The sequence below is a fragment of the Trichocoleus sp. DQ-A1 genome (genome assembly GCF_039961955.1).
Lineage (GTDB): Bacteria > Cyanobacteriota > Cyanobacteriia > Cyanobacteriales > FACHB-T130 > FACHB-T130.
Genome location: NZ_JAMPKE010000009.1, coordinates 1 through 57,671 on the forward strand (window position 1 = coordinate 1; position 57,671 = coordinate 57,671).

The following is a 57,671-nucleotide window of genomic DNA, read 5'->3' on the forward strand; positions in this document are numbered from 1 at the left end:
GCAAGGGGGCATGGCGGCGGGAGTTGTCTCTTTCATTTATCAAACCATAACGTGAAATGGTTGCCATGCCTGTATTATACCTTTTTAGAGTCTTGTTTTTCGTTTAAGCACCGCTAATCGGTATGCGCCTCAGCCAGCTTTCTTCCTGGGGTAGCCTCCCTTCGGCATCTGTGAGCTTGGGGATTAAAATGCTGCTCGTTCCGCTGGTACTGGGCGTTGGGGTTGGGCTGCTGGGTGTGAGTGGGGCACCCCATCTGGTCATTGTTTTACAGATGGCAATGCCTCCAGCGTTTGCCACCCTCATCTTGGCAGAAACCTACAATCTCGACCGAGATTTAACCGTGACGGCACTGGTTGTCGGGACGATAGGACTCCTATTGACTCTGCCGGTTTGGTTGGTGTTATTTGGTCGCTGAAACAGCAGCATAGCGTTGGGCTAACTCTGAGGGATCGACCTGTTCGTATTTTTCAAAGGGTTGGTGAATCCAGGGGTTTTCCGGGAGATAGTCCACATAGTAGTCAGGCGCGATGACAGAGCAAGCTTTGTACCAGATGACGGCGGATCGAATCTGCTCGACATCAGCCGCATAATGATGTTTCAGCCAAGGAATGGCTTCCCGGAGGGTGATGCCAGAATCCACTAAGTCATCCACCAGGAGAATGCGGCTACCCAGATGAGGGGAAGTCATCGTGAGGTCGCGGGCAAAGGCGAGAGAACCTCGAAAGCGATCGCCTGTGCCGCCGTAAGAAGTGGCAGCTAAAATTGCCAACGGTTTGTGGTAAATTCGCGATAAAATATCACCCACCCGTAGACCGCCCCTGGCAAGGCAGACAATCTGGTTAAACTCCCAGCCGGATTGATATATGATTGCCGCCAACTGTTCGATTTTTTGGTGGTACTCTGACCATGACACGTAAAGCTCTGGCATAACAGGCACAATTGAACAGGTTTAGAGAACAGTACAAATGCTATAGAACAAATGCTATAAAATTCCCGCTCTTGGGAGACAGATGCGATACTTTTTTGAAATTTTCAATCCCCCTGCCATCAGCCAACTGCCATGAGTGATTCCTCTTCTGAGCATTCCCCCGCGACACCCGACAGCGAAAAGCTAAAGTTAAGTACGAAACTGGCTTATGGTGCCGGTGATGTAGGTGCTGCGATCACCGCAAATATTGGGGTGTTTTATACCGCCTATTTTCTGACCGATGTCGCTGGAATCGCCGCTGGACTAGCGACTTGGATTCTCCTGATTGGCAAGGTTTGGGATGCGGTGAACGATCCGGTTGTCGGGGTGCTTAGCGACAGAACAAACTCGCCACGCTGGGGGCGTCGGCTTCCCTGGATGTTATATGGGGCGATTCCGTTTGGAATCACGTTCTTTTTGCAGTGGCTAGTTCCTCGATTTAGCGCCAATGACTCTGCAAATCAATGGGGATTGTTCTGGTATTACATAGTCATTTCGATTTTGTTTAATTCGTTTTACACCGCTGTTAATTTACCCTACACTGCCCTAACTCCAGAACTGACTCAGGACTACAACGAACGCACCAATCTCAACAGCTATCGGTTTGCTTTCTCGATTGGGGGAAGTATCGTATCTGTGATTGTGTTCGGAATCATCGCCGCTTTGATTCCTAATGACCGCATCCAGCAATATTTGGTGATGGGCGTCGTTTGTGCAATCTTGTCGGTCTTACCGATTTATTGGTGTATTTGGGGGACACGCGATCGCATTTTGGCAAGGGCGGCACAAAATCCCACCTTTGAGCAACCTGTCTCCCTCCCAATTTTGGAACAAGTACGGATTGTTTTGAGCAATCGCCCCTTTTTATATGTTGTTGGAATTTATCTGTGTTCCTGGTTAGCTGTCCAGGTCACAGCGGCTATCATTCCTTATTTTGTTCTCAGTTGGATGCGCTTAAGCGATGCAGTCGTTGCCCAAGTCATTCTAGCGGTGCAGGGAACAGCATTGTTGATGCTGTTTATCTGGAGTAAGCTTAGCCAGCGATACGGTAAAAAAGCCGTATATTTTATGGGAATGAGCGTGTGGATTATTGCCCAGGCGGGATTGTTTTTCTTACAGCCCGGTCAAATTGCTTTCATGTACGTGTTAGGAGTGATGGCAGGTTTTGGCGTTTCTACAGCTTATTTGATCCCGTGGTCGATGCTGCCAGATGTGATTGAATTAGATGAACTAACAACTGGACAGCGGCGGGAAGGGATTTTTTACAGCTTTATGGTGTTCTTGCAAAAAGTCAGTTTAGCTGTTGCCGTGGCTTTAGTCTTGAAAAGCCTGGAGTGGAATCAATATATTCGGTCTACCCCAGAGAACTTAGCCCCAATTCAACCGGATTCTGCACTTTTAGCGATTCGCATCGCCATCGGACCTCTACCAACAATTGCCCTAATTTGTGGATTAATCCTGGCATACTTTTATCCTCTGACTCGTGAGGTTCATGCCGATATCTTACTGAAACTGAAAGAACGGAAATTAAAGGCTCAATAGCTCTTATCAATGAACTTTTCGGTTTGAATGGGTGGGTTAGAAATTCACCCATTCAAAAAAGTTTTTTTCTGAATACTATGGACTTTATTGATTTTTTTTGGTAAACTGAAATTAATAATAAAGAACTGACTAGTAATATTTTTTTGAGATATATTTTCATTACTTTAAGAATACCTTTTCAACGCATAGCTAGTAGTTGTTTGCAATACATTTTTCAAAAAAATTGTTTTTTAAAGTTTTGAATCATTGCATAGAATACCAGCATCATTCATTTAGCTAATCGCTCATTTAAGCATAAGAATCGCTACAACACGTCCAAAATCAAGCCAATCAATCTTTTAAGAAAAAAACAAATGGGGAAAAGGTAAAATTTTATTTACCCTTTCCCTAAAGGATTTCTTACCGGCACGAACTTATTTAAGCAGTTGTAAAGTAGAAATTAACCCATCCGGGTATTTCTCAAGCGCCTTTTGTTTGGCAACCTTGTGATCTACATCCAGAAAATACTCACCGCTATCTGCCTCAATCGCGATAAACCAGTCAGGATAATCCTTCATCAATTGGGGACTAACTTGTTCAAAAATTGCGCGACAACGCTTAATAAAAGTGGGAATACCGGCGGGTGCTTTTCCAGTCATTGGTTGCCCGGTTCCGAAGAAAACGCGGGATTCCTTCTTAACCAAAGACTCAATTACATCGGCATCGGTTGGCAATGCTGCTGTAAGAACTTCGCTGCCTGATTGGGTGACTAGAACATCATCTTCTATGCGAATCCCGCGCACATCTTCAAAGTGAGAGAGGCGATCCCAATTCACCACATCCTGATATTTTGCTCGGAAATTGGGGTCATTTAAAATTGCCGGAACTTGATAGAATCCTGGTTCAATGGTGACTAACATTCCAGCGCGTAAGGGGCGATCGAGCCGCAGGTAAGCTAAACCAAAGCGATCGCTTCGAGTTCTCCCCTCTTCATACCCCGCCAAATCGCCCAAATCTTCCATATCGTGGACATCCAAACCCACTAAATGACCGATTCCGTGAGGGAAAAACAAGGCATGAGCATCCATTTCTACCAAATCTTCCGCATTGCCCCGCAGAATACCTAAATCCACCAACCCTTGGGCGATCGCAGTCGCTGCCAGTAGATGAATCTCCCGATACTCCACATCCGGGCGGATTTTGGCAATACAAGCATCGTGAGCTGCCAAAACCAAATTATAAATGTCTCTTTGGGTAGAAGAAAACCTCCCCGATACAGGCCAAGTGCGCGTGACATCTGCTGCCCAGCCCATTGATGTTTCAGCGCCCACATCCGCCAACAGCAAGTCTCCCGATTGCAGGGGGTGCCAATACTGCTGATTGTGGAGAACCTCCCCGTGAACGGTGACAATGCTGGGGTAAGCGCAGCTCATATTATTGGAGATGATGCTGCTCTCCATTGCCGCACGCACACCTGCCTCCAACTTAGCGCTGGCTGTGGCAGCCATTCCCGCTAAGTGAGCTTCCACGGTGACAGATGCAGCTTGTCGTAATTCTGCCAAAGCACCTGCATCGTGGCTGAGTCGCAAAAATACGATAGCTCGTGCTAACTTCCCGTCAATTCCCTGAGAGGCATTTGCGGATGCGATCGCGCGATGCATTATCTGCGCTTGTTGCTGCCTAGTCGCGGCATCCTGCACGGAGATCGTCGCGGCATCCGCTGAGCGTGACTCCAATTCTGCCATCGAAAATGCCGCATCCGCCCCAATCGCCTGGGCACTTTCCTCACGTTTCGGCATTTCTCCATGCCAGAGGGCACTGGCAGGAGACTCATCATCCATAAACAATTCTAGTTTCCCAGCTTCGAGTCGGATCGCCGTATTTTCCAGAGGTAGCCCCGCAAAATAGAGGAAATGACTGCTGGCGCGAAATGGGAAAGTATTAGCTGGATAATTTCGGGAACTACTACGCCCAGACCAGAGAATAACTGGAAAATCAATTAACTCGGCAAGTCGTTGCCGCCGGTGAAGCAGAGTAGCGGCAAACGTGCGATTTCTCTGAAGTTGCATCATAGCGAGTAGCGGCAGGTTATGGCTTATCCCTTTTGTATTTAAGTTTAACCTGAGCTAAAAAACCATTACCCATTGGCTATAAACTGCCTCAAGACAATCGAGGACGTATCCCGTAATGCCGATAACGCCAATAATCGTGCAAAATCTTGTCGTGATCGAAGCATAAATCCGTGGGAATTCGCCAAGGTTCAAAAATTCCAACCGCCTTGGCATCATCAGCCGCTTGAGGTTCGCCCGTCGCCGTTGCGATAAACACAACGCTCATCGTGTGACTTCGCGGATCGCGGTTGGGATCGGAATACACCTGGAATTGTTCAATTAACTCTACCTGTAAGCTAATTTCTTCCGCCGCTTCGCGCTGCGCCGCCGCTTCCGCTTTCTCTCCGTAATCAATAAACCCACCCGGAATTGCCCAACCATAAGGTGGATTTTGGCGTTCAATTAATACAATCGGTCGATGCGGTCGATCGATTAGTTCAATAATGATATCGACAGTCGGAGCAGGGTTTCGGTAAGTCATTCTGATATATTGCCCCTAAACGAGCGGGATCGAGGGAAAAAAGGCTGAATTTATTCTGCCGCGATCGCTGTCATTTATGACGGCTGAATTACCCAATGCAACCCGCCCTAGGAGTGAGTGTCAAACTTCTGCGTACCGTGATAATGTCAAATCGTTTGCATCCTCTCCATCAGGTTATTTATGCCGTTTCCTAGATCCAGTGGCATTTTGCTACACCCCACTTGTTTTCCTAGCCGGTTTGGCATCGGCGATCTCGGTTTAGAAGCTTATCGCTTTATTGATTTTTTGGTGGAGAGTTCCCAGCAATTTTGGCAGGTTTTGCCATTAGGACCAACCGGCTATGGCAATTCTCCCTATATGTGCTATTCAGCATTGGCGGGAAATCCCTTACTGATTAGTCCTGAGAAGCTGCGCGACGAGGGGTTACTTACCGAGGATGATTTTTCTGGATTGCCAGAATTTTCCCTAGACAGGGTGGATTTTGAGCGGGCGATCCAGACCAAAATGCCTTTGCTCGCTAAAGCCTGCGAAAACTTTAAAAACCAGGCATCAACCTTACAGCAAAAGGAATTTGCAAGTTTTTGCAAGGCGGCTCATTGGCTTGATGACTATGCCTTATTTATGGCGATCCGGGAAGCTCAGGGACACGCTAGTTGGTATAACTGGGAACCGGAAATTGCTAAACGCCAACCGGAAGCCTTAGAACAGTGGCGGCAGCGGCTGAATGATGAGATTTATTACCACAAATACTTGCAGTTTGAGTTTTTCCGGCAATGGACTCAACTAAAAAGCTATGCCAACTTGGGCAGTATTGAGATTATTGGCGATATTCCAATTTATGTGGCTCACGATAGTGCCGATGTCTGGGCACATCCAGATATCTTTTGCTTGGACGAACAGACGGGGGAACCGGCGCTGATGGCTGGAGTTCCACCGGACTACTTCAGCGCCACAGGCCAGTTGTGGGGCAATCCAGTCTATAACTGGGAAAAGTTGCAGCAGCAAAACTTTAAGTGGTGGATACAGCGCTTTGAATCTTTGTTAGATTACATTGACATTATTCGGATTGACCACTTCCGAGGTTTCCAAGCCTACTGGGCAGTTAAGCAGGGCGAAACGACTGCTATGAATGGGGAGTGGATTGAGGCTCCTGGAGAAGCTTTCTTTAAGCTACTGAACGACAAATTAGGCAAGCTTCCTATCCTGGCAGAGGATTTGGGCGTGATTACCCCAGAGGTAGAGGCGCTGCGAGATAAGTTTGAATTTCCGGGGATGAAGATTTTACAGTTTGCCTTTGGTTCGGATTCTGGCAACGGCTTTTTGCCTTTTAACTATCCGCGCAACTGTGTGGTTTACACCGGCACCCATGATAATGACACCACGGTAGGCTGGTTCTATCAACTTTCAGACTATGAAAGGGAGAATCTCCTGCGTTATGTGGGTTGCATCAGTTCCGACGGCATCCACTGGGATGCGATCCGGCTGGCGATGGCTTCGGTGGCAAATCAGGCAATTATTCCTTTTCAGGATCTTTTGGGATTGGGGGGCGATGCCCGAATGAATTTTCCCGGCAAAGCAGAGGGAAATTGGGAGTGGCGGTATCGACCTGAAGCCGTGAACCAAGAGATCGGCTATCGTCTCAAAACTCTAACTGAAACTTTCGGTCGCGCCCCAATTAAGAATCAGGACTGAGGGGTGAGGGCTGAGGACTGAGGACTGAGGACTGAGGACTGAGGGATCGGGGTCGAGAGGTGAGGACTGAGGGGTGAGGGCTTGGGCGATCGCTTGCGTCACTGGTGTATATCGCGTGTCTTTGAAGAAAAACGCGATCGCGTCTCGACCCTCACAGTTCTCAGCACTCATTAAGACCCAGGAGGATTAGCGGCAAAGGTTACTTCTCGAACTTTACCGGGGGCACCCAGTTTCTTTGCCTTTTCATCATTAAAAGCGACTAGGATACCACCCGCATTACCAGCTTTTACAATCAGTGTCTCCTCTGCAACCCAGATGCGCTGAGTGCCTTGGGGGAGCGTTCCCTCAAACTGCGTCTTGCCATCCACCACTACCCGAATCCATGATGGGGTTTTGACGGTTACGCCAACCCGTACCGGCTTACCCGTTTGACTGGTATTGCTGCTGAATACTGCTGGGGTAAACGGCCCTAGTTTTTCTTGCAAGTCTGTATTGGCTGCATTAGCTTTGGCGAGAGACTCTCTAGGCGATCGCTCTTGAGTCCCGCCCTTTCCTACTTCTAAAGCCGGACGATTCACCACGTAAGACAGACCGTTCACTGCACCAATCACCAGAAACACATAGATCAAGTAAAGGTGAATCGGTCGCAGCTGAGCTGATGGCAAATAATACCGCCAGGTCGGCTTAATAAGCTGGAAAATCGGCCCACTGGGAAAAGTGTCAGAATACTCTACCCCATCTAATCCCAGTGCATCAGCATACCGCTTGATAAAGCCTTGAATATAGACGGGTTCAGGCAAGATTTCGCGCCTACCTTCCTCAATTGCCTTGAGCAGACGAACTTGAATCCTGGTTTTGTCGCCAACTTCCTCTAGGGACAGAGATTGTTCCTCACGCACCTGGCGGAGGCGAGACCCCAGTTCTTTTAGCTTCTCAATTTGTTGCTGTTGAAGATGAAGTGGATTCTCCTTCATACACGGCGCTCCTTGATGTCTGCTGGCACTTCTATTGATGTTAGATTGACTTGGTTTTGTAGAAAACTGATTTCAAAATCTTCAAGAAAACGATATGTACCAGGGAACATAGGCTCCCCTGTTCGTTTTAAACAAATGGGACCAATCGCGGCACGGTGTAGATGAATGACGGGATAGCCCAGTTGCTCGGCAATGCGTCGAATTTGTCGGTTTCTCCCTTCTGTAAGAATCACTTCCAAGCAGGTTTGAGAACCCCGCACATCCAAAACGCGAACTTGAGCAGGCAATGTCTTTTTCCCTGACAGTAGAATACCCTGACGCCAGGATTTTAGTACCTCTTCTGGGGGATGACCCTGAATCCAAACTTGGTAAGTTTTAGGAAGATGATATCGAGGATGGGTCAAGCGTAGCGTCATTTCACCGTCATTTGTGACCAATAACGCGCCGGTGGATTCGGCATCTAGACGTCCAACTGGATGCAATCCCTGACCTTCTCGGAGTGCAGGAGGCAGTAAATCAAGAATCGTGCGGCGCTTTTGAGGATCGCGGCACGTAGAAACTACCCCAGCAGGTTTGTAAAGCAAGATATAGAGCATTTGAGGACGATGAGCTGGGAGTACAAGTTTGCCATCAACTTCAATCCGGTCTTGTTCTGGATTTGCTGTTTGCCCCAGATGCACAACAGTACCATTGACCCGCACGCGCCCTGCTTCAATCATTTTTTCAGCTTGGCGGCGGGAGGCAATACCCCATTGGGAAAGAATTTTTTGTAGCCTTTCGGCCATAGGCGAAATCGAGCGACGAATGAATAAAGGTTAGGGCTTAGCTTGTTGAGGCAGTGCCTCGGCTAGACTATTAGGGATTTTTGATCTTAGATTTAGGATTTTGAAGGAATCGCCAGTCTAAAACCCAAAATTGACCTCTAATTAGACTATGTACAAATATTACAGGAAGAAAGCCATTGACATCTAAGCAAGGGAGCAGGATTATCAGCACAACATTATCACCAGCGTTGCGGCTGTGGTTGCGATCGCAAGTTTCGCAAGTTGAAAACCTCCAGTTTAAAATTTCCGGAGGCGATCGCCAAATCCTTACAGGTTATATTCCTCAAGTTTTTATTGCCGCCAACCATGCAGTGTATCAAGGACTGCATCTGTCACGCATTCAGTTAACCGGAGAAAACATTCGCATCAACCTGGGTCAAGTTCTTAGAGGTAAACCTTTACGCCTTCTCGAACCCATCCCCGTTTCCGGTGAGCTAATACTAGAGGAGACAGACCTTAAGGCATCTCTCCAAGCACCCTTATTCGCCACTGCTTTAACTGATTTACTGGGGACACTACTCCAAGCAGTTCCAACGCACCCAGCTGACATCTTAAAAGACCAGCAAATCAGTTGGCAACAGATTACCATCGATCCGGAATGTTTGAAACTCAGCGGCACTTTAACAGACCCATCGGGTAACGCTACACCTCTAGTGCTGCGGACAGGTCTAAAGTTAGCTAGCCCTCACGAACTGCTTCTAGAGTCCCCCTGTATCGAGACGCAACAGGAACTGCTCCGAGGCAATTTGGATGAATTCAAGATAGATTTAGGCCCAGAAGTAGATATTCAGGAATTAACTGTGATTCCGGGTCAGTTAGTTTGTCGCGGACGGATTAATGTCATTCCAGCCGAATAAAAATAGGACTTAGGAGTTAGGACTGAGGGCTGAGGACTGAGGAGTTAGGACGGAGGGTTGGCTAGGACTGAGGTACACAAAAGAGGCAGATAAAAGAGATTTTCACCATTAAGCTTTGCTTACTAATTGCCCCAATCGTGTAGAAAGACTTTTCTAGCGGGGTAATAAAGGTAACAAGAGCGTGACGAAATAATACACCAGGGGAGCGGTAAACACGTAACTATCAGCCCGATCTAAAATGCCGCCGTGACCCGGAATCAGTTGCCCTGAGTCCTTTACCCCAGCATCTCGCTTCATCATCGACTCCGTTAAGTCTCCCAGCAAGCTCGCAATCCCAACCAGCAGCCCTAAAGCCAAGCCACTGAACTGCCAACTGGGCCAATTCAGATACCAAGCTCCAGCAATTGCCACTACCACACTGCCAAGAACCCCAAATACAGCTCCTTCGACAGTCTTTTTGGGGCTAATCTCAGAAAGGCGCGTGCGACCAAAGAATTTACCAAAGATGTAAGCACCGATATCAGCAGCCCAAATACAGAGGAAGGCCAAAAGCGTTGCCGTCAAACCTTGGGGCAAAGTGCTAAGTTCGTGCCAGGAAGCGGGCAAATAGCCATTCAATGGCTCTGCAATCGCGATCGCGGGAGCGAGTCCGACGCGCAGGCGCACCCAGTAGCTGGGCAGATAGCCGCCGTAGAACAACCCCAATATAGAGGCGGAAATATCGGCAATTGTGGCAAGCTTGGGCTGAAACAGAAGATAGAAACAAATCAACGTTCCTGCCAGGGGAAACATGGCATCTGTCAAGGCTGGTGCCAGAGACGCTGTGATTAACAGAACTTGGCTCACTACCAGAGTAGTTTTGCCAGCGGGTGCCATGCCCTTGGCTCGCGCCATCTGAAAATACTCTAACTGACCGAGATAGACGATGATGCACAGACCAACTGTAAAGAACCATCCTCCAAAAAAGAGCATCAGGAGGGCGACAGCGATCGCGACTATTCCACTAAAAATACGAGACCAAGGCATAAGATGCGCTCTTGAGACCGCAACAACGAAGTTAATCTAGTCTTAATAAGATTAAGAATTACTTTTGCACACTTTAACCGATCTAAAACAGATTTAGGCAATTGGTGCCGTTAATTTAGAATAAAGCCAACGCTTTTTTTCAGCATCCTGCTCATTTCTCCTGACACCGTTCGTCAATCCCGACAAAAAATAAATTTCTTGATGGTACGCATCTTAACGGGAATTTTTGTGTTCTCAATCGTCAAGAATGCTGCTCTAGCCTTTAGATTAAGATTTTCAATCCAGTTTCTCGCCACTCAAGATAAAAATTGGATTGACTGCGGCAAAGATCTGATGGGTGCCTCGCGTTTCCAAACGATTGACGGCAGATTGAACCACCTCGATATTTCGAGCTTGTAATTCGGCGAAGCCTTCGGAAACGGCATAGAGACTTTCTAGATTAGCCGCCGTTGCAACCACCCTACCTTGGGGTTCTAAGTATTGCCAAACGACCTTGAGAATATCCTTGATGGGTTGTCCGCCTTCGATGCAAACCCGATGGGGGGGAACGGGTAAGTCTTTTAGGCACTCTGGGGCGCTTCCTTCAACGACTTCGACATTACGAACCCCAAAGCGATCGCAGTTACGACGAATCAAACTTGCCACTTCCTCATCGCGTTCTACGGCAATAATTCGACCTTTCGGACACAATAAGCCGGTTTCTACGGGGATCGTGCCGGTTCCCGCGCCAATATCCCACAACACAGAATCGGGTTTGAGTCTGAGTAAGGAAATCAACAGCAACCGCACCTCGCGCTTGCTGAGGGGAATACCGGGCAACCGCTCGAAGAGGTCATCTGGGATACCAGGAGTTACGTAGGGCCACATAGAAAGTTTTAAGTTTTGAGTAGTAGAGACGCGATCGCTCGCGTCTGAAGTTTTGAGTAGTAGAGACGCGATCGCTCGCGTCTAAGTTTTGAGTTTAAGCCTGTCTCCAATTAGCGAACAACCTTTAACGTTTTGAGGGTCGGATCGCTACAACCCGTAATACTTCCACCCAAGGCGAGAATCTGTTGCAGGTAATCCAAGGCGGAGGGAGCGATCGCTTCCCCTGGCATCAACACGGGAATTCCGGGTGGATAGGGACAAATAAGTTCGGCACTGATGCGTTCTACAGTCTTTTCCACCGGCAACGTTTGGGTTTGGGAAAAAAATGCTTGACGGGGAGAGATGGAAGGATGAAGCACGAAGGATGAAGGATGAATCTGAAGAAATTCAGCTTTCCACCTGGTGAAGACATCCAGGTATGGGGCTATTGATGTGGTGGGCGATCGCTCTTGGACTAAAATTCGGAGTGCCGATACCATCTGCACAATATCAGATGAAGTGTTTCCCAAACTGATGATAAAAGTCAAACTGTGCAGCGATGGTAACTCAGCCGTAACGCCTAGCTGTTGATGGAGAATTTCATCCGCTTCAAACCCCGTCCAACCTAAGTCAGAAACCTTAACACTCAGCCGCGTTTTGTCAAGGGCAACAAAACCCGGTGTTTTGGCAGTTTTTAACACAGATAAACCGGGAATTTGACTAATTTGGGTAGCTGCTTCCTCCGCCAAGTGTAAGGTTTTCGCCATTAACGCTTCCCCATGCAATGCCATTTGCTGACGCGCTGCATCCAGCGAAGCTAGTAACAAATAGCTGGGACTGGTGGACTGTAACAGTTGTAAAGCTTTGCTCAAGCGATCGCAATTAACTCGATTGCCTTGGACGTGCAGCATTGATGCCTGGGTGAGTGCCCCCAGTACCTTGTGGGTGGATTGTACCGTTAAGTCGGCTCCAGCGGCGAGGGCAGAAGTGGGCAAATCTGGATGAAAGGCAAAATGGGCACCGTGGGCTTCGTCTACGAGCAAAGGGATACCGTGCTGATGAGCAATTTGCGCGATCGCTCTGATATCCCCGCAAACGCCATAGTAAGTTGGGTAAACCATCATCACCGCCTTGGTGTCCGGATGCTGTTGCAGGGCGTCTGCTACCGCCGATGGGGTGATACTGTGGGCAATATTTAGCTCTAGGTCGTATTCTGGATTCACAAAAATCGGAATCGCACCCGAAAGGATTAAACCGTGGATTGCCGAGGAATGGATATTCCGAGGCAGAATAATTTTGTCTCCCTCACCACAGGTAGCTAAAATTGCCGCCATTAATCCACAAGTCGAACCATTGACCAAAAACCAAGTGCGTTCTGCCCCAAACGCTGTCGCTGCCAGTTCCTGGGCTTCTTGGATCACGCCTTGTGGGGCAAACAAGTTATCTAACTCCGGTAATTCTGGTAAATCTGCTGGAAACACGGCGGTTCCGAGCAAATCCGCTAACCGCTGGGAAATTCCTTGCCCCCGCTTGTGCCCGGGCGTGTAAAAGGGTGCATGATGCTTCTTGGCGCACGCTTGAAGGGCGTCCACTAATGGGGTAGTTGTTTGAGACCCTGGGATAAAATCCATGCTGGAAATTTTTCTAAAATCGGTGATATCCGGAAGCTAAGCGGGGGAGAAAATCCGAGCGCTTTTTGCCTTTGCCGGTTTAGGATAGATCGTTTCTGCCCAACAATTTCGTAGGGGCAGTTCAACTTGCATCGAAAAGCGATCGCAGACGAGTTAATGCGTTCTCAATACCTGCTACAGTAATGAGTTTGGATGCGGTTGGATGAATCTTCAAGTGTAAGTGTCACGGAATGTCGTTATTCCGGGGGATGTCATTGTTATGCGTTCTTACCTATTTTGATAGGGTTAAATTGTTCAATGCGATCGCCATGATTAATCCCAGTCCTAATCCTATCCCCCAACCAACCATCCCCAGCCCGATCCCCGGATCGGAGCCTAATCCGATTCCTGGATCGCCGCCAGAAGTACCAGAACCCGTACCGGGACCTGTACCAGAACCCATTCCCTCACCTGTGCCAGAGCCAGTGCCAGCCCCCGTTCCCCAGCCGATTCCCTCACCTGTGCCAGAGCCAGTGCCAGCGCCCATTCCCCAGCCGGTTCCAGGTCCGATTCCTCAACCGATTCCTGAACCTATCTAATTGATTCTACCCAGTTTTACCTCTTGAACTAAGATGCTTAGAGCCGGAATTGTCGGACTTCCCAACGTCGGAAAATCTACCTTATTTAACGCCTTGGTTGCCAATGCCAAGGCTGAAGCTGCCAATTTCCCTTTTTGCACCATCGAACCCAATGTCGGTGTCGTGTCGGTGCCAGATGAGCGGTTAAACGCCCTGGCTAATATTTCCAGTTCGGCGCAAATTATCCCGACGCGGGTTGAGTTTGTGGATATTGCTGGTTTAGTGAAAGGTGCTAGTCAGGGGGAAGGACTGGGTAATCAATTTTTGTCCCACATTCGGGAAGTTGATGCCATTGTTCATGTAGTGCGCTGTTTCGAGAATGATGACATTATCCACGTTGCCGGATCTGTTGATCCAGCGCGAGATATTGACATTATTAATTTGGAGCTGGCTTTAGCAGATTTATCTCAAGTAGAGCGACGTATTGAGCGCACTCGCAAAGCTGCCCGTACTAGCAAAGAAGGACAGATTGAACTCGCTGCGCTAGAAAAATTGAGCGCTTTATTAAATGAAGGCAAACCAGCGCGGCGGGCTAACTTAAATGAAGAAGAAGCTGAATCGCTCAAAGGATTAGGATTGCTCACAGGCAAACCAATTATTTATGCTGCCAACGTCTCTGAGGATGATTTGGCAACAGGCAATAAATATGTAGAACAAGTGCGGGAAATTGCGGCTCAAGAAAACGCACAAGTCGTCATTGTTTCTGCCCAAGTGGAAGCGGAATTAGTCGAATTGCCAGAAGAAGATAAAGCTGAATTTCTGGGTTCTCTTGGAGTGGAAGAAGGCGGATTAAAATCTCTGATTCGCGCCACTTACGAACTTTTAGGCTTGCGTACCTACTTTACAACTGGTCCAAAAGAAACTCGCGCTTGGACGATTCATGCCGGAATGACAGCACCCCAAGCAGCAGGAGTCATTCACTCTGATTTTGAACGCGGTTTTATTCGGGCGGAGACAGTTGCTTACCAAGATTTAGTAACAACTGGTTCCATGAATGCTGCGAAGGAAAAAGGCTTAGTCCGTAGTGAAGGGAAGGAATATATTGTCAAAGAAGGCGATGTAATGCTGTTCCGGTTTAATGTGTAGATTAGCATTATCAACTTCATTATCGATAAGTGGCTTGACGCATTTTAGCCCCCTCTCTGATTTTGTGTAGAAATGTCGTTTTATCGCGTTTCTAAAAACCCGGTTTCTTATAGAAATCGGGTTTTTCAGTATTTGTACTGAAACCGCAAAAGCAGCTAGTGAGATAGACTTTGATGAAGTTTGCTGCCAGCTTAGCGATGCAAGGATGGTAAGAAATGCTGGGATGGCTCTTTGGAGATTTTATTAAAAAATTAGAACGTGCTTCTAAAAACGTTTCGCAGGATTTCGTAAAATCGGCAGGGAAAGAAATAGGTGAATTGTTTGATGAAAAACTATATCCTTTAGCTGACAAGCTTGATTACATAGCTCAAAACCGAATCAAACAAGCAAAAAATGAAATGGAGGAATTAGAAACTAAGACGATAGGTGATATCGAATCTCTACTCAACCAGAGTGATGAAAAAGTAAAGGATGCTTTAGAAAACATTAATCAAGTGCGAGTAGCAGCGCTTAGAGATGTAAGAGAAACTATCAGAATAGCTGACAACTATTTAGAAAATCGAATCAACCAAATTTCTTTAGTAGTAATGGAAGCCTTAAAGTTAGGTAGTCAATTTACTCCCGGAGAAATTAATAACAAGTTAATCGCACCAATGTTGGCGGAAATTAATTTGCTAGAAGAAAAATTATTTAAAGATGCTAATCAGCTTGTAGATAAGATAGACGAAGCGATAGACGGGAAACTTGAACAGATTCGGAATGAGTTAAAGAAGCATTTAGCTCACGCTTTGCCGAATCCTTTTGATAAATGTAGACAGAGGCTCAAAATTGGATTGAAGCCGGGTGCTAGGCTTTCGGATATTGAACTTTATGAACTAAGCGAATGCTATGAATTGAGCAAGTTGAATGAGAAAAGTTCTATTGACGATGTACTGAAGATTTATGGGCAACTTCAACACAATGCAGCGATGATGGCTGCTTTAGTGAAAAAATCTCCGGAGTTGAAAAGGATAGCTATTCAAGATTGGCTTAAATATGGCGTACTTTGTGAGTTTTGGCGCGGAACAATCAAGACTTATAATTCTACCGAACCTCTTTTGCTAAAGCCTGAGAAGTCGCAGCGATTTTTGACAGATAAAGAGGATACATAAAATAAGAAAGAGGTTTTTTATGAGTAAAGCTGGTGCTGGTGACTGGAAAACGCCACTGGGGTACTACGAAAGAGCAATCGCAGAACTAGAACGAACACGCGAACAGTTTCATGCAGAAATACAGATATTAAAAGAGCTTCAGGCGTCTCAGGAAAATCTGAAAAAAGAACTTCAGGCTGCTCAAACAGAAATAAAAGTTTGTAAGACAGAAATTAAAACTCTGAAAGATGAGCTTCAAGCTATTAAAGCAGAGCCTCTTGTGATAAAAGCAGAACTTCAGGCTACCAATGAACGCTTGGAGAATGCAGTAAAACAAGCCGAAAAAATAGCTGAATATGCTCACAAAGAATCTAAAAATGCTCAAGACACCGTTAAGGCGGCTTTTGTGGAAATTAAATCTCTTAAAGCTGGAATTGAAAATGGTTCAATTGTTGTTCAGAAAGCCTTAATGTTACAAGGTAAAGATGACAACCATTGGATGAGATTTTGCAAACTTGATAGCATAAATCATCATTGTTTCCAGGTATGGAAAGTTGATGATAAGACATGGCATAATGATATTCGAGTCAAGGCTGCAACATTTTTACGAGCCAGAGATGACAAGCATTGGATGGGATGTCATCGAGTTGATAGTCGAAACAATGATGTTTTTGATATCTGGAAAGACCAAAGATGGCACTCCACTAGCCGAGTGCAGGTAGCGACTCGGTTGAGGTAAAGGCTGAGTCAACAGAGCGATCGCAATTAAATCCTCTTCTGAGCATCCTTAGCATTTTGGCAGTTCAAAATTTAATCTTGCTGATGAGCAAATTGGTAAGCACCGACGAAGGAAAGGGTGTCGCTTGCTCTTGCGAGTTTGCTTTGCCAGGGGTTAACATCGAAGCATTCATCCATAATCTACTGAGTTACTAGCTCTATGAAGCGCAGAAAGTTGCTTCAGTATTCGGCGTTAGGTAGTGCATCCTTTTTAGGAAACCTGATTTTACTCAGTCAAAATCAGCCAGATATTATTGCTACAAGCATGAGCAATAAGCGACTCTACGAATGGATTTTTTTATATTGGATGCCTTATGATAACGACCTCTCAAAGTTTGGCCGTTCTATTATGGATATGCTTGCCAAAAGTGTGAATAGCGATAATATTCTTGTAGCGATACAATCTGATTTTAGCGGAGCTAAAAAAATTTCAAGAAACATCCTTACTAAAGGAAATATTTCTACTCAAAGCTTAAATACAGCAAACAGCGCCAGTGAAGAAGCTTTTTCTGAATATCTTAATTGGGCTAAGTCGCAATTTCAAGCTAAAAAATGGGCAATTGTATTCTTAGGACATGGGGGTCGTTTAGATGAAATTAGCCCAGATGAACACCCTGAACCAGGCTTGAATTTAAAAACTCAGTGGATGAATATCCAAAAATTAAGCGGTCTGATCGCAAATTTTAATCAGCAAGTAGGCAAGCGGGTAGAGTTAGTTTTCTTTCAAAATTGCAATAAAGGAACTATTGAAGCCAACTATACTTTTCGAGATACAGCGAAATATACTCTTTCTTCCCAATTACTGCTAGGTGTTCCCAATTATTATTACGAGCAATTATTTAATTTTTTGGGGCGTCAACCAGAAATTAGTGGAGAACAGCTAGCAGAAAAGATTATGGAGTTTGAATCTAGCGATATGTACCATAGCTATACCGCTATCAATAATCGTGCTATCACGCAACTATCTGCAAAAATTAATCCGCTTATTGATGCAGTTCTGGCAGCTAATATAAAAAATATAAATTTGAGCAACCTGACAACTTATAAGTATATGGGCGAACGGTTTGTCGATGTTGTCTCATTTTTTCAAACTATCACCAATCAGTCAGGCGCAAATCAAAATAGATACAATGAATTCGTTGATTTTTTAAATAATTCAATCATTTATAAAGTAAAACAAAATGGTACATTATTTCGCCCTATTCCAGAATATGAAAATTTTTCGGGGCTTGGTATCTTTTTCCCGAAAAGCAAGCATGAGCTGGAAAAATACCGCGATTTCCAGGCTTTTGAGGACTTGAAACTTCTGAAACTTTTCGACGCAATTCTCGTTAGCTGATTAGTTCAGGAAGGGTGGGCACTGTCCACCTTCCTGAACCAATTAATCTTGTTGATGAGCGAATTGATAAGCACCAACGAAGGAGAGCGCGATCGCCATCACCGCTAAAATCGGCACCGAGTACCAGGGAAACTGCGGCATTGGCAAGTAAGCTGCGGCGCGTAAGCCAATACTGGTATAAGTCAGAGGCAACAGATAGACGACTACTTTGAGGGCAGCCGGGAGAGTTGCAGGATCGAAGAAAGTTGCCCCTAAAAATGACATGGGGATGATTACAAAATTATTGTAAAGACCAACCGCTTCGAGCGATCGCACGCTTAAACCGACAATCACACCCAACCCAGCAAACACCGCGCAATTCAGCACGACCAGCAGCAGAAACAAAGGGTTCAAAAAACTCCAAACCTTGCCAGTAAAGAGTACCGCCACTAAAATCACCGAACCCGCCGTCATTAATCCCCGCACCACACCAGCTAGCATTTTTCCTAAGTGCAAAGCGAGAGGATGCACTGGTACCAGCAGCATTTCTTCAAAAGTTTTTGAGAACAAGCGATCGCCACAGATGGAAAATGTCGTGCCGGTGAAACTAATCACCATCGACGATAGCGCCACCATCCCCGGCAAAATGAATTCCAGATAGTTATTGTAATTACCGCTAATCCCCACACCAGGCTTGATAGAGCTACCCAACCCCAATCCAAACGCCAGAATGTAAATCAGAGGCGATATTAGCCCAGACGCCGCCACCTGCACAATTCGGACACGTAAATCTAACCAATCCCCCCAAAAAACGGTGAGACTATCGGCAATCAGAGTTTGAAACTGGGAGCTTTTTAAGGTTTTGCCCAGATGTAGCGACGTTTGTGATTTCACAGATGCGAGCCAACAACAGAGAACTGCTTAATTTTTACTTTACATTTAATCCAGTCCCCACCTAGCTTGGGACAGAAGCCAAGCAGAGGCGAGGAGGCAATGAGATTTCGCTCCCCTGCACCTCTGTACCGCCGCACCCCTGCCCCTCCTACACTCGTCAGTCGAAGGCAAAATCAGTCACAATAAATCAACGACTACCTTCCCGTGCAACAGATGGAGGCTGGAGGCGAGCGCTGTGCTGCAAAGATTTCTAATCATTCTTGTAATACTTGTACCTTTGGTCATTGCCTATCTGGTTAATGAAAAACGGAAAGCCAAAATTAAACAAATTAAAAATAATAGTGTTGTTTTGGTGAAAGGTGCAGAACAGAAGTACCCCAGCTTACCTCTGAAAAACTATGGAATTCCGCTGATGGTTAGGCGTCAGAATAGAGTCCAAGTTGTCTTTCCCAGGCTGACGCCTGAAGGGGATGTTGAATATATTTATTCCTGGCATCCCCTCAATGATGTGGAGGTGATCGAGCAGAACTCTAAAACGAACGATCCAAAGCTGACTACCATCAAAGAACTAGCTCCCATCATTCACGAACACTGGCAATTAGAGCCAGAAATGTCCGTACTTGAGGAGCAATATCGTAAAATTAATGACTTAGCTGATTTAGTCTCTACCTCTGATGTGTATTCTGTCCAAGTAGCTACCTATGAGAAAGCTTTACTTGAGGTTGAAAAGCTGTTAAGGAAAGCCGAACAGTTACAAAAAATATATGTTCGTTTAATTAGAGAGGCTTTAATTGGAGTTAAGGTAGCTGAGTACAATCCCGATCGGCTTATCGTCTCACATCTGGCTTTTGAGTTGCAGTATCAACGAATGAAAGAAGAATATCAACATCTCAAAGATGTCGCCCATGCCTACTCCCAATTGTTGAATGAAAGTAGAAACTTAGCGAGCGAGGAGTAAGCACTGGGGAGGCAAAGCAGCTACAGTTGCAAGAAATCTTGTAGAGACGCGATGCATCGCTTCTGGTAGCTGGGGAAACTGTAGTTTCAAACTCTTCGATGCCTCTTTGCCCCTTTCCCTTCCTCTTTCCCCTTCTCTTCCCTTCCGCCTAGCGGCACAATCTATAGCCATACTGGGAGAAAGGAGAGCAGTTTGATTACTCCCTGTCCAGTAGGAGTGAAATTACCTAAGCGACGATGAAACGTAAATCTAGATACCCTGCCGATACTCCCTATAGTGCCCCTAAATCCGCTAAATCATCCCCTTTCAATTACACTTCCATCGCTTTGATCGGCGGCGTCTTCGTTCTGGGAATCGGGGTAGGGATTGGCTTTAGCTCTACAGCGACGTTTAGCCCAGAAAACGTCGCATCGCGTGATTTCATTGACCGTGCTGCGCCGAATCCTGAGCTTTGCGTGCAGTTTGGAGCCAGCGCGATGGTGATGGATACTCGCGTCTATGTAACCCTAAATCCCTTTAACGTTTACGTTTCCCAGCCCAATATGCGACCGGGTTGTGTTTTGCGTAGTAACAACTGGTCTATTTTGGAACAAAGAAAGCTGGTAACAGCGGATCAGGTGCGGGATTGCAAGAACCGGATGAACACCTTTGGCTATACCGGCAGTTTGGACGGGCAACCAGATATCCGCTGCATCTATCAGAATGATGGTGCCCAGAATTTCTTCCTGAATCAGCCAGGAGCAGGCGCACCGCCGCCGGAAACAAATAATTTCTAAGGGGAATGGCTAATGGCTAATCGGTAATCGGGATTGGTAATCGGGATTTGTTCGTTCCAATAACCCATTACCGATCGCCTTTGTTTGCCATTAGCAACTCACTTTACCGCCAATCTTCGCTGAGCTGAACTTGCAGTATTTGATTCGGTTGAATAATAGCGGTTTGAGGAGCTGTCAGATAGGTAGTGGCAGCACCGGCGGCAGCGCCTCCCAACAAACCGACGCCTGAAAAGCCTCCTAATAGCATGACGGCTAAGGCACCAATGGCAGAATTCCGGACAACTCGGTTCTGTGAAACTTGACGGTTGCCATCTAGGGAGTCTGATTGGGCGAGGAGGGGAAAATTGCGTCCACCCAGGCTAATCGCTTGGGTAATGAAGCGACTGCCGCGCCGGTCGATCTCAAAGCGTCCGATCACCTGCGTACCGACTGGGGCGATAAGTTTACCAGTGCGATCGCGTATTTCTTCCTCTAGCAGCAACACTTCCTGGCGCGAAACACCATCTCGCAGTGTTAAAACCTTGTCGCCCGGATAACGCAGGCTCAGCGGAGTGCCAGAAGGCAGCAGAACGTCTGGATTCAGAGATGCCGTTGGCGCTTGTATCGGTGCCGATATGGAGCTGGAAGGATCGGGCACAACCGTCGCCGTCTTAGGTAGGGGCGGCACGACAACCATTGGAGAGGCGGTGGTTCTCGGTGCGGCAGTTGTCGATGTGGCAGGTATTGACATGGGCACAGACGCACCCGCTTCTAGAGAAGGTACTGGGGCTACTCTGGTTCTCCTTGCAGGCACTTGGGGGGGATTTTCCTCCATCGGCAACGGTTGACCAAATTCAACCACTCTGGTGACAGAGGAAGACTGAGGCTGCCTCACGGGTACTGGTGGTGCTGTAGCGATCGCGCCAGAAAGAGGAGGTACGCTCACTAACACAGGATTATTCGTCGCAATTCTCCCTGGAGGAACTGTTGGCGTCGCTAAATTGGGTAACGTAGTTGAGTTATTCAGAGACGGCACGCTCACGACACCCGGCGTTGGGTTCCCTGGGAAGATAGGGGGAGGCAGGGACGGAGAAACCCCGCTCCTGCTGGGAGGCACTGCTTCTGGAGCGAGAACGTTAGCAATCAGGGGACGCAATACCCAGCGATTCCCAGGTTCTACTTGCAATTGCACTTGTTGGGGGGATAAAACTACCTCTGGTGCGAGATCCAGCACTATTCGGGTAATGCCAGCCTCGAACTGAGAGACTCGAATTTGGCGGATTGGGCCAGAGTAACTTTGTTGAGTTTCCACCATTCCCACTTGAGTATTGGGTAAATCCAGAACAATCCGAGACGGTTGAGCCAGAAGAAAATAACGCGGCGTCGTTCCCTCATCCAGAGTGATTTCTAACTGATTCAGCGCTGGGTCAAATCGCCAATTTGTTAACCGGGCAGCGATCGCTTTTAACTCCATGCCGCTCCCCATAATCGCGATCGCGCCAACCAAACTAAGCGTTTTCAATCTACTCATAAAAAGTCGAAATCCCAGTATCAATTTTTCTCCCCACATCGCAATTGACTGAAATAACGTTCCAGCTACAACAATTGTCTCCGTAATTTCAGCGATCTACATCACAAATAAAATGGATTTATATCACCAAATCATCACATAAAAGATCACACTTCAAACGCGAGTGCTATCACCCAGTAATTTCTCGGATGGTTTCATACTACGAGTATTGGCTAACTAAACTCTGAGACGTCCCATGTTCCTAAGCCGTGACAATGTGCCAATTGATGCTTCTAGCTGGGTGGAGCGGTGGAAAAAAGTCCAGAGAAAGCTTGTCAAGCGAACGATGCAGTTGCAGCAAGCGAATCGAGAACTAGCGCAGCAAATCACCGAGCGTCGGCAGGTGGAAGAAGCTTTGCAGCAAGCAGAGGAAAAGTATCGGAGTATTTTTGAAAACGCTGTCGAGGGAATATTTCAGACAACCCCGGATGGGCGTTACATGAGTGTGAATCCAGCACTGGCAAGGATTTACGGCTACGCTTCACCGGAGGAACTAATTGCCCATCTAACGGACATCAAGCACCAGCTGTACGTAGATCCCAATCGGCGTGACGAATTTCTGTATTTGCTGCAAGAACACGGTTCGGTGAGTGGGTTTGAGTCTCAGGTTTATCGAAAAGACGGCAGCATCATCTGGATTTCGGAAAATGCACGGGCAGTACGCCAAGAGCTGCGATCCGCGAAGCAATATGAAGCTGCGAGCGGCTATAGTGTGGCATACACCAGGGACGAACAGTGCTTCGGGCATACATTAGGTCATACATTATGCGATCGCGCGGCTGCCTTACTCTACTGCGAAGGCTTCGTCACTGACATTACCGAACGAAAATCTGCTGAAGCAGCCTTAAAAGCATCGGCAGTAGAATTCAAACAACAAGCGAACCATCTGCAATTAGCTCTGTGCGAACTTCAACAAACCCAGACGCTTCTGATCCAAAGTGAAAAGATGTCTAGTCTAGGGCAGTTAGTTGCTGGGGTTGCCCACGAAATCAACAACCCAGTCAACTTTGTTTGCGGCAATCTGGTTCATGCGAATCAATATGCCCAAGATTTGCTAAACCTCCTACAGCTTTATGGCAAACATTATCCCCAGCCAGTGCCTGAGATTGAAGAGGAAGCTGAGGCAATCGATCTGGATTTTTTAATTTCGGATTTCCCCAAAACCTTATCCTCCATGCAAATCGGGGCTGACCGCATTCAGCAAATTGTCCAGTCCCTGCGAAACTTCTCGCGGATTGACGAAGCCCAGATGAAGGCAGTTGATATCCACGAAGGCATTGACAGCACGCTACTAATTCTCCACAGCCGCTTGAAATCCAGAGGAGTCAATACGGGGATTGCCATTCTCAAAGAATACGGCGATTTGCCATCCATAGAGTGTTACGCCGGACTCCTCAACCAAGTATTTATGAATCTCATTTCTAATGCGATTGACGCCCTGGAGGAGACAGAGGCGCGAAGAGGCAGCGCACAGGAGATGCTACATTCTTCCTTGCTCGGCTCTTCCCCGGCTCCCCTGCCTTGTATTCGGATTCGTACCGATGTCCTCGACAATGGAAAAGCAAGTATCCGGATTATCGACAATGGTCCCGGAATGAGCGAAGAAATCCGCACTAGAATTTTTGAACCTTTCTTTACGACAAAGCCCACTGGTAAAGGCACGGGGCTGGGTTTGTCAATCAGCTATCAAATCATCGTCGAGAGACACGGCGGCGTTTTGAAGTGTAATTCAGCACCAGAGCAGGGAACCGAGTTCGTCATCGAAATTCCGATTCGGCAGTAAATTTAGGAATAAGTATCTTTTAGCAGGTTGGTACCGTCTAGTTTCGCGCCTGTCAGGTAAGCCCCCCAAAAGTTTGCTCCGTCCAAGTTTGCCCCGCTCAAGTCTGCTTCTGTCAAATCTGCCATTTTCAAGTTTGCCCCGCTCAAATTGGCACCCCTGAGATTTGCCCGAAACAAATTCGCTCCACTAAGATCCGCCCCGCTCAAATTTGCTCCACTGAGATTGGCTGTGCCTAAACTTGCCTCCATTAAAGAGGTTTGGCTCAGGTTAGCTCCACTCAAGTCAGTTTCGCTGAGCGATCCCTCCTGGAAGTTCGCTAGACTCAGATTTACGCCTTTAAGATCGGTTCCAATTAAGTCTGCACCTTTAAAATCTCGTTCTCCCGCCGCATATCGCTCCAGCAGTTCATCCTTCTCAACGATCATCCACTCCTCCTTTTCTGGTTGGTTAATGTAGCTTGGCGCAACTGCTGAAATTTTTGGTAGTGGTAAATCTGTAGCGCTCGGTTGGGTTCTGAGGCAGCAAAAGAGTTTTTTCATTCAAAACTCAGACGCGAAGTGACAAGTCAGCGCTAGGCTAACGCCTCGCTTCGCTGTTTTCATGCCCAAAGGGCTGTACGCTATCGCTGCAAGTCTTTTCCAACTTAAAACTTTTTACCACTTACCCAAAAACTGTTATTCCCATATCAATTAGGATTGCTATATTAGCCCTCAGCATAATACGGTTACGTTGGAGTGCAACACTTCTTATGGCGGTAAATGACAGCACAATTAAGCTCGATCAGTTTTTAAAGTGGGTAGGGATGGCGCAGACGGGTGGGCAAGCTAAGCTTTTGATTCAACAGGGTTTTGTTCTAGTCAACGGCACCCTGGAAACCCGGCGAGGACGACAATTAGTTTCCGGCGATCGCGTAACGGTGGGAAAACGAACTGTTGAGGTTGAGTTGAACAATGTCGAGTCCTAGCAACTTAGAAATTTGTTCCTTTTAACAGATGTCGTCGGATTGCGTTGACGTAAGCAAAGACTGGGAATTGATAATACTCAACAACAACATCTACGACAAAAGCAAGATGAGCTAAAAAGGTTAACCCAATCCAAAGAGTAGGCACCCAAGATAAGGGAGTACCGGGTATTGGGGGGAAAAAGTAGGTAGACAAGGCAACAAGGGTAGTCGGTAATAAGACTAAGGCAACTGCTGCCAACCCAACACCCCAACCCAACTCATTCCCCTTACGATGGGCACCTTGCCAAGTTCGACCATTCCAGCGCCAAGTTATTGGTGATGCGCTATCTGCCATTTTCACAGATTGTTGAATCGGATCGGCAGTGAAAATATGATTGCAAAAGTTACAAGCCCATGCCTCCATTAACGGCATTGCTGCAATCTCACCGTGCCGACAAACTGGACAAGTGTAAACGCCGTCCAACCTAAAATTGTTGTCTGGATTTATTGAATGAAACATCCGCTTAACAAGTATGAAAATTAATCAAGGCTTTCTTTGAATTATAATAACAACCAAATATTTGCGGTTTAATCGTCGGAGTGATTTATGATTAAATCTAGACAATTTATATAAAAAAAAGACTGAAAATTTTTAATATTTATGCAGAAAAAGATTGGTGGATAGATAAAAGTTTAATCTTATCGTTGTTGCTGAAACAGGGATTCAAGAAAGTTTGATGGGTTTACAGTGGCGGAAAATGCTGCGGTTAGTGGCTGATTTTATAGCTGGAGTGGTGACGCTGAGGTAGCGAAGCGATCGCTAGTCCTCCTCAAAAATTGCCCCTCGCTGCTTAAGATCGAGCTTCATTGCCTCAGAAAGCCCCAAAACCCCTTCAAAGGAAGCATCCTCCACATTCGCACCCTTGAAATCGGCACGCTTAAGCTCAGCCTCTTTGAAATTTGCGCCGCTCAAGTTAGCACCGCTTAAATCAGCATCGCTGAGATTGGCAGCCGTCAGGGAGGCTTTCGTCAAATTGGCATTGGGAAGGTATGCACTGGTTAAATTTGCACCGCTAAGGTCGGCACTGGTTAAATTGGCACGGGGCATTTTAGTCCGCAAATCTGCTTGAGTAAGGTTCGCGTGCAACAGATGAGCATCTCGCAGATTCGCATTACAAAGGCAGGCATAGGAAAGGTTGGCACCGCTTAAGTTGGCACGGCTCAAGTCGGCAAAGGTGAGATCGGCATTGCTGAGATTGGTATGATTGAGATCAGCGTTGCGGAGGTTGGCGCTGCGGAGGTTAACACCACTCAAGTCGGCTTCAGCAAAATCCTCAGATGGATTGATGCCCAGCATTTTCGCGCCGCTGATGAAGTCATCTGCCTTGGCTGCTGCCAATAGTTCCCGTATGATTGTCAGATACTGCTGCTGGTAATCGCGAGCCGCCGGCAAGTCTCCGAGGGCGGTGTAAGCAAGTCGGAGATTTTTAAGCGCCTGTCCTTCCCCTCGAACGTCTTGTAATTCTTTGGCGATCGCTTTTGACTGGTGAAAGCAGAGAATCGCTTTTATATGTTCTTCCAAAGAATGATAAGCCGCCCCCAAATTCGAGAGCGTTTGCACCTCACCTGGACGATCTTGGAGTTCCCGCACAATCGCTAACCGTTGTTGCTGATACTCGATCGCTTTTGTATCCTCACCGAGAATGTAGTAAGCATTTCCCAGATTCCCCAGCGCATTTGCCTCGCCGCGCCTGTCTTGGATACGTTGAGCTATACTCAAGTGCTGTTGATAGAATGCGATCGCCTGAGGTAAATCTCCTAAAGCCTTATACGCAGCCCCCAAATTGCCTAAAGCCGCTCCCTCAACGATACTCGCTTCGCTGCCTCGACAGAGGCTAAGTGCCTGTTGCCAAGACTGCATTGCCTCTTGTAGAGATGTAAGAACCTTTGTTTCTACATACGTCTGATATTGCTCAATTCCTTGTTTCAGTAGTCGGTTCGCTTCGTCGATCATCACCGCAATGTACAGATGAAGTAAAGCTTTTCGAGGCTCAAACTTTTCGCTCCCCAGCATCCTATTCACTCCCGAATCCTCCCCTACAAGGCAGGAACAAAGATTAAATTTTTTTAGGCTGGAGAGGGGCTGGCTCCCCTTCCCCGTAGAAAACATTTATTCGGCTTCCCTCTCCTTGTAGGAGAGGGTTAGGGAGAGGTGGGAAGGGGCTGAGGGTTAGGTTTTTTTGAGTCCACTGAGAACCGCTAGCAGCAGAGATTTTCTCAGGCTTTTGAAGCCATGCGCTCCGCACAGGTTCCAGTCAAACAAGCTCGATCCAAAGTTACACCAGTCAAGTTAACACTATCTAACTCAGCGCAGAGCAAATTTGCTCCTGTCAAATTTGCTCCGGCAAGATTTGCACCCCGCAAGTCTGCTTCTTCTAGATTTGCTTCGCTAAGCAAAGCGCCACGTAAATCCGCTTGGCTTAAGTCTGCACCTTGCAGATTGGCACCGCTCAAGTTTACACCCCGCAAGTCAGCGCTTCGCAAATCCACGCCTTGCAAGTTGACACTCATTAAGTTGGCACCACTCAAGAAAGCACCAGCAAAAGACGCTTGAGTAAGCTTGGTTCCCATCAAGTTAGCGCCTCGCAAATTTGCCCCGCGCAAGTCAGCACCGCATAAGTCAGCTTGCATCAAGTTAGCGCCCAGAAGGTTTGCCCGCAAGTCAGCGCCTACAAGTTGCGCTTCGATTAAATTTGCACCATCAAGACGGGCGCGTTCCAAGTTGGAGCCACTAAAATTTGTGCCGACGAGGTTGGCACCGGCGAGATTGATACCTCGCAAATCTACTCCTGAAAAATCTTCGTCTTCTAAATCTGTACCTGGCAGTTGCTTGAGTTTGCCGGAGCGAATTGCTTCAATGTCCATTTGCTAATTGCTAATTGCTAATTGAAGGATTGCTAATGAGGAAAAAAGTTTTAAGTTGTAAAATGCTTGCGGTTATCGCGTCTGAGTATGGCATTAAAAAGCTCTCTTTTCACTCAAAACTCATAACTCATCACTTTCATTACCCATTGCCCATTAAGGATGGTTGCACTGCTGTCCCGGCATAAAGATTTGCATCCAAGAGCCACATTCCCGCCGTCACTTTAGTGGGCGTGACAGGTAGAGTCAAACCCTGTTGCATCCCCATGACGAGGAGTGAGAGCGTTTCAACCAATTTGGGATCGAAGCGATCGCCCTGTTGTTGCCGACACTCTTCTAAAGCTTTGGATAAATTCTCTTCGCTGTCGGGATTGGCATTTCTCGCTTGCGCCAGTCGCCACTGAAAGTCTGAGACTAATTCCAAAATTCTCGATTCCAAGGGAATTTCATCACCCGCTAACCCGGCTGGCTCACCCGTCCCGTTCCACCACTCGGTTTGGTGAGTGACGATTTGGGCAACTGCCCGCAGTTGTGACATTCTTCTCAATACTTGCGCTCCTGGGACCAACGGACAAGTCAGCGCACAACTCGGTGCCTCCTCGTCGTAGCGACTCGACTTAGCCGCAGCCAATACACTTTCCGCCCCCTGCAACGGATCGATGCGGTGCAGCAACCCGGCAAGGCGCAGGCGTTTCATCTGCCAAGCGGGTAAATCGAGCATTTGCCCGATCATTTCGGAGAACGCTACCACTTCTGCTGCTGCCATTGGGTTAGTGACATCTGCCATATCCATGAGTTGCGCCATCCGCAAGAATGCCTGGATTTCGTTGGAAACTAAGTTCCGATCCAGCGCTTGTTGGCGAGATCCGGCGGGGATGTCTACATTGGTGCCGGTTGATATATCTTCTTGCCCATGCTGGAGATACTCCACTACGGAAGACACCACTGCACCGAGATTGTGAGGGGTTCCTAAGGAGAGCTGCATGGACTCCTTGCAGGCGATGAGTTTTTTCTCTAGTTCCGGGTTGTAGCGACCAATATGGGCGATCGCTATATCCACCGTTTCTTTCACTAACTCTGGCTCAAACGTCCACAGCCCATAGAATTTGCGCTCCAAGTCAGACGCGGGTAGCCCTGCTGCACCATAATCTTCTTCCGAAAGCTCTTGACACAGCACCATCGCCGTGTACGTCGGCGAAAAGATGATTAAGTGCCACTCTTGGGCAACCGGATCGGAGGGATCTAAGCCCACTAAATCCACGTTTGGGCGTTGGCTAGTTGGGTGTTCGGTAAACCCCGAATCTGACGCCGCCATAATCGCGATCTGACCTGCTTTCTGTGCGATGTCTCCATAGCGATCGGCTTCTTGCAGATACCATTTGCCTCTTTGAAAAGCGGCAATGGTCAAGGGAGAACTGTCCTCCGTTAAGATGTGGTCTTCTAGCGCATGGCACAGGGCAACGAGGGTGTTTTTGTAGTACACCCCAAATCGAATTGGTCTTTTACTCGATCTGTGGGCAACTTCTAGCTGTTGCAGAATGGAGCCTTCTAACATAATTTTGGTTTTATTAAATGAACCGCAAAGACGCAAAGAGCAAGGGAAGAAGAGCAATGCAGGCTAGGGTGGGCAATCGCTACTTAGCTATTTATGAAGCTAAGATACCGTAACTAGGTGTTTTTCTTTTGGCTGAATCGGTGCCGCAAGGGCTTCTTCTAAGTCGGCACAACCAAGTTTTTCCTCGAGGATTTTCATCACTTCTCGCCCGAAATCGTTGGGGTTTTGTTGCCATGCTTGCAGGCAAACTTCCCCAAAGAATGAGCCGAGGGGTTCTGGATTCCAAAGTAATTTTTTGGCTGTCCACGGCATAATGCTCATGGGATTGTATCCGGGTTTAAGGACATTCTGCTCGAAGGCATATTCTTCTAAATGAGTATGGGGTTGTAAGCCAATAAAGAAGATTGCCGGTTCGACTTTATCTGCACCAAAGATCCGCTCTAGTTCCCGGTGGTAGGCAATGGTTTGGCGAATCGTTTCATGCGTTTCGTCGATTACATTAAATGAGTAATTGACGGAAACCAAATCGTTGAAACCTGCTGCTTTTAAGTCGCGGCAATTTTCTAATACGGTTCGCAGGTTATAGCCCATCCGCATCTTCCGCACAAGTTCTTGAGAACCGCTGGTAATGCCGATTTCAAAGTAGTTCATGCCGGTTTTTGCCATCAAGTCGCATAACTCAGGCGTTAAATTGTCTGCCCGAATATAAGCTGCCCAATGGATATCTTTCATCCCAGCATCGAGGATTTTCTGCAATAGCTCAACGGCGTCATCGATAAATTTCCGAGCTGGGATAAACTGAGCATCGGTAAACCAGAAGTTACGAATCCCTCGGTTATAAAGTTGTTGCATCTCTGCGACAACTTCATCGGCTGGGTTAATCCGTACCTGCTTGCCCTCAATCACTGTATAAATGCAGTAACAACAGTTGTGGGGACAACCCCTCTTTGTCTGCACGCCGACGTAGAAATCTTCGTCTTGCAGATAATATTGAAACTCAGGCCAAATCGTTTCGATGTAGTCGTAATTGCAGGCAGTTTTTTCGATATTCGTGGGACGTTCGTGGATCATGCGATCGCGTGGCGTTGTCTCTCCCACCACATAGCATCGTTCATCCCGAAAATCTTGCCCTCGCAGCATTTTCTCCAGCAGCGCTTCGCCTTCACCCACCGAAACAACTGTCCCGGATGGCAGACTCTTACCGAGTTGTTCGTAAAATACGCTCACAGCACCACCACCGACAACGGCTTTGGCTTCTGGATGATATTTTTGAGCGCGTTTGAGTCCCCGTTTGATTAATCCCAGGTTGCGCCACAGTTCGGTGTAGTATGCCGTGGTGACGCGCAACCCTCCCAGTGCCCCGCGCAATTTCAGCAGCGGATTTTTGGCGTAGTAAAACTCAAAGGCGTGCTGGAGTGGGTTGCCACCTCTGCCTCCCACGGGCGCATAAATCTGAATATCGCGCCAGGAAAATACTAGGAGTGTAGGTTTAAATTCATCGACACATTTATCCAACGCCCCAGTGAAATCTAGAGGCGGCACGGTTCCTAAGTCAAAGATCCGTTGTTCGACTTCTGGGAATTGCTTGTGTACGTGATCGGATAAGTAAACCACTCCGATCGGGAAAATCGGGTTGCAGGGGAGACGGACGTAGAGAATTCGATTATTCATCGTGTCTTTTTGTATCTAAATTTACTACTACTGAGATGGAAAGCGGCAAATGCGATTGCTTTCTCAAAAATTATTCTGGCTATGACTTGCTCTCAGGATTCGAGCCATGTTTGGTATCTTTAGCGACTAGATGTGAATCCGCCATTGACCCGCAGGACTTACTGGCGACAGCAGCACCTCTGTATCTATAAATGAAATGATTCTGAAAGGTCTTTATATAACTTTACGATAACATTGACTATCCTCAGTCTTGCCCTGATTTTGGTTCTGGAGCCAAAAAAGAAAGCCGAACACTGCAAAATCGATCTCTAGTGGCAGCCGGTTCTCAACAACAGTGGCAGCCGGTTCTCAACAACAAGTCAAAATTCAGCACCAATTCATTGCTTATCCTGGAAAAACCTTGGCTTCGCTTGCATTTTCATCTGGCAATGCTGGCATGAGACGTGAGGGAGGTATTTTTACCGGGAGTCATATGCGAGTCGGAAGCTTAAGCACGGAAAATTGCCGTTACAATCGCCAGTAGCAAAGATTACTAAAACGGGAATTTTTTCCTCTAACTTTGGGGGGATATCTCACCAGAATATTCAGTTGGTATTCGTGTTTACAACAAGCCGGGATCGCCGAATGTTAGCTTAGTTATGGTAATCCTAGGCAGTGGCGCAAAGCTCCTCAGCAGTTATGGCTCAAATACTCGATCCCCTTCCTTCTGGTAACAGCGATCGCATTCTGTGCTGCTACGTTAATGCTACAAGCCACATTCAAATTGCTCGGATCTCTAACGTTCCGAACTGGTACTTTGAGCGCGTTGTCTTTCCAGGACAACGCTTAGTGTTTGAAGCAATGCCCGAAGCGAATCTGGAAATTCATACAGGGATGATGGCAAGTGCCATCCTCTCAGATACCATTCCCTGCGATCGCTTGTGTATCAGTGAAGGCAATGATTCTGAGTCAAATACAATCGACCTACACGATGAGGAAAAAAAGATAATAAACGATAATACCCGGAAGCTTGAAATCCAGAAAAAGAGAAATTTAGAAACCGTAGAATCTTTAACAACCGCTTATATTGGCTAGTTTTGCTGAAAAAATTCAGTAATTTCAGGGTTGTCATAAGCGACAGCTCTTTTTTATAGGATTTTTAGCGATTAGCGATTAGCTTTTAGGGAAATTAACTGGTTAATTCTCGTATACGTAGATAGACAAATTCTTTTTTCTCAGCGATCTAGCAGTCCTATTATGATTCGTAAAAGCGAGATCCTAGGGCACCTCTTCCGAAGTCGGGGAGCTGAAGGGCTGGTATCTCTCCGCTAAAAGTAGGATTGCTATTGCACCAAGCGAACAGCTTAAGATGAAAAGTAGATGCTGCTGTAGCTGAATGTAAGTAAGTAACGAGTGAATCTACCTTCTTTTCTCTGGCTCTGGAAAATTGCTGCATGGTCGATGGGCTTGTCGATATTAGCCTACCTATTGCTGGGAGTTACTGGCAGTTGGATGTTTGCGGCTCGTCAGCAAAGAAGTTCGCAACCGCGATGGTTGCGTCTTTTTCACTACGCCACTGGCGCAATTCTCGTGGCTCTCGTCTTGCTGCTGCTCGCCATTGGGATTGTCGGCACCTTAGGTCATTATGGTAGCCTCGCTCACTCGGCGCACTGGATTGCCGGGTGGGCAGTGGTTGTATTAGTGTTGCTCTCAGCGGGAAGTGCAATTCTGATTAATCCCAACCGAGCTTGGGCGCGTTCGGTTCATATTGCAACTAATCTAGTGTTATTCGTAGGATTAGCTTGGGTTTCGTTAACCGGCTGGAGCGTGGTACAAAAGTATTTACCCTAGATTTAACCTTACTAGGATGGTCACAGACTAAAGTCTATGCTGTTTAGATAACCATCTTTCTTCGCAAAGCTGGTGAGCATGGATGGGAAACCCCCGCCGCTACAGAGTTTTTTCACGGAGCAGGCTGGAAATCCGTCGGTGGGGTGAGTGGCACTAACCGAAAATTCGTGAAAATACACAAAGTTATTTCCTTAAGCGAACAGCTTAGGGTTTTTGACTCGACTAAGATGAATTAAAGTAAGCCTTTACCGCTGAGCGATGCGCGATCAAATAATCCCAGGCGTGATTTTCGTAGTAGCTCTTGCTATTTTTTTAGGCGGTATCGTGGGCGTGCGCTTCCCCCTCGGTAGTGAGAGTGCGGGGCAAGTAGTTCCTGCGGGTAGTCAAACGACAACACCATCGCCCTCTCCTACACCGACCACTACGGTTACCCCAGTTCCAACCGTAACCCCTACGGCAACAACCCCTCCAGTAACGCAACAGCAACAACAACAACAACAACCTGCAACCCGCAGCAATCCTTATACCCCATCGCAGGTAGACCTACCACCCGAAGAAGATCCGGTGCCAGCGTTGTGGTAATCGGCTGTTAGAAATTGCAAAGGAATACAACGTGCGATGGAGTCGCTACACGAGGTTCGTGTAAGCGATCGCATTCCTCTCGCCATAAAGTCGTATCGTCGCCTACAGTAAGACAAGCGCGAACCGACAGGTCGGCGCTTCGCTATCGCCAAGGTTAATACTCATAGAAATATGGGCGGCTTTAATCTCGCGTTCTGCAAGAAAATCAGCCGCTTATGCCTGCAACTTTAATAACGACAAACCTTTTTATAAGACTTTTAAAGTTAATTCTTTATTCTACGATTAGAGTTAAATAGCTTACGACCTATTCTTAACCAAAATCTAATTTTAATTAGTTAGAATTATTTCTATTTGTTTGTTGGCAAAAATTATGCGGCGACGCCATTTTTTTTGGTATTCCCTAATATTAATCACAAGCTGTACCGCAGCAAGTAACCCTAATGATAGAGATTCGCCTTCAAATGCCAGAAATTTCCCTGAAAAGCTCCGATTTACAGTAACCGATATTCCGAGCCTTGAAGAGTTGCAGCGTAATTATGGGGGATTGCGGACGGCACTAGAGGAGGTACTGGAAACGAAACTTGAGTTTGTTCCCGTTGAAACATACATCGCCGCCGCCGCCGCCTTACAGTCAGATCAGCTGGATCTTGTTCTCACAGGCCCCTCGGAATATGTAATCATGCGTGCTAGGACAAATGCGGTTCCTGTCATCGGCATTACTCGACCAAACTACCATGCAGCTATCTGTGTCTCTGCTAACAGCAAGATCGAGTCAGTAGCACAGTTAAAAGGTAAAAAAATTGCCATGTGGCAGTTAGGCTCAACCAGCGGTTATCTGGGTCCCACCAAGTTTTTGATTGATGCTGGATTAGATCCTAAATCTGACCTAAAAATCCTCATGTTAGGAAGTCAGGGACTACCCGCCTTGAAAAAAGGTGAGGTCGATGCTTGGGGAGGGTCTACTGTTAAGTATGAGAAATTCCTCCAAGATGAAGGCTTATCTGAGAGTGAGTTACCGCTAATCGTGAAAGGGCCGCTTCTCCCCAAGGACTTATTTGTTGCCAGTAGTAAGCTCGATCCTGAATTCGTTAAAGAGATGAGAGATCGCGCAATTAAAAATCAGGACAAACTAATTCAAAGTCTTTTATCCGTCGAGGAAGGTAAGTACAAAGGCTCTCAGATAGTTCCGGCGAATGATGCTGATTACAATATGATTCGCGAAGTCTATAAAGCTATTGGACAAGGTAGTTTTGTTCAATAGCTTTAATCGCTTGATTCGACTATTTTTGGATATTTTTCTTGTTTTTTTTAACCTCTAGACTTTCCTCAATGGATCTCAAAAGACATGGGGTTGCAGATAAGCCTAACTTAGATAACCAAGGGAACACCTTGAAATTTTCTACAAACTGGGTAAGACGCTTCATTCCGCGCTTGAGTATAGCCAAAAAAATTGGTTACGGTTATTCCTTGGCTATCGGCATAGCGGTTTTAGGAACAACGATTGGTCTAATTAGCGGAGACTATTACGAAAAGAAGGCTCAAAAGCAGCTAATAATTGCCGAGAAGCAGCAAAATCTCCTCAGTAACTTAGAAAATGCTGTTGGTGAACTGCGAGCGCACCCACAGCGGCTGGTTACTGTACTAGGAGAACCAATTTGGTTTGACTACGAAACTGCTAAGTTTTTTACAAGTGTTAATCGGAGCCAGACAATATTATCAGAATTCCACTCTTTTATAGACAGCTACCCCGATAATTTAGCAACAAAGCCTACAGATTTAAAGAATTTATTGAATGGTTATGAAACCAATACCGAATCCTACACTCAGTTAATTAAGTTTCTCTGGCGGCAGATTGATCCAGCTAACTTGAAAACAGAAGAAATTTCGGTAGCGCAGCAAAAGTTCTTGAATTCTATCACAAGCAAAACAGCGACTAATATCATTGTTAGTTTCGACCGATTAGCAGAGAGTTTAACTAGGCTGAAAGAGACAGCAGAATCTCAACAGATAGAAGCAAAAAACAAGCTTGGGCAAGCCGAGACACTAAGGCTGCAAATTATTGTTGGGAGTATGCTGCTGTCAGTGGCGATCGCAGTGGCGTTGGCGATTATTACGGCTCGTGCGATCGCTCGTCCCCTCGAAGCAGTCACTCAAGTTGCCAGAGCCATCACTCAAGAATCTAATTTTGACCTCCGCAGTCCAGTTACCACTGAGGATGAAGTGGGGTCATTAGCAACCTCTCTAAATTGCCTAGTGCAGTGGGTCGGAGAATATACCCACGAACTAGAGTTAGCTCGTCAGACACTAGAGGAGCGAGTAGAACAACGAACCGAGGAATTGACACAAGCGCTTCAAGAACTCCAACAAACCCAATCTCAACTCATTCAAACTGAAAAAATGTCCAGTTTGGGAGAGCTAGTTGCAGGTATCGCTCATGAAATTAATAACCCCATCAATTTCATCTACGGTAATCTGGAACACGCTAACGTTTATACGCAAGAACTGCTTAATTTAGTACATCTGTATCGGCAGCAGTACCCTCACCCTACCCCTCTTCTTCAACACGAGATTGAAGCAATTGACGTGGACTTCCTTACGGAAGATTTTACCAAAATCCTGTCTTCTATGAAGATGGGCACTGAACGTATTCGGCAAATTGTTTTGTCTTTGCGAAACTTCTCCCGGCTAGATGAATCTGAGATGAAACCAGTCGATATCCATGAAGGGATAGAAAACACGTTGTTGATTCTCAATCACCGCCTTAAGCGGGGAATTGAGGTAATCAAAGAGTATGAAGATTTGCCTCTCGTTGAGTGTTACCCAGCTCAACTCAACCAGGTATTTATGAATATTATCAGTAATGCAATTGATGCTTTGGAAGAGACCAAGAGCAAAAATGAGAGACAGGAAGAAGCGGAAGCAATAAACAAGGGATTTCCCATCCAAAATAAAAAAATAATAACCGAAAAATCGCAGATTATGATTCACACGGAACGGTTCAACTCTAACTATATTCGGGTAAGAATTCGAGATAATGGTTTTGGAATTCCTTTGGAAATTAGAGACAAGCTGTTTAATCCGTTCTTCACAACGAAGCCGGTAGGTAAAGGCACTGGCTTAGGACTCTCCATCTGCTACCAAATCGTTGAAAAGCACAAGGGGAAAATCGAGGTAATTTCGGAGTTTGGACAAGGAACAGAGTTTGCGATCGCATTGCCTATAAAAACTCACAACTAGCGTTAGCTCTTAAAAGAACTGCTATAGCAATCCGATTTGAGTTGTGAGATGCCAGCGAAAGCGAGATCCTAGGGCAACTCTTCCGAAGTCCGGGATCTCGGTTTCGCTGTGAAGAGCGCATCCCTTTGTTAAGGCTACAAAAAAGGAGGCAGAAGTTTATCTGTTGCAGACAAACAACAAAATAGTATATCGCTTCACGCGCAAACCCCGTCCTCTCTATCGTTGCCTCGCAGATGGATGTTAAATTGTTTAAGATCCTCTGCAAAGACTTTCACAGCTTGCCCCCAAAGAGCGGCTGCTGTCTTGAAAGCAAAGTTTTTTCTAAATAACTTTAGCAGGAGTCCTACGACCCACTCTCCCCCATTGAGATAGAGCAAAGATGAATCGTGCCTTTTCACCCCTCCAACAGTTTCTAATCACTTGGCTGCTCGTTCTGACAAGCGGTTGGGTGACGATTTTGGCGCTGAGATATGTGGGTGAGTTGATTAGCATTTTGCTCACCGCCGGACTGATTGCCTTTTTTCTCAACTATGCGGTTGCCGTTTTGCAAACTTTCTTGCCCCGGAGTGTGGCAGCAATCTTAGTTTATTTGATAGCAGCCTTAACTCTGGTACTCATTGGCCTGACTGTAGTACCGCCAGTGTTTAATCAGGGGCGGCAATTGGTGACAAATCTACCTTCGCTCCTAGAGTCTGGACAACAGCAATTAGCTACCTTCCAAGCTTGGAGTGCCGAACACAATTTACCGTTTGACGTGCGAATTTTGGCTTCTGAGTTGTTGGCACGAGTACAAGCGCAAGCCCAAGCGATCGCTACCAGAGGTTTTGGCTTAGTATTAGGCACTTTTAACTGGTTTTTTGACTTAATTCTAATTCTCGTTATTTCTTTTTATATGCTCATTGATGGTGAGCGAGTTTGGCGGGGACTGACGAGTATTTTCTCATCCAAAATTAAAGATGGTTTGACAGAATCATTGCAACGAAATTTGCAGCGATTTGTGTCGGGTCAGGTGTTATTGGGTGTGTTTATGGCAACGACTCTTTCCCTCGCATTTTGGGCATTGCACGTGCCATTCTTCCTAGTATTTGCGGTTTTTATTGGGTTGATGGAAATCATTCCCTTTATCGGAGCAACTTTAGGAATTGCCACGGTTGTGATTGTGGTAGCGTTTATCAATTGGTTTCAGGCGCTGCAAGTCTTAGCCATAGCGATCGCACTTCAGCAGATAAAAGATAATTTGGTCGCACCCCGAATTATGGGCAATTTGACAGGTCTATCGCCAGTGATTATCTTTGTCTCTCTCCTACTCGGAGCGAAATTGGGGGGATTGTTAGGAGTGATTCTAGCAATTCCCCTAACAGGTGTCGGGAAAAGTCTTGCAGAAATTGTCCTCGATCCCATGCTGCCACCTCAAACCGGATCGTTTTTTCACAACCCCTTTGCGAAGGAAGTCCTTATCACCACAGAGGAGCAAAGGGGAATTCCTAGCAATTAGCAATTCCTTAAATTTCCTTAACCCAAGATTGAATGCGGCTGAGCGCTGTTTCTAACGCAGATACTATCTCAGTCGTTCCTGCAAGTTGGTAGTGGGAGGCGAGTTCCTCCAGCTTTTGGGCATTGCTTCGCATCCCCTCTACTCCGACGTTGGCACTCGCACCTTTGATGTGATGAGCTTCTTTTGCAAGACTATCAAAGTCATTGATAGCGATCGCTCTTTTCACCGATTCTAGATGAGCCTGAACTTCCGTGAAGAACATTTGCAACAGTTCCAACTCAAACTCCCTGCTGCCCTCAGAAAGTTGATGCAGATGTTCCCAATCCACTAAATCTTGTAAAGACGAGAATCGCGTTTCTACATCTTCCCGTGTGGCAACACCCCCACTGCTGGCATTTGCATCTTGAAAAATGACTTTCGTCCAATGGTCGATTAGCAATGCTAACTGTTCCCTTGATACTGGCTTACTCAAATAGTCATCCATCCCAGCATCAAGACAGCGTTTGCGGTCTTCTTTCATCGCGTTAGCGGTTAGGGCAATGACAGTGGTACGGCGCGAACCTTCTCCTTGTCGCCGCCGAATCTCTCGCGTTGCTTCATAACCGTCGAGAATCGGCATCTGACAGTCCATCAGAACTAAGTCATAGGGAATTTTTTCCAATAACTCTACGACTTCCTTCCCATTCGCAGCGACATCGGCTTCATAACCCAAAGTATTTAGCTGCTTGAGGGCAACTTTTTGATTAATCAGATTGTCCTCAGCTAGCAAAATTCGCAACTTGCTTTGGGGAATTGGAATTCGGGAAGGTTGGGGTGAAAAATTCTTCTCCTCTACTTCTTTGCCTACCTCTTTGCCTCTGTCCCGCAGTTCCTCTTGCTTCCCCAAGATGGAGACAATGGTATCCAATAAGCGAGATGGCTTGACTGGCTTAATCAAATGGGCAGCAAATCCTGCCTTCGTCGCCCGTTGCGCCTCCCCTCGCTGATCGGCAGAAGTGAGCATAATCAAGGGTAAATTAGCCAGCATGGGATTTCCTTTGATTTGCTCGCCCAAAGTGATGCCATCAACGTTGGGCATTTGCATATCAATCACCGCCACATCATAGGGAATTCCCCACTCCAGAGCTTCTTGCAAAACTCTCATGGCGGCGGCAGCACCATCCGCCTCATCTACTTGCATTCCCCAGTGCGCCGCCTGAGAGCGAACCACTTTGCGGTTCGTGGCATTGTCATCAACTACTAGCAGACGCCGTCCCGCTAGATTGGTAGAAGTTTGGATGGGTGGTGTTATCCGTTCCGCTTGCTTTTTGAAAGGCACTGTAAACCAAAACTTGCTTCCCTTCCCTGGTTGGCTCTCAAAGCCAATTTCTCCTCCCATTAAGGTGACGAGCTGTTTGCAGATGACCAGTCCCAAGCCGGTGCCGCTATACTGGCGCGTGGCAGAGGAGTCTACCTGGGAAAAGGGTTGAAACAATTGGCTCATATTTTCTGGGGTGATGCCAATGCCCGTATCGGTGACAGAGAAGCGAATCGTTACCACGTCCTCTGATTCGCCCTTCCCAAGAGAATTTGCGGCGGTGTCTGATTGTAGTTCTGCCCTGACCACAATTTCACCAGCGTTGGTGAACTTAATGCCATTGCCAATCAGGTTGGTAAGAATTTGCCGCAGACGACCGACATCGCCTTGGAGGTGGGTGGGAACGTTGCGATAGACCAAGGCAGCAATTTCCAGATCCTTGGCATGAGCTTGGGGAGCTAATAAATCTAAGACTTCTTCTACACAAGTAGATAAGTCAAAGTCTAAAACTTCCAGATCCATCTCTCCAGCCTCTAGTTTGGATAAGTCCAAAATCTCGTTAATCAGGCACAGAAGGGCATCTCCACTAATGCGAATCGTTTCAACAAAATCCTTTTGCTCTGTAGTCAGGGGGGTGTCTAAAAGCAGCCCAGTCATCCCCAAAACGGCATTCATGGGGGTACGGATTTCGTGGCTCATGTTTGCCAAAAAGGCGCTTTTGGCTTGAGAAGCTGACTCAGCTTGGTGACGGGCGATCTCTAGTTCCTGGCGCTGGAGGGTTTCTTCTTCTAGGAGTTGGGATTGAGCCAGGGCAATGCCGACTTGGTCTGCGAGTTGTTGCAGCAGTTCGACTTCAAAGCTAGACCACTGTCGGGGTGAGGTGCATTGGTGGGCAATCAGCAGTCCCCAAAGTTCGTTTTTCTGCAAGATCGGGATGACTAATTTTGCCTTGACTGCCAAATGCTGCAAAAATTCCCGATGACACGGTGAAATCTCAGCATTTTCTACGTCAGCCACAATCCTGATTTTTCCGTGGCAGTAGTCCTCATGGTAAGCTTCGGGGAAGATTTCCGCACTGAAGGTTTGCCCTAATAAGGCGGGCAGACCAGAAACGACATTTTCGGTGACGATGGTACCCGTTTTATCGGCTGCCAGACGATAAATCACTACGCGATCGCACGCGAGAGATTTTCTGACTTCGGTAACGGTGGTTTGAAGAATTTCTTCGAGTTGTAAGGACTGGCGAATTTTTAGGGTAATTTCGGAAAATAATTGCGATCGCAAGTTCTGTCGTTTTAATTCCTCTTGTGCCTGTTTACGCTCTATCCAGAGAGCAATCCTGTCCGCTGCAAATTCCAGCGACTGGAGAACAGATTCATTGAGGGGTTGACGAGCAAATATTGCCATCACTCCCATCACAGAGCCTTCAATAATCAGGGGATATCCAGCGAAGGCGACCATTCCTTCCCGCACCGCCCATTCTCTATCCAGAATCTGAGGATCGTCTACGACAGAATTGGTCAGGTAGGGTTGGCGCGTTTGGGCGATTTTGGCGATTTTCAGGGTGGCGATCGGAACGCGGCGATATAAGCCCTCAACCTGCGCGTACATCCCAGCACTGGCTTGCAGTTCCAGCATCCTCTCCTCCCGGTTGAGCGTCCAGATCCGCCCAAATGCTGCGTCCAAATACTTCACCATTGCCTCGGTGCAGCGCTGCAAAATGCTTTGCAGGGTGTCGCTTTGAGTGAGGGCAGAATCCACCTCGGCGCGGAAGTGAGCGAGACGGGCTTGCAGCGCTAATGCTTCTTGTGTCCTTTTGTGGTTGGTAATGTCCCGCGTCACTTTGGAGAATCCGCGCAGGTTTCCAGCGTCATCATATAAGGCGGTTACGACAGCGTGCGCCCAAAACCGCGAACCATCCTTCCGCACGCGCCAGCCTTCGGCAACGCTATTCCCTTGAGCGATCGCGATTTCTAGTTCGCTTTGCGCGATCGCTTGTTGATTTTCTCCTGGCTCATAAAAACAAGAAAAATGTTGACCGATGATTTCCTCCGCTCGATATCCCTTAATCCTTTCTGCTCCCGCATTCCAGCTCACAATATATCCCTTGGGGTCGAGCATATAAATTGCATAATCTTTGACCCCTTCTACGACTAAGCGGAAGCATTCTTCGCTTTTTCGCAGATCCTCCTGCGCCTGCTTGCGACTGGTAATATCTTCAGAAATCCTTAATAAATACTGTGAGTTTCCTTGGGCATCTAAAATCGGTAACTTTTTAGTATGTAATATTCTTAAACCTTTATCTTTTGTCTGTATCCGCTCTTCTGGGATATCTAAAATTTTTCCGGTTGCCAGCACTTCTCGATCGGTAGCGGTGAAAAAATCTGCTTCTTCTTTGGTAAACAAGTCATAGTCATTCTTTCCCAGCAACTCTTCAGGGTTACGACCCATTAATTTTTGACCCGCTTTATTGAAACGCACAAAATTAAGTGCTTGGGCATCTTTGACAAAAATAATGTGGGGAATATTTTCGACAATTGAGTTCAGAAATGTCTGGGTATTCCGCATTTCTTCTTCATGACGCTTGCGCTCGGTAATGTCATGAGCGACTGCGTAAATCGCTTGCTGTTCGGACAAGGGCGTTGCTTTCCACAACAGCCATCGATAAGAGCCGTCTTTGCAGCGGTAGCGATTTTCAAAAGAAATTGTATCTATACCTGTAGAAAGTTGTTGCACTTGGGCAATCGTTGCTTCCCGGTCGTCTGGATGCACAAATTCGATAAACGGTTGGCTTTGCAGTTCCTCATTGGTGAAGCCGAGAGTCTTTGACCATGATGGATTTAGACGTTTAAAATAGCCATCCATCCCGGCAATACACAGCATATCTAGAGACAGGGTGAAGAATTGAAGCTGTTCTTCTTGTGCCTTGTCGCGCTGTTTTATCGCCTGTGCCAATTCACGATTATTCCGTCGCAACTCCAGTTGCGTCATCACCTCCCGGCTGAGTGCTTGCAGCGCCACCCGCTGTTGGGGACTCAAATCTCGCGGTACGGAGTCAATCACACACAAAGTTCCCAGCGCCAAGCCTTCTGGCGTTAACAAAGTAGCACCCGCGTAAAACCGGATATTCGGATCGGAAGTCACGAGGGGATTATTGGCAAACCGCTCGTCAGTGGATGCATCGCGGATAACAAATAGGTCGGTTTGCAGGAGAGCATGGGCGCAAAAAGCAATGTCACGAGGAGTTTCCTGAGCCGTGATGCCAACTTTTGATTTAAACCACTGCCGATCCGTATCAACTAAGCTGACGAGGGCAATTGGTGTACCGCAGATGTGTGCAGCCAAAAGCGTCAGATCGTCAAATGCCTGTTCTGCGGCGGTATCGAGGATTTCATACTGCTGTAGCGCTTGAATCCGTTCTGGTTCGTTTTCGGGTAAAGGTGCTTTCATCTACGTTTTTGAAGGGTAGCATTCTAATTTTTACAGGTGTATTCAAAGCAATGCATATTTGTAAAGTTATTCAAATCGAGGGCGATCGCTATATCTCCTGCCTCGTTATGGCTTCCCTAAGAGCGATCGCCCAAATTTTCTGTTAACATCCACAAAAATGCCGATTGCAAGAAACTGCTGGAACGTTCCAGATTGCCTGCTAATGTAAGTAATTATACAGACAATAAATTTCCGCTCATTTAGGCAAGAGTGAAATCATTCATCATTTCTATGACCCAGCAAGAATACCTAAAAATTCTATTAGTTGAAGATAGCCTTGTGAGTCAGACCGTTGTATTTAAACAGTTAAAGAAGTTAGGGTATGAAGCAAATGTTGCTGCTAATGGTCAAGAAGCATTATGGATGAGATCCCAAGGAAAATATGACCTAATCCTCCTCGATTGCCAGATGCCGATACTAGACGGTTATGAAACTGCACAAAGAATTCGTCAATTAGAAGGTGATGCGCGACAGACAATCTTGATTGCAATGACTGCCAACGGCATGAAAGCAAATCGGGATCGCTGTCTAAAGGTCGGCATGGATGATTATCTACTTAAGCCGGTTCGTGAGGAAGAGTTGGCAGCTAAATTAGAAAATTGGATTGAAGTTATTATTAAAAATAAGCAGGCAATCGCATCCTCATCTGCCTCCTCATCTATAGATTTAACAAGTAAAATTATTCCCGTTGACTCCAGTGCTAACCCGGACGAGTCAAGCGTCAATGACTGGGTGGATTTAAATCGCTTAGACGATATAACCTTGGGGGATCTGAAATTGCGAAACGAAATTCTACAAGCCTTTTTAGAAGATACAAAAGTAAACTTATCATCGATAAAATCAGCAACTTTTTCTAAAAATTTTGAAGCGATTGAACATAAAGCCCATCAAATTCGGGGTGCTAGTGCGAATGTTGGCGTCAACAAATTAAAAAATTTAGCCGACCGATTAGAACTTCAGAGCCAACAAAAAAACTTTAAGGAAGTGACTCAATTGGTAATTCAAATAGAAAATCATTTCCAAAAGATTCAATCTTTTTTGTTTGAGATAATTGACTGGGAGAGGGTGGAGGGTGAAACTCCAGTCCTTCTTCACGCCAATCGGTCTGGAGGGACGCAGGTTGGTTCCACGTCAAAAATTTTAATTATTGATGACGATCCTAGCGTTCGGTTAGTCGTCAAAAACTCACTCCAACTTCTAGGTCATGAAGTCATAGTAGCGGCGAATGGTGAAGAGGGATTAAGGAAAGCAAAGCAGCTACACCCTCATCTAATTATTTGTGATTGGATGATGCCAGTCATCAATGGGCTGGAAGTGTGCCGTCAGGTTAAATCCGATCCAGAATTATCTTTGGCATTTTTTATTTTGCTGACGATTCGTGGGGATGTAAAAGACCGGGTGGAGGGTTTAGATACTGGAGCTGATGAGTATCTCCCAAAACCAATTGATATGAGTGAATTACGGGCGCGGGTGGGCGCGGGATTGCGATTGCAGCGATTAACGCAAGAATTGAGCGAAGCGAATCAGGCACTGCGACAAGCGAATCAGCAATTGACTGCCCGTAATGAATTGCTAGAATCTTTGTCGCTGACCGATCAGTTAACAGGTTTATTAAATCGGCGGGCAATGGATCAGGCATTGCCTCATATGCTGCGGCAAGTCGGCAACCGCGATGCGAATACTCGCTACCGTTATTTGTGTGTATTTCTGATTGATGTGGATCATTTTAAGCGGGTGAACGATACATATGGTCACACAGTGGGGGATTGTGTGCTGCAAGCGATCGCAGGACGACTACAATCCAATGCACGCCCTAGCAGCCTGTTGTATCGCTATGGCGGTGAAGAATTTGTCTGCATCACCCTGGGACTGAATCTGCACAATGGTTTAGAGTATGGTGAAAGTTTACGCTCTTGCATCGCCGAATGCCCTTTCAAGATTTCTAACGATCTGCTGCTACCCATTACGATTAGTATCGGTGGCGCGATCGCTAGTGCTGTTAATTTAGTTGATTCTCAAGATTTATTACATCAAGCCGATCGAGCGCTTTACAGAGCTAAGCATGAAGGTAGAAATTGCCTACGAATGTTTTCCTCGTGGGAAAATATTGTTGAGATGGGTCACGCTTAAATTAGTTTGGAGTTGCTAATTCTCTCAACGATGCGATCGGAGCGTTACAGTAATGCTTGCACTTCAGTATTTACCGTTGAGCTTTATTAATAGAAATTTTTAATTTCAGGATATTGAAAATAACAAATGCAACTATTTTTAAATTAAAACTATATAAACTAATGATTATACTTTATTTGATTTAATTGTCAACGTTTTTAGAAGATTTTACTTAAAATTACAATCATAAAAATCATAAAAAAATGAAATTTAATTTCTGATTCTCGATTGCTTATCAGTGGCTGTACAGGAAACAAAAAGTCAATAGCAGTGATTCCGAGCCTAGCAGAAGGATGCCCAAAAGTTTAGATTTGCCGCCAGTCATCAGAGTAAAATTAAGATGGTTTAAGAGCCTGACAAGAGAACTTCAGACAAGCGAGGAGTGCTAGTTGCAAGACCGCTGCGCTTACCCCGCATCCGCTTGGCGATGCTGTGAGGAGGGAGGAAATGAAAAATTTCAAACCAGGAAGCGTAGGAGCGATAACCGCAGGCCCCTTTAGTGATTTTCAGGGTGTGGTAGTTAAGTTGCAGCCTGGAGAAAAGATTGTTGTTGAAGTCGAAATATTGGGTCGCAAAGCAGAAATCACCCTAAATCAAGAGCAATTCGAGTTACTGGGTGAAGACCCCCGTCCCCGCTTCCGGGACGAGATTGAAAAAGATATCGACCAGATGCTTCAGGAGGAATTTGATAATTGGTGGCTAAAGCAGTTGGATCGACCAGAGGATGATTTAGTTGCCGAGTGGTCTGCTTTCTGTGCATTTCGTCAAGAATTTGAGGCGAAAGTTGCTGTAGAACGACAGACTTTGCTCAATGCTTTTGAAGCATCTTTTACCGCGATCGCAGAACATGGTGTCTCATGGGCAAAACAACGCTGGGAAACAGAAACAGAACGCTGGACGCCAAACGCCTATCGGCACGAAGAATTCTACAAAGCAGCGCGTCAGCAAATAAAAGAATGTCCTGATGATTCAGGTCATTGGACGGATATCTGGCGACATCTGTGGCAAGCGGCAAATGAACGTTCCTGGAAAGCGGAATATATGGCATGGCGTCAGGAAAATCTGCCAGATGCTGCCACGATCGAGCAGATGCGCCTGGACGCCCGACAAAAAGCGCAAGCGTTGGTGGAAAGAGTGCGATCGCTGGTACAACAAACCCACGGCTTGACCTTACCCGACCATGTTTTTGCATTCTGGGCTTTCTGGCTCAGCTTAACTCCGATTGAGCGGCAAGAAATGCACTGGATTGCAACACCTTGCGGTTTGTTTGATTTATTCAGTGAAGAAGGTTTGCAGCGAAAACCCATACCAGAACTTGACCATCGCTTACATTACCGCTATTACCGCGATCCGCCGGAGTTTCTCACTTTGCTGTACGGGGGCGGCGATGGTCTGCATTTTGGTCTTTGGTACGATGACCCCAGAGAACTGCCCACGGGTGTGATGTATTACTGGAACAACGATGGCATTCCCGTCTGTGATGACGGTTGTCAAACATTGCTCCAACAGGTTCGCTTCCAAATCGAAAAAGCGGTCTCTCAGCTGGAATATGACCGCTATGACAACGATTCTCGGCATCGACGAGTTAGACTCTCAGCACTCCGCGATGCGGTGATGGCGTTTGAAACCGCGGAACGCCCTGAAATGGGAAGTCTGTACGAGAAAGCCTACAAACAACAGCGGCTGGGTGCCAGGATTGCGACTGAGGATGGTGCGGGGGTGGCAATTCCCGGCTTCAGCGCCGAAACTTTCCCTCAGCGCGATCTTGAAGTAATCAGAACGGCTATCTTAGGGGATGCCCCCATTGTCCAAGACTGGATTGCGGCAGCACTAGAAGCTTGTGCCGAGGGTCAACCGGCTGAGGCGCTGGCATTCGGTCGGGACTTGCACTGGCTTTCCGGCGGGAATCCAGAACGAGAAGCGGCTGCTGCCAAACTGCTGGATGCTGCCTACCGCGCACTCGGTCGAGATGCTTTGGCTGCGATCGCATCTGTCCATTATCAAAAGCGATCGCTCCAGTCAGTCAATATTTATTAGCGACAAAGTTTCTGTACTACTCCTCTTAATCCAGTAAATATACGTCGTTAAAGACGTACAATAAACTCAACGTAAATCCAAGGCTGATAAATGAGAGCCAATCCAGGGGGAGAAATCGCTCCATCTGAGGTATTTGGACGGGATAAGCTGATTCAGAGCTTGTGGCGTAGTTTAGAGCGACAGAGCCTCGTCCTCAGTGCAGAACGGCGGATGGGGAAAACCAGCATTCTTAAGAAGATGAGAGCGGAGGCTCCAGGGGACAAGTTACCTGTGTACCGCGACCTGGAAAAAGTGCGATCGCCATTGGAATTTGCCCAGACTATCTTTGAGGATGTGGAGGGCTATTTAAGTGGTTCAAAACGGACGGCGGCGAAAGCGAGGCAATGGCTGGAAAACCTGACAGGTTTTGAGATAGGTGGTGTGGTTAAGTTTCCTGATAATGTTGCTGGACAGTGGAAAACTCTGCTGACCAAAACTATCGAAGACCTTGTGGAGCATCAAGATCGCACGGTGATTTTCTTCTGGGATGAAATGCCGTTGATGCTCGACAACATTAAGAAGCGAGAAGGCGAGAGTGCGGCAATGGAAATTCTGGATACGCTGCGATCGCTGCGTCAGACTCACTCCGAGTTGCGGATGGTCTATACAGGCTCAATTGGCTTACACAATGTCCTCACTTCCCTCAAAAGAGCAGGGTATGCCAACCGTCCAACAAACGATATGAAAACTGTAGACGTGCCGCCACTGTCACCTGCTGACGCTCAGGAATTAGCGCGACGGTTGCTGGAGGGAGAAAGTATCGAGACGGACGATTTACAGGCAACAGCGCAGGCGATCGCAACTGCTGTAGATGGCATTCCCTACTTTATTCATCACATTGTTGACCATCTGGTACAAGAGGATGACACAGTGAATGTTGCGATGGTCGATGAGGTTGTCAACTCTTATCTTATTGATGCACAAGATCCTTGGGATTTGCGTTACTACCGTGAGAGAATTGACACCTACTACGCCAACGACGAAAAACAGCTGGTGCTGAACCTGCTGGATATTTTGGCAGTTACTAATCAACCACTGCCGTTTAATGAACTGTTTAACAGACTTCAGTCTCAGCTGAGTAACGCAGATCGTGAAAGAGCAAGGGATGTACTGACACTAATTCAGCAAGATCACTACATTAGCCTGCAACCTGAAGGCTATTACTTTCGCTTTCCGTTGATTCAACGTTGGTGGCACATGCAGAGGTGTTAAGCAGTATGAAAGTAACATACCTGTCTCGCTTCACCCCTAGTTTGATGACGCCCGAAGCGTTAGAAAATATTTTTGTCCAGCGTCATAAGCTAGCACAGCAGCTAATTGAACTTATCCACGAAAGTACTACAACTCCATCAAAGCATTACACGCTACTAATCGGGCCGCGTGGTATTGGTAAAACGCACTTTATTTCACTGGTTTATCATCGCATCCGCAAGATGGATGACCTACAAAATCGCCTCCTCATCGCATGGTTACGAGAGGACGAATGGGGTGTCACATCCTTTCTAGACTTGCTACTGCGTATCTTTCGAGCATTGCACAAAGAGTATGAGGATGCCCAACTGGTTGAGCGTGTTGAATCGCTTTACGAATTACCATCTGAGGATGCTGAGCGTGTAGCCGCTGCATTACTCAAAGAAGTCATCGGGAATCGGACGCTGCTCCTTCTGATGGAAAACCTGGATGAGGTGTTTGCGGGGTTGGATGACGAAGGGCAAAAACAACTGCGTGCATACCTGCAAGAAAATGCCTTTTGCACCATTGTGGCGACAGCTCAAAGCTTATTTAATGGAGTCAAACTTCAGACTTCGCCCTTCTATGGTTTCTTCCGGGTCCGCTATTTGAAAGCCCTGACATTGGATGAAGCGGTGCAGCTATTGACGAATGTGGCAAAACTGGAGGGTGATCGCGATCTAGAATCTTTTATCCAAACTCCCATAGGACGCGATCGCATCCAAGCAGTTCATTACCTTTCTGGTGGCAGTCCTCGCGTCTATATTATTTTCTCCGCGTTCCTCACCCGCAAGTCGCTTGATGAACTGGTGGAAGCGTTTATGGCAATGTTGGATGATCTAACGCCTTACTACCAGGAACGGATGAAGTGTCTCTCGCCGCAGCAGCGCAAGATTGTTGATGTGTTATGCGATCGCCGCCAAGCTGTCACCGTCAAAGAAATTGCTCAACGCTGTTTTATAACTCATCAGACAACATCCAGCCAACTCAAGAAACTCTTAGAAATGGGCTATGTCCGTTCCGAACCAGTTGGACGCGAGTCATATTATGAAATCCGTGAACCGCTGATGCGCTTCTGTCTTGAAGTGAAGAAGCAGCGAGGAGAGCCAATTCGGTTATTTGTGGACTTTTTGCGTCTCTGGTACACGCAGACGGAGTTAGAACGGCGATTAGAGATGCTCTCGGCTGATGCTGTCCTTGAGCGACAATATGTACTTCAGGCGCTACAGGCGATTGAAGCAGAAAGAGAAAATCAGTGCGTAGCAGCATACGTTAAGGAGTATAAAGCTTATGTTGAGCGTAAAGACCTTACTAAAGCCCTGCAAGTAGCAGAGAAATTGGTAGCAATTCGCGGTGATATAGAAGATTTGTTCGTACAAGGATTCTGTCAGTTTTTACTCAAATACCACAACAAAGCATTAATGTCCTTCGACAAAGTAATTGAGTTGCATCCAGATAATGTGGAGGCTTGGGGTTTTCGAGGCGTAACGCTGAACGTCCTAGGGCGCTATGATCAAGCATTGGCATCTTTTAACAAAGTTCTGGAGCTTGACCCCCACAATTCGCAAGCTCAGAGAGACCGAAACGAGGTATTAGTCAAACAGTTGATTGAGCTTGCCTCGAAATATGCGCCAGTTTGGATCAGCCGAGGTGTGGCGCTGGGTCAACTCGAACGTTATGATCAAGCCTTAGCATCATACGACCAGGCAATTAAGCTTGCGCCAAAATATGCCCCAGCTTGGCGCTACAGAGGCTGGGTGCTAAGCAAACTAGAACGCTACGATGAAGCCCTAGCATCCTGGGATAAGGCGATCGCACTTGGCGATCAATCTTCATTTGTTTTTTTCAGCCGTGCTGAGTTGTTACTACCGCTAAACCGATGGGATGAAGGCATTGCAGCGTTGGGCGATGCGCTCAATCGCTTTGCCCATGCGGATGAACCAGACACGGGAGATACAAAGGCAATTATCCGTAACCTGTTCAACAGCACGCACGATGCAGCGATATGGCAATCGCGTATTACAACCCTAGTAGAGCTTTACAAAAAGCACGAAGTTCTCCCCCCATTGGGGAAAGGACTTGTAGAGAGCATTCCCGCTTTCATGTCAGAAATGGTTAGCGACAAAGCAGCGCGGACATGGTTGGAGGTGTGGCGGGAACTGACGAGCGATTGTAAAGAATTTCAAATCCCTCTGCGTCTTCTTAATGCTGCTGTTCGCTATCGCCAGACAAAAGGCGATCGGCGTGTTTTGCTAAAGCTTCCCATCGAAGAACGCAACTTGTTAAAACAGGTGCTAAAAATAGATAAGTAATAATTCAGTTTTTAATTCTGATTTTGCCGCTCAGGATTCACTAGACTAACTACTTTTAAAATGACAATTTACTTTTACAGCACTCGCGAAAAATATAGTTTTTTCTCCAATTTTTCGCCTCACGGCTTTGAATTAGATGGGTTTTATTGGCCTACCAGCGAACATTATTTTCAAGCACAAAAGTTTGTTGGCACACCCCACGCCGACCAAATTCGCCAGGTAAAGACACCGAAGGATGCGGCAAGAATGGGACGAGAGCGATCGCGGCCCCTGCGTCCCGATTGGGAACAGGTAAAAGATGACATTATGCGAAAAGCCGTGCTACGCAAATTTGAGACTCATGCCGACATTCGCGAAGAATTACTTTCTACAGGCGATGAGTTAATTGTTGAAAATGCACCTGGTGATTATTATTGGGGTTGCGGTGCTGATGGTAGTGGCAAGAATATGTTGGGGCAAATTTTAGTAGAAGTGCGAGAGATACTACGCCTTAGCAACCAGCAATAACAGAAAGAATCGGCTCAAGCTAGAGCAGAGCAATTAGCAGAGAGATTGCGCTCAATGGGGATTAATCCAGATGAGGTGTGAGTAGGCGATCGCCTATGCCGTATGCACCCAAAAAGTTTGTGGCTCTGATGACCGCTCACTCTAACGACTAGATGTCTTTATAGGACATTATCTAGCTGTATTGAGAGCAGGAATCAGAGCCACAGTTTAGTTTTATCAGAAGTGCAAGCAGTCTAGGAAACTAGCACTTTATCCCTTAGCGGTTGCCACGCACGGGCACTCGGCTGAGGTAGTCAATGTCAAACGCAGAGACCCGTTGTGGGTAGTTGCGCTTGGTACTGAGCGACGCCGCAACCTCGCGGAACCGGCGGGGATCGCCTTCGGGAAGTTGCCGTTCTTGGTTCTTGCGGCTGTAGAACTTCTCCACAGTGAAGCGCCAATCGGTCTTGACTGTGCCAGCACTTTCGCGGAAGTCTTCGCCATAGCGAGGCGTCACCAGGTTAAAAGGACGCTGTTCCATCCGCTTGCGCTGGTAGGGTACGGTGAAGTCCCCAAAGTTGTCGGTATATTCTTCGCTGTTCACCAAGGCATCAACAAAACCGCTGAAGCCCAAAGTGGCAATTTTAATCGACCAAGCGATTTCTTCGGCTTTGTTGTAAGGCTCCCGACCTAAAAAACGCTTGAGACAAATGTTTACAAGGCGATAGTTGTTATTGACCGAGACAACCACACGGTAAAATGCCTCTGACTTCGCCAGACCAGCAATAAATTCCCTTACTGTAATCGTCGCATTTTTCAGCTGAGATTCTAGGGTAATCTGACGGTTGAATCTGAGGATTTCATGCTCGCTGAAGACTTGGCGATAAGCCGCCCAAATCAGCTGCTCCATTTCTATCGGTGAATTGGCATCTTCCACGCGATAGATGTATGGGGTATCTTCGTTAAGATCCGCTTTTCCAAAGCTCTTAACTCGTTGGTTTTGGGTGGTTGGTTTGTATTCAAGTAATGGCAGTGCCATTTAAAAATCTCCCTTATAAAGTGGTTGAGACTTCCTATTTTCCAGCATCGGGGTATCCTCTGGTCGATGGAATCCCCGTGCTACTGGAGAGGAAAACTTACTTGCGAGTTAATCGAGACTCGTGTCTCTTGCGCTGTATTATCCCGTGTCATGTCGGGAATTTTGATGTTAGCCGTGTTAACGGTAACAGTATTGGTGACAGCTTTCGGGTTGATTGCCCGTGCCATATCCAAGAAGTTTTGCACATTGCCCCATTTGTAGCGTGCACTTTCTTCCTTATCGCGCCAGTAATCGGCGTAGCTAGGCGTCACCAAGTTAAAGGGTCGATCTTTGTAGCGACGACGCTGATAAGGCACCGTACTGTCGCCAAAGTTAGACTGATACTCCTCACTATCGACTAGGGCATCAATGAAGCCGCTCAGTCCCTTAGTGGCAATCTTAATTGACCAGGCGATTTCTTCGTCTTTGTTGTAGGGTGCCCTGCCCAAGATCCGTTTGAGGCAAACTTCGACGACTCGATAGTTGGAGTTTTTCTCAACAACCAAGCGGTAAAATCCCTCAGTCTTCGCCAAACCTCGGATGAAGTCGCGCACAGTAATGGCACGGTTCTTCACTTGAGATTCTAGGTCAACCTGACGAAAAGAATTGAGGATTTCGTGTTCGCTGAAAACCTGACGGTAGGCTGCCCAGATTAATTCTTCAAGATCGCTATTGTCAATGCAGTTTTCAAGGCGATAATTCCGGGGAGTATCTTCGTTTGGCACTTCGTAACCCGATACTCGCTGGTTCTGCGAACTGGGTTTGTATGAAAGCAAAGGGATGGACATAGGTAAATTGTTAGTTCCTATCTTGTTGGATTGCTAATTGCCATGAACCATGAACAATTAGCCTTTAGGCTTTGGGCGTTGGATAAAGGTAGCGGTAAGGAAGGGCTACGTCGGTGCGACCTACAGCAGGTTGCAAGTTGGCAGCTTTGCTCCTCGTGTCGGGAATCTCCATGTTTTTAATTTGAGAGAGTACCCGATCTCTGGTGCGCTGGTAGTTGACTTCGCTAGGGGCAATACTCCGAGCCATTTCCAAGAAGTTGTTTGGAATTGCTTGACGAACCGAGGTTTTACCCGCGGCGTTTTGACCCCCCACTTGGAAGTAACTCCGAGTATCTAGACCCATCATGCGACCGCGCCAGTAATCACTGTACCGGGGGTTGACCAAGTTAAAGGGTCGCTCGTTAAACCGGCGGCGCTGATAAGGTACAATCTCATCGCCGAAGTTCTGGTGGTATTCTTCGCTATCAACAACGGCATCGATAAAGCCATGCAATCCCTTGGAAGCAATTACAATTGACCAAGCAATTTGCTCGTCTTTGCCATAGGTAGCGCGTCCCAGAAACCGCTTGAAAGTGATGTCAACTAAGCGGTAGTTGGAGTTCGTGTCTGCCACCAACTGCCGATAAACATCGGACTTGCCCAATCCTCGAATAAACTCGCGCACGGATATAGCTCGATTCCGCAGTTGAGATTCTAGAAAAGGTTGGCGGTAGCTTTCTAAAATTAAATGTTCGCTGATGATTTGCCGGTAGGCAGCCCAGATCAAGTCATTAATTGCCGTGTCTGAGGTTGCATCTGTCAATCGATAAATCTGTGCGTCGTCCTCATCAGGTACTTCGTACCCTTCTACACGCTGATTCTGCGTGGTTGGTGTAATTTCAAGAAGTGGAATTGGCATATTTTTTGTTGTTAGTTGTTAGTTGTTAGCTGTTAGTGATGAGTCCATGAATAAAAGACGAATGGGCCTTTGCTAAGGACTCATCACTAATGACTGGTGAGCCAGCTGAACTCTGGCACGAACTGCTGGGTCATTATCTAAAGCCATTTCCGCTAATCGCTTTTGGATGGACGGGCGGACTTCCAACTGAGTGGAGAGTGCTTGCAAGCCGACGACAGCGGCGTAGCGAATCGCCCAGTCCTGGTCTTGAGAAATGAGCAGCAGGGTTTCCAATGCCCTAGCGATCGCGCTTTGAATCTGTTGGGCATTCAACGTGTTCCACCGGAGGTTTCCCAGCCCTTTCGCAGCAGCGCGGCGAACGCTGGGCGCGAAGTCGGTGACTGCTGCCTCTACTAAGATGTCTAAAGCGCGGGGGTCGGCGATTCCGGCTAGGGCACGAATCGCATAAGCCCTGGCACCGTAGTCATAGGCGTCCAGTTTTTCCAGCAAGGGTTGTACGGCGATTTCCCCTAACTGAATCAGCCCTTCTACTGCTGCTACTGCCGCTCCTGGGTTGTTATAACCTAAGACGGCGATCAGGGTAGGAATCCCAACTTCTAGACGGGCGGCAGCTAAGGCTCGGACTGACGCCACCAAACGTCCGGGGGAATCTGCCTGTTCAATGGCACGAATCAGTTCTTGGGGCGAATCAGTCATTAGTCCATCATCGGCGCTCGGTGGTCAATGGCGAATTGCGAATTGTCAATTGCCATTTGTTAAGTAGCTGAGCATAAATAAACGAAGCAGTAGGGTGGGAACTGCCACCCGTGCCGTGCAATGGGTGGGCAGTGCCCACCCTACCTATAGGCTACGTGCTGTTTAAGTTATGTCTAGCTACTTACTGATTGCTAGTTGTTAATTGCCATTTGCTACTTGCGATTAGCCATTAGAAAACGACAATTGACTATAACAAAGCATCCATCAGGGTCATCACCCTGATGGCGTCAGCAGATAGCGAATTCGGTTCATCTGGGTGTAAAGACGCGATCGCTCGCGCCTGTACGTGTTCCAGCAGCCCTTTGAGGGCAATGAGTTTGAAGCTATTTTCGGTGGCAGCACTGGCGATCGCTTCCGCTGCTGGCAGATAACCAATCGCACCCAAGTCTGATAATACGATGCGGCGCAGTTGCAGATCGCTGCCTTCCAATGCTTGAACCAAGCGTTCCCCATAAACGGAATCTTCCGTTAACTGGTACATTGCCCGCGCTGCTGCATATTGCACCCGCGCGACAGGATGCTCCAGAAACGGTTGAATCTGAGCAGTTGCTTCCGCCGCTTGAAGTGCTCCTAAGGCTTCCAGCACTGCTTCATAGGGTTGTGTCAGATGGGGTCGCCCTGGTACTGGCAGAGCGGCTGCCACACCCCCTTCTAGCAGTTGCATCAGTTCCGGAATGCAGGTGCGATCGCCTAGCATTCCCAAAGACTGAGCTGCGGCTTCTCGAACATAGAAGTCGGAGCAGCGCAAACAACGAATCAGCCCTGGAACGGCTCGGCGATCGCTTAGTTTCCCTAGCGCTCGTGCGGCATTGCGACGGAGGGGGTATCCACCTAGCTCTGTCCGATCCGATTCATCCTCCAAAGCTGTAATCAGAGCTTCTACAGCAGCAGACTCGCGCACGCGGAATTTACCCAGCCACCAGGCAGCATAGTAGCGGAGACTTAAATCTTCATGGCGGAGATTGGCAATTGCCTGCTCCACCGTTAGCGGTTCGCTACCCGGTGGATTTCCGGACGGTGAGTCTGATTCAGAATATCGATCGGGATTAGGCGATCGCATCGTAGGAGTGCAATGACTTGGCTTTTACGAACATGGCTGAATGGGCTTTCTGGGTAAGCTGAATCGGCTTAGCGCTTGCCTTCAGCGTCATGATTTTGATGGGCTGTTGTCGCTTGGCTTTTAGCTTCGCTGTCTCCATCCAGAGTTAAAGGCTGAATGTTGACGATTCTGCCACCCATGCGGTTAATCCGCTGCATTTCTTCATTCATGCGGCTGTAGGGCACTGTGATATAGAAACTGCCACTACGGCGAATGGGATAGCTGAGTTTGTCAGATTCGTAAGTCTGACGTAAACCTTCGACTTCGTAGCGAAATACCCGATTGGCAGCGTCACCCAAAGTACCGCTCCCAAGTGCAGTTTGTCCAAACATCGTTGAAATAGCTCCTGTAATTGGGTTGAAAACAGTTGAGGGGGTGATGACATGAAACTTGATAGTTGGTGTCATCACCATTGTCAAAAAAGACTCATTCAAAAAAGACTAAGTGCGATGACACTTAGAATCTGCTCACCTTAAGCGGGTGTAACGCTGACAATTTTGCCGCCCTGTTTCGTAATTTGCTGTAGTTTTTGGGACAGCTGCTCGTAGGGCACTAGGAAGGCGTTGCTACTGCGACGGACTTTCGGGTAGCCTGGGCTGAGAATTCCAGACACTTCAATGCGATAAACCCGTCCGCTTTGTTCCTTAGTACCGCCGAGGGCTTTTCTGGGGGCCGCGTCTTGAGGAATCGCTGCCGATCTCCAGGACGAAGAACTGCCAGAGGGTTGGAAAATTGTAGAAGCCTCATTTCGGCTCAATTCGCCCATCAGTCGGGGAGTTTTTCCTCCAACTTGGGAGCGATCGCTATTCGCATAACCCCGATACAGGCGGAACATACGAGTAAAGCCGGTCGTTCTCACTCCCGGCTCTACCATAAATCCACGATAATAAGGGACAACGTTGTTTCCGAAGTTGGCTTCATACTCAACGCTGTCGATGTAGGAATCGATTTCTGCGTCGTACCCGTGTTCCTCATAGATATTGAGGTGGGAGTTTATCTCATCCTCTGCGTAAGGTGCCCGCCCTAGCAAATGCTTGTAGTTGAGTTCGATCAAGCGGGTATTGGAATTGCGAAAGAAAAACTTGTTTTTGTATAGATCTGACTTAGCGATCGCGCGGACAAAATCTCTTACCGTTATATTTCCTTGCCGAAGCTGCGATTCAGCATAGGTTAGGCGTTCCGACTTCATGATGTAATCGTTGCCTAGTACCTGACGGTAAACCGCGCGGATTACCGCTTGCAGATCGTCCTCTGTCCAGTCAGGCCGCAGTTCCACCCGTGTTTCATCAAATGCAGAAAGACCTAGGCGGCCTGCTGCTGCTAAATTCGACGCCACTAAACCGGCCATTCTTGCTCTCCCAACGCAACAACTTTTTAAGATTTTTATACTCAAATTGAGAAAAACAATGCCCGGAAAAATTAGCAACTGCTAGCAAGCACGCCAACACTCGCTGATTCTTCCGGGCACCGCACCTGAATACTAGCTCAGGGCGTTAATGGCGTAGTCGATGTAGGTGTTGGCTTCGTTAGCAGCTTGACCAGTCAGACCATGATTGGCCTTGATGTTCTTGAGGGCTTCTACGTACCAGCTGTTGGACAGCTCGAATGTGCGGTTGATTTCATCCAAACCGGCAATCAGGTACTCGTCCATTGGACCTGTACCACCAGCAACTAGACAGTAGGTAACCATCCGCAGATAGTGACCGATGTCACGGGCACACTTGGATTTACCACGAGAGTCAGAAGCATACTGAGGCCCCTGCATCTGGGTGGTGTATGGGAACTTTTGGTACACGGCTTGAGCAGCACCATCAATCAGTTGCTGAGCCTTTTGGGTCAATGCACGGGCAGCTTCCATGCTGGCAGCGGCACGCTCAAAGCGACCGTTAACAGCAGTCAGTTCGGTGTTGCCTAAGAAACGACCTTGGGTATCGGCTGC

At 47.0% G+C, this 57,671-nt stretch carries 48 protein-coding genes and 2 pseudogenes (1 of these 50 running past the window's edge); 23 read left to right on the forward strand and 27 right to left on the reverse strand.

Translation table 11 applies throughout. From position 1 onward, the window contains the following. Positions 1-113: 113 nt before the first annotated feature. A pseudogene (locus tag NDI33_RS10960) lies at positions 114-416 on the forward strand (AEC family transporter); the annotation flags it as partial. Here the strand turns inward: NDI33_RS10960 and NDI33_RS10965 are convergent. After that, positions 402-929 carry a phosphoribosyltransferase gene (locus tag NDI33_RS10965; RefSeq protein ID WP_190427180.1) on the reverse strand — a complete coding sequence of 176 codons (528 nt, stop codon included), beginning with the start codon at positions 927-929 and terminating at the stop codon, positions 402-404. The pseudogene NDI33_RS10960 and the gene NDI33_RS10965 overlap by 15 nt on opposite strands. A 132-nt stretch (positions 930-1,061) precedes the next feature. Here NDI33_RS10965 and NDI33_RS10970 point away from each other — a divergent pair, with 132 nt between their 5' ends. Continuing rightward, a complete protein-coding gene (locus tag NDI33_RS10970) occupies positions 1,062-2,510 on the forward strand; it encodes an MFS transporter (RefSeq protein ID WP_190675508.1) in 1,449 nt (482 codons plus the stop codon). Between the two features lie 677 nt (positions 2,511-3,187). On the opposite strand, the pseudogene NDI33_RS10975 reads toward NDI33_RS10970, so the two are convergent. Further along, positions 3,188-4,561, reverse strand: a pseudogene (locus NDI33_RS10975) (aminopeptidase P family protein); the annotation flags it as partial. Positions 4,562-4,649: 88 nt separating this feature from the next. Continuing rightward, positions 4,650-5,081, reverse strand: a complete 432-nt coding sequence (locus NDI33_RS10980) for an NUDIX hydrolase (protein WP_190675509.1) — start codon at positions 5,079-5,081, stop codon at positions 4,650-4,652. 180 nt (positions 5,082-5,261) lie between these two features. On the opposite strand from NDI33_RS10980, the gene malQ reads away from it, so the two are divergent. Continuing rightward, a complete protein-coding gene (malQ, locus tag NDI33_RS10985; protein ID WP_190675511.1) occupies positions 5,262-6,773 on the forward strand; it encodes a 4-alpha-glucanotransferase in 1,512 nt (503 codons plus the stop codon). Here the strand turns inward: malQ and NDI33_RS10990 are convergent. The 3 genes from NDI33_RS10990 to NDI33_RS11000 are packed head-to-tail and all read right to left on the reverse strand — an operon-like array spanning position 6,729 to position 8,532. After that, positions 6,729-6,944: a hypothetical protein gene (locus NDI33_RS10990; protein ID WP_190411759.1), complete on the reverse strand. Its 216-nt coding sequence runs from the start codon at positions 6,942-6,944 to the stop codon at positions 6,729-6,731. The two genes, malQ and NDI33_RS10990, sit on opposite strands and share 45 nt — an antisense overlap. Next, positions 6,944-7,747, reverse strand: coding sequence for a RodZ domain-containing protein (locus NDI33_RS10995; protein ID WP_190411760.1), 804 nt, complete (start codon positions 7,745-7,747; stop codon positions 6,944-6,946). The genes NDI33_RS10990 and NDI33_RS10995 overlap by 1 nt, the downstream gene beginning before the upstream one ends. Continuing rightward, complete coding sequence (locus NDI33_RS11000) at positions 7,744-8,532, reverse strand: pseudouridine synthase (protein WP_190411761.1); 789 nt, start codon at positions 8,530-8,532, stop codon at positions 7,744-7,746. Before NDI33_RS11000 ends, NDI33_RS10995 begins: the two co-directional genes overlap by 4 nt. Before the next feature lie 176 nt (positions 8,533-8,708). Here NDI33_RS11000 and NDI33_RS11005 point away from each other — a divergent pair, with 176 nt between their 5' ends. Then, on the forward strand, positions 8,709-9,428 hold the full coding sequence (locus NDI33_RS11005) for a DUF2993 domain-containing protein (RefSeq protein ID WP_190675513.1): 720 nt from the start codon (positions 8,709-8,711) through the stop codon (positions 9,426-9,428). A 153-nt stretch (positions 9,429-9,581) separates the two neighbouring features. Here NDI33_RS11005 and NDI33_RS11010 read toward each other — a convergent pair whose 3' ends face one another. The 4 genes from NDI33_RS11010 to NDI33_RS11025 all read right to left on the reverse strand — a co-directional run bounded on the left by NDI33_RS11010 (position 9,582) and on the right by NDI33_RS11025 (position 13,457). After that, on the reverse strand, positions 9,582-10,454 hold the full coding sequence (locus NDI33_RS11010; protein ID WP_190411763.1) for a phosphatidate cytidylyltransferase: 873 nt from the start codon (positions 10,452-10,454) through the stop codon (positions 9,582-9,584). 276 nt (positions 10,455-10,730) lie between these two features. Next, entirely contained in the window at positions 10,731-11,321 is a 591-nt protein-coding gene (cbiT, locus tag NDI33_RS11015; RefSeq protein WP_190411764.1) for a precorrin-6Y C5,15-methyltransferase subunit CbiT, read from the reverse strand. A 110-nt stretch (positions 11,322-11,431) separates the two neighbouring features. Continuing rightward, a complete protein-coding gene (locus tag NDI33_RS11020) occupies positions 11,432-12,931 on the reverse strand; it encodes an aminotransferase class I/II-fold pyridoxal phosphate-dependent enzyme (RefSeq protein WP_190675515.1) in 1,500 nt (499 codons plus the stop codon). Between the two features lie 271 nt (positions 12,932-13,202). Beyond that, positions 13,203-13,457 (reverse strand): hypothetical protein, encoded by a 255-nt coding sequence (locus NDI33_RS11025; RefSeq protein ID WP_190432282.1) that lies wholly within the window; start codon positions 13,455-13,457, stop codon positions 13,203-13,205. A gap of 85 nt (positions 13,458-13,542) precedes the next feature. Here NDI33_RS11025 and ychF point away from each other — a divergent pair, with 85 nt between their 5' ends. The 4 genes from ychF (at position 13,543) to NDI33_RS11045 (ending at position 17,880) form a co-directional block, all read left to right on the forward strand. Beyond that, the gene (ychF, locus tag NDI33_RS11030) at positions 13,543-14,634 is read left to right on the forward strand and encodes a redox-regulated ATPase YchF (RefSeq protein WP_190432280.1); all 1,092 of its coding nucleotides are present in this window, start codon (positions 13,543-13,545) and stop codon (positions 14,632-14,634) included. A 215-nt stretch (positions 14,635-14,849) separates the two neighbouring features. Further along, entirely contained in the window at positions 14,850-15,785 is a 936-nt protein-coding gene (locus NDI33_RS11035; RefSeq protein ID WP_190432278.1) for a hypothetical protein, read from the forward strand. 19 nt (positions 15,786-15,804) lie between these two features. Next, entirely contained in the window at positions 15,805-16,503 is a 699-nt protein-coding gene (locus tag NDI33_RS11040; RefSeq protein ID WP_190675517.1) for a hypothetical protein, read from the forward strand. A gap of 198 nt (positions 16,504-16,701) precedes the next feature. Next, a complete protein-coding gene (locus NDI33_RS11045) occupies positions 16,702-17,880 on the forward strand; it encodes a clostripain-related cysteine peptidase (protein ID WP_190675519.1) in 1,179 nt (392 codons plus the stop codon). A gap of 42 nt (positions 17,881-17,922) precedes the next feature. Here NDI33_RS11045 and NDI33_RS11050 read toward each other — a convergent pair whose 3' ends face one another. Next, on the reverse strand, positions 17,923-18,753 hold the full coding sequence (locus NDI33_RS11050; protein WP_190675522.1) for an ABC transporter permease: 831 nt from the start codon (positions 18,751-18,753) through the stop codon (positions 17,923-17,925). A 235-nt stretch (positions 18,754-18,988) separates the two neighbouring features. Between NDI33_RS11050 and NDI33_RS11055 the strand changes: the two genes are divergently transcribed. Together NDI33_RS11055 and NDI33_RS11060 are read left to right on the forward strand one after the other, a co-directional pair. After that, a complete protein-coding gene (locus NDI33_RS11055; protein ID WP_190411770.1) occupies positions 18,989-19,711 on the forward strand; it encodes a hypothetical protein in 723 nt (240 codons plus the stop codon). 236 nt (positions 19,712-19,947) lie between these two features. After that, positions 19,948-20,487: a DUF3172 domain-containing protein gene (locus NDI33_RS11060; RefSeq protein WP_190434040.1), complete on the forward strand. Its 540-nt coding sequence runs from the start codon at positions 19,948-19,950 to the stop codon at positions 20,485-20,487. Positions 20,488-20,590: 103 nt separating this feature from the next. Here NDI33_RS11060 and NDI33_RS11065 read toward each other — a convergent pair whose 3' ends face one another. Further along, positions 20,591-21,997 (reverse strand): AMIN domain-containing protein, encoded by a 1,407-nt coding sequence (locus tag NDI33_RS11065; RefSeq protein WP_190675524.1) that lies wholly within the window; start codon positions 21,995-21,997, stop codon positions 20,591-20,593. Between the two features lie 235 nt (positions 21,998-22,232). Here NDI33_RS11065 and NDI33_RS11070 point away from each other — a divergent pair, with 235 nt between their 5' ends. After that, positions 22,233-23,819, forward strand: a complete 1,587-nt coding sequence (locus NDI33_RS11070; RefSeq protein ID WP_190675526.1) for an ATP-binding protein — start codon at positions 22,233-22,235, stop codon at positions 23,817-23,819. 2 nt (positions 23,820-23,821) lie between these two features. On the opposite strand, the gene NDI33_RS11075 is transcribed toward NDI33_RS11070, so the two are convergent. Further along, positions 23,822-24,244 (reverse strand): pentapeptide repeat-containing protein, encoded by a 423-nt coding sequence (locus tag NDI33_RS11075; protein WP_190675678.1) that lies wholly within the window; start codon positions 24,242-24,244, stop codon positions 23,822-23,824. A 323-nt stretch (positions 24,245-24,567) separates the two neighbouring features. Here NDI33_RS11075 and NDI33_RS11080 point away from each other — a divergent pair, with 323 nt between their 5' ends. Next, a complete protein-coding gene (locus tag NDI33_RS11080; protein ID WP_190429907.1) occupies positions 24,568-24,783 on the forward strand; it encodes an RNA-binding S4 domain-containing protein in 216 nt (71 codons plus the stop codon). A gap of 4 nt (positions 24,784-24,787) precedes the next feature. On the opposite strand, the gene NDI33_RS11085 is transcribed toward NDI33_RS11080, so the two are convergent. The 5 genes from NDI33_RS11085 to NDI33_RS11105 all read right to left on the reverse strand — a co-directional run bounded on the left by NDI33_RS11085 (position 24,788) and on the right by NDI33_RS11105 (position 30,910). Beyond that, a complete protein-coding gene (locus tag NDI33_RS11085; protein WP_190411775.1) occupies positions 24,788-25,282 on the reverse strand; it encodes a hypothetical protein in 495 nt (164 codons plus the stop codon). Positions 25,283-25,582: 300 nt separating this feature from the next. Beyond that, positions 25,583-26,836, reverse strand: a complete 1,254-nt coding sequence (locus NDI33_RS11090) for a pentapeptide repeat-containing protein (protein WP_242033125.1) — start codon at positions 26,834-26,836, stop codon at positions 25,583-25,585. Positions 26,837-27,039: 203 nt separating this feature from the next. After that, on the reverse strand, positions 27,040-27,687 hold the full coding sequence (locus NDI33_RS11095) for a pentapeptide repeat-containing protein (RefSeq protein ID WP_190411776.1): 648 nt from the start codon (positions 27,685-27,687) through the stop codon (positions 27,040-27,042). Between the two features lie 139 nt (positions 27,688-27,826). Next, complete coding sequence (locus NDI33_RS11100) at positions 27,827-29,239, reverse strand: DICT sensory domain-containing protein (RefSeq protein ID WP_190675527.1); 1,413 nt, start codon at positions 29,237-29,239, stop codon at positions 27,827-27,829. 99 nt (positions 29,240-29,338) lie between these two features. Then, on the reverse strand, positions 29,339-30,910 hold the full coding sequence (locus tag NDI33_RS11105) for a photosystem II high light acclimation radical SAM protein (RefSeq protein ID WP_190675530.1): 1,572 nt from the start codon (positions 30,908-30,910) through the stop codon (positions 29,339-29,341). A 678-nt stretch (positions 30,911-31,588) separates the two neighbouring features. Between NDI33_RS11105 and NDI33_RS11110 the strand changes: the two genes are divergently transcribed. The 6 genes from NDI33_RS11110 (at position 31,589) to NDI33_RS11135 (ending at position 38,054) form a co-directional block, all read left to right on the forward strand. Then, positions 31,589-31,984, forward strand: a complete 396-nt coding sequence (locus NDI33_RS11110; RefSeq protein ID WP_190675535.1) for a DUF1830 domain-containing protein — start codon at positions 31,589-31,591, stop codon at positions 31,982-31,984. 318 nt (positions 31,985-32,302) lie between these two features. Further along, positions 32,303-32,740 (forward strand): DUF4079 family protein, encoded by a 438-nt coding sequence (locus tag NDI33_RS11115; RefSeq protein ID WP_190411781.1) that lies wholly within the window; start codon positions 32,303-32,305, stop codon positions 32,738-32,740. A 258-nt stretch (positions 32,741-32,998) separates the two neighbouring features. Beyond that, a complete protein-coding gene (locus tag NDI33_RS11120; RefSeq protein WP_190675537.1) occupies positions 32,999-33,322 on the forward strand; it encodes a hypothetical protein in 324 nt (107 codons plus the stop codon). Positions 33,323-33,677: 355 nt separating this feature from the next. Further along, positions 33,678-34,583 (forward strand): PhnD/SsuA/transferrin family substrate-binding protein, encoded by a 906-nt coding sequence (locus NDI33_RS11125; RefSeq protein WP_242033119.1) that lies wholly within the window; start codon positions 33,678-33,680, stop codon positions 34,581-34,583. Positions 34,584-34,651: 68 nt separating this feature from the next. Then, positions 34,652-36,559 (forward strand): ATP-binding protein, encoded by a 1,908-nt coding sequence (locus tag NDI33_RS11130; RefSeq protein WP_190675539.1) that lies wholly within the window; start codon positions 34,652-34,654, stop codon positions 36,557-36,559. A 379-nt stretch (positions 36,560-36,938) separates the two neighbouring features. Then, complete coding sequence (locus tag NDI33_RS11135) at positions 36,939-38,054, forward strand: AI-2E family transporter (RefSeq protein WP_190675541.1); 1,116 nt, start codon at positions 36,939-36,941, stop codon at positions 38,052-38,054. A 7-nt stretch (positions 38,055-38,061) separates the two neighbouring features. Here the strand turns inward: NDI33_RS11135 and NDI33_RS11140 are convergent, their stop codons facing one another. Next, on the reverse strand, positions 38,062-42,801 hold the full coding sequence (locus NDI33_RS11140) for a PAS domain S-box protein (protein WP_190675543.1): 4,740 nt from the start codon (positions 42,799-42,801) through the stop codon (positions 38,062-38,064). 270 nt (positions 42,802-43,071) lie between these two features. Here NDI33_RS11140 and NDI33_RS11145 point away from each other — a divergent pair, with 270 nt between their 5' ends. The 5 genes from NDI33_RS11145 (at position 43,072) to NDI33_RS11165 (ending at position 51,134) form a co-directional block, all read left to right on the forward strand. Then, on the forward strand, positions 43,072-44,970 hold the full coding sequence (locus tag NDI33_RS11145) for a response regulator (protein ID WP_190675545.1): 1,899 nt from the start codon (positions 43,072-43,074) through the stop codon (positions 44,968-44,970). A gap of 486 nt (positions 44,971-45,456) precedes the next feature. Next, positions 45,457-47,046 carry an ADP-ribosylation family protein gene (locus NDI33_RS11150; protein ID WP_190675547.1) on the forward strand — a complete coding sequence of 530 codons (1,590 nt, stop codon included), beginning with the start codon at positions 45,457-45,459 and terminating at the stop codon, positions 47,044-47,046. 90 nt (positions 47,047-47,136) lie between these two features. After that, entirely contained in the window at positions 47,137-48,297 is a 1,161-nt protein-coding gene (locus NDI33_RS11155) for an AAA family ATPase (protein ID WP_190675549.1), read from the forward strand. 5 nt (positions 48,298-48,302) lie between these two features. Beyond that, positions 48,303-50,627, forward strand: a complete 2,325-nt coding sequence (locus tag NDI33_RS11160; protein WP_242033120.1) for a tetratricopeptide repeat protein — start codon at positions 48,303-48,305, stop codon at positions 50,625-50,627. Between the two features lie 60 nt (positions 50,628-50,687). Continuing rightward, positions 50,688-51,134, forward strand: a complete 447-nt coding sequence (locus NDI33_RS11165; protein WP_190675551.1) for an NADAR family protein — start codon at positions 50,688-50,690, stop codon at positions 51,132-51,134. 256 nt (positions 51,135-51,390) lie between these two features. Here NDI33_RS11165 and NDI33_RS11170 read toward each other — a convergent pair whose 3' ends face one another. From NDI33_RS11170 to cpcA, 8 genes are all read right to left on the reverse strand, one after another. Next, positions 51,391-52,152 carry a phycobilisome rod-core linker polypeptide gene (locus NDI33_RS11170; RefSeq protein ID WP_190411791.1) on the reverse strand — a complete coding sequence of 254 codons (762 nt, stop codon included), beginning with the start codon at positions 52,150-52,152 and terminating at the stop codon, positions 51,391-51,393. A gap of 80 nt (positions 52,153-52,232) precedes the next feature. Beyond that, positions 52,233-52,979 (reverse strand): phycobilisome rod-core linker polypeptide, encoded by a 747-nt coding sequence (locus NDI33_RS11175; RefSeq protein ID WP_190675553.1) that lies wholly within the window; start codon positions 52,977-52,979, stop codon positions 52,233-52,235. Positions 52,980-53,043: 64 nt separating this feature from the next. Then, complete coding sequence (locus NDI33_RS11180) at positions 53,044-53,877, reverse strand: phycobilisome rod-core linker polypeptide (protein WP_190675555.1); 834 nt, start codon at positions 53,875-53,877, stop codon at positions 53,044-53,046. Between the two features lie 72 nt (positions 53,878-53,949). Further along, positions 53,950-54,573 (reverse strand): HEAT repeat domain-containing protein, encoded by a 624-nt coding sequence (locus NDI33_RS11185; protein ID WP_190536804.1) that lies wholly within the window; start codon positions 54,571-54,573, stop codon positions 53,950-53,952. 247 nt (positions 54,574-54,820) lie between these two features. Next, complete coding sequence (locus tag NDI33_RS11190; protein ID WP_190429924.1) at positions 54,821-55,693, reverse strand: HEAT repeat domain-containing protein; 873 nt, start codon at positions 55,691-55,693, stop codon at positions 54,821-54,823. Between the two features lie 68 nt (positions 55,694-55,761). Then, the gene (locus tag NDI33_RS11195) at positions 55,762-56,139 is read right to left on the reverse strand and encodes a phycobilisome linker polypeptide (protein ID WP_242030379.1); all 378 of its coding nucleotides are present in this window, start codon (positions 56,137-56,139) and stop codon (positions 55,762-55,764) included. A gap of 65 nt (positions 56,140-56,204) precedes the next feature. Then, entirely contained in the window at positions 56,205-57,080 is an 876-nt protein-coding gene (locus NDI33_RS11200; RefSeq protein WP_190675557.1) for a phycobilisome linker polypeptide, read from the reverse strand. Positions 57,081-57,212: 132 nt separating this feature from the next. After that, a protein-coding gene (gene cpcA, locus NDI33_RS11205) for a phycocyanin subunit alpha (protein WP_190411797.1) crosses the window boundary here: on the reverse strand, positions 57,213-57,671 show its 3' portion. Its footprint extends 30 nt past the window's final position; only the last 459 of its 489 coding nucleotides appear in the window; its start codon lies off the right edge, out of view; it ends in the stop codon at positions 57,213-57,215.

Excerpts from the sequence above, each read along its gene's own strand:
- NDI33_RS11070 (WP_190675526.1), top strand. The coding sequence starts at position 22,233 with ATGTTCCTAAGCCGTGACAATGTGCCAATTGATGCTTCTAGCTGGGTG.
- NDI33_RS11135 (WP_190675541.1), top strand. The coding sequence starts at position 36,939 with ATGAATCGTGCCTTTTCACCCCTCCAACAGTTTCTAATCACTTGGCTG.
- NDI33_RS11090 (WP_242033125.1), bottom strand. The coding sequence starts at position 26,836 with ATGCTGGGGAGCGAAAAGTTTGAGCCTCGAAAAGCTTTACTTCATCTG.
- NDI33_RS11120 (WP_190675537.1), top strand. The coding sequence starts at position 32,999 with ATGCGCGATCAAATAATCCCAGGCGTGATTTTCGTAGTAGCTCTTGCT.
- NDI33_RS11045 (WP_190675519.1), top strand. The coding sequence starts at position 16,702 with ATGAAGCGCAGAAAGTTGCTTCAGTATTCGGCGTTAGGTAGTGCATCC.
- NDI33_RS11085 (WP_190411775.1), bottom strand. The coding sequence starts at position 25,282 with ATGTTTCATTCAATAAATCCAGACAACAATTTTAGGTTGGACGGCGTT.
- NDI33_RS10965 (WP_190427180.1), bottom strand. The coding sequence starts at position 929 with ATGCCAGAGCTTTACGTGTCATGGTCAGAGTACCACCAAAAAATCGAA.
- NDI33_RS11145 (WP_190675545.1), top strand. The coding sequence starts at position 43,072 with ATGACCCAGCAAGAATACCTAAAAATTCTATTAGTTGAAGATAGCCTT.
- NDI33_RS11175 (WP_190675553.1), bottom strand. The coding sequence starts at position 52,979 with ATGTCCATCCCTTTGCTTTCATACAAACCCAGTTCGCAGAACCAGCGA.
- NDI33_RS11180 (WP_190675555.1), bottom strand. The coding sequence starts at position 53,877 with ATGCCAATTCCACTTCTTGAAATTACACCAACCACGCAGAATCAGCGT.
- NDI33_RS11080 (WP_190429907.1), top strand. The coding sequence starts at position 24,568 with ATGGCGGTAAATGACAGCACAATTAAGCTCGATCAGTTTTTAAAGTGG.
- NDI33_RS11130 (WP_190675539.1), top strand. The coding sequence starts at position 34,652 with ATGGATCTCAAAAGACATGGGGTTGCAGATAAGCCTAACTTAGATAAC.
- NDI33_RS10980 (WP_190675509.1), bottom strand. The coding sequence starts at position 5,081 with ATGACTTACCGAAACCCTGCTCCGACTGTCGATATCATTATTGAACTA.
- NDI33_RS11140 (WP_190675543.1), bottom strand. The coding sequence starts at position 42,801 with ATGAAAGCACCTTTACCCGAAAACGAACCAGAACGGATTCAAGCGCTA.
- NDI33_RS11105 (WP_190675530.1), bottom strand. The coding sequence starts at position 30,910 with ATGAATAATCGAATTCTCTACGTCCGTCTCCCCTGCAACCCGATTTTC.
- NDI33_RS11025 (WP_190432282.1), bottom strand. The coding sequence starts at position 13,457 with ATGGGCGCTGGCACTGGCTCTGGCACAGGTGAGGGAATCGGCTGGGGA.
- cbiT (WP_190411764.1), bottom strand. The coding sequence starts at position 11,321 with ATGTGGCCCTACGTAACTCCTGGTATCCCAGATGACCTCTTCGAGCGG.
- NDI33_RS11150 (WP_190675547.1), top strand. The coding sequence starts at position 45,457 with ATGAAAAATTTCAAACCAGGAAGCGTAGGAGCGATAACCGCAGGCCCC.
- NDI33_RS11040 (WP_190675517.1), top strand. The coding sequence starts at position 15,805 with ATGAGTAAAGCTGGTGCTGGTGACTGGAAAACGCCACTGGGGTACTAC.
- NDI33_RS11095 (WP_190411776.1), bottom strand. The coding sequence starts at position 27,687 with ATGGACATTGAAGCAATTCGCTCCGGCAAACTCAAGCAACTGCCAGGT.
- NDI33_RS11195 (WP_242030379.1), bottom strand. The coding sequence starts at position 56,139 with ATGACACCAACTATCAAGTTTCATGTCATCACCCCCTCAACTGTTTTC.
- NDI33_RS11100 (WP_190675527.1), bottom strand. The coding sequence starts at position 29,239 with ATGTTAGAAGGCTCCATTCTGCAACAGCTAGAAGTTGCCCACAGATCG.
- NDI33_RS11000 (WP_190411761.1), bottom strand. The coding sequence starts at position 8,532 with ATGGCCGAAAGGCTACAAAAAATTCTTTCCCAATGGGGTATTGCCTCC.
- NDI33_RS11065 (WP_190675524.1), bottom strand. The coding sequence starts at position 21,997 with ATGAGTAGATTGAAAACGCTTAGTTTGGTTGGCGCGATCGCGATTATG.
- NDI33_RS10970 (WP_190675508.1), top strand. The coding sequence starts at position 1,062 with ATGAGTGATTCCTCTTCTGAGCATTCCCCCGCGACACCCGACAGCGAA.
- NDI33_RS11010 (WP_190411763.1), bottom strand. The coding sequence starts at position 10,454 with ATGCCTTGGTCTCGTATTTTTAGTGGAATAGTCGCGATCGCTGTCGCC.
- NDI33_RS10990 (WP_190411759.1), bottom strand. The coding sequence starts at position 6,944 with ATGAGTGCTGAGAACTGTGAGGGTCGAGACGCGATCGCGTTTTTCTTC.
- NDI33_RS11185 (WP_190536804.1), bottom strand. The coding sequence starts at position 54,573 with ATGACTGATTCGCCCCAAGAACTGATTCGTGCCATTGAACAGGCAGAT.
- ychF (WP_190432280.1), top strand. The coding sequence starts at position 13,543 with ATGCTTAGAGCCGGAATTGTCGGACTTCCCAACGTCGGAAAATCTACC.
- NDI33_RS11200 (WP_190675557.1), bottom strand. The coding sequence starts at position 57,080 with ATGGCCGGTTTAGTGGCGTCGAATTTAGCAGCAGCAGGCCGCCTAGGT.
- NDI33_RS11170 (WP_190411791.1), bottom strand. The coding sequence starts at position 52,152 with ATGGCACTGCCATTACTTGAATACAAACCAACCACCCAAAACCAACGA.
- NDI33_RS11020 (WP_190675515.1), bottom strand. The coding sequence starts at position 12,931 with ATGGATTTTATCCCAGGGTCTCAAACAACTACCCCATTAGTGGACGCC.
- NDI33_RS11165 (WP_190675551.1), top strand. The coding sequence starts at position 50,688 with ATGACAATTTACTTTTACAGCACTCGCGAAAAATATAGTTTTTTCTCC.
- NDI33_RS11155 (WP_190675549.1), top strand. The coding sequence starts at position 47,137 with ATGAGAGCCAATCCAGGGGGAGAAATCGCTCCATCTGAGGTATTTGGA.
- NDI33_RS10995 (WP_190411760.1), bottom strand. The coding sequence starts at position 7,747 with ATGAAGGAGAATCCACTTCATCTTCAACAGCAACAAATTGAGAAGCTA.
- NDI33_RS11075 (WP_190675678.1), bottom strand. The coding sequence starts at position 24,244 with ATGATCGTTGAGAAGGATGAACTGCTGGAGCGATATGCGGCGGGAGAA.
- malQ (WP_190675511.1), top strand. The coding sequence starts at position 5,262 with ATGCCGTTTCCTAGATCCAGTGGCATTTTGCTACACCCCACTTGTTTT.
- NDI33_RS11190 (WP_190429924.1), bottom strand. The coding sequence starts at position 55,693 with ATGCGATCGCCTAATCCCGATCGATATTCTGAATCAGACTCACCGTCC.
- NDI33_RS11060 (WP_190434040.1), top strand. The coding sequence starts at position 19,948 with ATGAAACGTAAATCTAGATACCCTGCCGATACTCCCTATAGTGCCCCT.
- NDI33_RS11110 (WP_190675535.1), top strand. The coding sequence starts at position 31,589 with ATGGCTCAAATACTCGATCCCCTTCCTTCTGGTAACAGCGATCGCATT.
- NDI33_RS11035 (WP_190432278.1), top strand. The coding sequence starts at position 14,850 with ATGCTGGGATGGCTCTTTGGAGATTTTATTAAAAAATTAGAACGTGCT.
- NDI33_RS11160 (WP_242033120.1), top strand. The coding sequence starts at position 48,303 with ATGAAAGTAACATACCTGTCTCGCTTCACCCCTAGTTTGATGACGCCC.